Consider the following 52,254-nt stretch of genomic DNA (forward strand, 5'->3'; position numbering starts at 1 on the left):
GGCCGACACGGCGGCGAGGGCGGTCAGGGTGGTGAGCGCGGTGCTGATTCGGCGCATGGAGTGGCTCCGTTCGTGAGACAGTCCCCTGCGCTTCTGATCGGATTCGTGCACGACCTATGTGAGTGCCTTCGCTCGCACGAGTGACACCATCGGCGTCCCCGTCCCAGCCGTCAGCCAGGCTCCTTCCCCCCACCGCCAGCAGTTCGTGCGGTTGTGGCCGACCGCACGCGTGCGATCCCCTCCTCGCGGTGTTCTCTCCTTCGCAGGTAGATGGCAGTGCGGCCCTGCCCTGCACTGATCGGCGGCGAACACCTCGCAGGCGCGGGCGCGGTCGGCTGGCCCTTACCCCAGGGCAGGGCTTCCCGTGGCGGCACCAGGACGCAGCGGGGCCGGCCCGCTGCGTCCTGTCCGGGCCGGCGGGCCGGTGCACCGGCCGTGATGCCCCCGCGACCGGAGACACCGCGGACGCAGTGAATACCCGGCCCCGGCGTTGCGCGAGGCGGAAGCTCCGTGATCAACAACAGCGGCCGCACCGCGGATCTATCAGAAGGACAACTGCTCCGGCCGCCACGTCTGCGCGGGACGCAACGGGGGTTCCATCGGCGGCCTGCGCTCGTACCAGGTCAACGACTCCACCCACTATCCGAGAGTCGACGACACGGCCTGCGGAGCCTGAGCACCGGGCCACGCCCGTGGCCGCCCGCGACGGAAGTCCGGTGCGGGGGCGGCCGCACGGCGGTCGCCGGGCCGCGGCCGCGTGAGCTTGCCGGCGTGGAGTTCGGCGGAGCGGTGCCGTTGCTTGATACCGGCTATCCTGCCGCGGTCCCTCATGGGATCAGCGAGATCGACCAAGCAGGCAGCTTGGCAGGGAGGGCCACTGGTGGTGCTTCAAGTGCGCGGCGTCGTATTGCCCGAGCGAGAGGAACGATCCTTCTGGATCGACGGTGACCAGCTGAGGGCCGGGGCTGCCCGGGATGCCGACCTCGTCATTGACGGTGGCTGGCTGCTGCCCGGCCTGGTCGACGCCCATACACATCCCGGTAGCGAAAGCATCGACGCCCCGTTCAGCGACGCGACACTTCGGCGGCACCTGACCGATCACCGCGACGCCGGAGTGCTGCTGGTACGCACGCCCGGTTCCGCAGCCCGCATCCCCGACTGGGTGGACGAAGACTCAGACATGCCTCGGGTCCACTCGGCCGGACGCTGGCTGGCCACCCCCGGTCGATTCTTCCCGGGGGTCGGGAGAGACGTGAGCGAGGCCGACCTGGTCCGCGCCGCGCTGGAGGAGGCCACTGCGTCGTCGGGCTGGTGCAAGGTCATCGGGGACTGGAGGCCTGACGAACCCGCCCTTCCGCTCGACACCCTCACTGCTGTCGTCCAGGCCGTCCACGCGATCGGCGGCCGAGTGGCCGCGCACTGCCAGACCAGCGAGGGCAGTCGCAACGCCGTACTGGCCGGCGTCGACAGCCTGGAGCACGGCATGCACCTGGACCCGAGCCTGATCGATCGGATGGCGAGCCGAGGCACCGCGTTCGTCCCCACGCTCAGCGTTTTCGGGTCCGAAGCCGACCGGCGGCGGGCCGCCGAACCAAGCGCCCGCCGAGACTGGTGGCTGGCCGGATGGGACGCGATGCTGCCCAACGTGCGAGCCGCACACGAGGCCGGTGTCACGATCCTTGCCGGCACCGACAGCTTCCCGTGCGGCACCGTCAGCTCAGAGATCGAATGGCTGATCCGTGCGGGCCTACCGCCCGAAGCGGCGCTGGGCGCAGCCTCCTGGTCGGCCCGCTCCTACCTTGGCCTACCCGGCCTGGTTGACGGAGCCCCCGCCGATCTCGTCGCCTACGACACCGACCCCACACTCGATCCTTCCGCTCTGGCCCACCCCAGCCGCATCATCCTTCGCGGCCGGGTCATAGCCTGAAGGTCACACGTCGATCCCGAGCGGCTCTCGCCCGATGCCGGTTCGGCGTTCCGCACCACCGTCCTGCGCACTCCCGGGTCCGCTCGGGTGCTGGGCCTGGTCGGGGAGTTGGACTGGGAGGGTGCTCCGCGTCTGCGCGGGGCTCTGGACGCGGAGATCGGGGACCGGCCGCCGGTGGTGGTGCTGGACCTGTCCGCGTTGGGGTTCTGCGATTCGAGCGGGCTGAACGAGCTGCTGCGTGCCCGTTGCAACCGGTGCGACGTCCCGCTGGTGCTGGCCGCGTCGGGCCGGCAGTTGCGTCGGTTGCTCGAAGTCACCTGGACCGACCGGGTCTTCGTCGTGGCCGAGCGTGTCCCCGGCCGCGCTGGCCTACCGCGGACCGACCGACAACTGGGCCGGTGGCACCACCGTCCTGCACCTGACCGATCTCAAGCTCTGCCCCCGCGTTCCGGTGCCCCCGGGGTGTCATGACGGCCTGTCATTGTTCGTGGCATGCGGAAGCACACGGGGATGAACACCTGCCAGCGCCTGGCCGAGCGGCTGCACCAATTCGGCCTCACCACCCGGGAGTCGGCAGACCGGGCGATCGCGAGCGCCGCTGACTGGCCGGAGCTGCCGCCGAAGCGGCTGGCCCGGGACCTGATCTCGGTGACGGTCCTGTGCGAGGCGGTCGTCCAGGCCCACAGCGAGGACGTCGACTTCGCGGAGTACGGCTACCGCGGCATCTTCCGGGAGGCCCAGCGACTTGCCGGCGGGGCGGTCACCGTCACCGAGGTGGACCTGGTCGGTGAGCCCGAGGAGGGGCGGGACCTGCGCTTCAAGGTCAACGGGGTGGCGAAGTGCTGGGACATCCAGCAGGAGTCGGACGACTACCTCGACCTGGGCGCCATCGAGACGAGCATCCAGGACCTGGCCCCGGGCGGCGACGACCCGCGGGTCTTCCACCGCCTGGTGAGCCCGCACCGCTACGACGACGACCACTACCTGCTGGCCACCACGGAGCAGGCCGCCGCCCTGCGCTCGGAGTTCGACCTGCGCATCGAGGTCTGCGGCCCGGACGGGCTGCTCCTGCCCGGCTCCCGGATCGAGGACTAGGCAATGTCTGGCGACCATGAGCGGAGCCGGATGACGAGTGCGGCTGCCGTGACGGCGCCGAGGACGACGTAGCCGCGGTCGTCATACAGGTCCGCCCCACCTGGCAGGCCGGCGTCCAGCACCGCGTGCGCCGCCAGACCGAACAGCAGGGCTTCACCCTCCACGTCCAGGCCCGACACGGCTGCACCTCCGCAGCCGGCCCCACCCACCACCCACGCTCGCGCCACAGCACCGAGTACCTGCCCGGCGACGTCGCCCGCCGCCTCTACGCCACCCGCGGCGCCGGCGAGAGCGAGCAGAAGCGCACCCTCGCCGGCGCCCTCCAGGAGCACTACTTCAAGGACCACGGCCACCGCGCCGCCGGCCTCACCACCGAGTTGACCGGCATCGCCCGGGCGGACATCGAACCCCGCTGACCCGAGAAGACACCGACATGGACATCAACGAGCCCGGACCCGGTGGGCAGCGCCGCGAACTTCCGCTCCACCACGACACGGAGACCTCGTCATCCCCGCCGCCGAGGTCTCGTTCAGCGGCGATACCGGCAGGTGCCGTGCAGAGGGCTGGTCGAACTCGCTGAGACGCCGTCAAACTTCCTTGAGACGGGTCAGCCGCCCCGGAGACAGACCGCCGAGGAGACGGAGACAGGTGTGACAGCGGCCGCCAGGAATTCCCGGGACGGCCAGTTGCGATTGAGGCTGTGAGCGACGGCGGGCTGGTGTCGCAGCGCACACGGGACCCGGATCGATGGCTTCGGCGCTGTGTCGCCGCTGACGGGGCCGCCGAACATCGGGTCGGCTGACTCGAGCCGGTGACGGGGCGCTGTTCCCGACGTCACGCGGCCGGCGGAGAGTGGAGTGGGCTGCCGGCAGTTGTCACAGGTGCGGGACCAGCGTCCCGTTGAGGTGGTCGTAGGCGGTGTGGGCGTGCAGGCGGACGCCGGTGACGAGGGTGTCGTCGTCGGCGTAGAAGCGGGGGCTGTGGTTGAAAGCGAGGCCGCGTCCGCCAGGGGTGGGGCGTACCTCGCCGTCGGGGCCGAACTCGGCGTCCTGGACGCCGAGCAGGACGTAGAGGCCGCCGTACCTGTTGACCAGTTCGGAGACGTCGTCGTAGCCGAGGGTGGGCGGGGTCCCGATGACGTGGTCGCCGCCGACGACCCGGCGGAAGACGGGCAGGCCGGCGTCGACCCATTCGGGGCGGTTGTGCACGGCGGGGACGTCCTGGAGGTAGTCGACGGTGGCGGTGCAGTTGTAGGCGTGGGCGGTGCCCTCGGCCAGGGTCCGCAGCCGCTTCTGCACGTCCGCCATGTCGGTCTCCACCGAGCAGCGGATGGTGCCCCACAGGGTGACGCTCTGACCGATGATGTTGAACCGGCCGACGTCCTCGATGTGCCCGATGGTCACCGTGACGGGGTCGAAGGCGGGGAGCTGGCGGTAGAGCTGGCCGATGCCGGTCATCACGGCGCCGGCGGCGGGCATCGGGTCGACGCCCTGCCAGGGAGTGGAGCCGTGGACCTGCTTACCGGTGATCATGATCTTGACCAGGCAGGAAGCGGCGAACTGGTTGCCGACCCGGTAGCCGACGTAGCCCTTGGGCAGCGGGGCGACGTGCATGCCGAACACCATGGTGGGGGCCGGGTCGGTGAACGCCCCCGCGTCGATCATCGCCCGCGCTCCGCCCTGCTCGTCGACGGGCGGCCCCTCCTCGGCGGGCTGGAAGGCGAACAGCACGGTGCCGGCAAGCTGCTCGCGCACTCCCGCCATGACGGTGGCGGCACCCATGAGCATCGCGGTGTGGCAGTCGTGGCCGCAGGCGTGGGCAACGGGGAAGGGGCCGCCGGGGTAATCCGGGTCGACCGCCGTGGACGCGAACGGCACCCCGGACAGGTCTTCGACCGGCAGCGCGTCAATGTCCCCGCGCAGTGCGACGACCCGCTCGCCGGGCCTGCCGCCGCGCAGCACACCGACGATGCCGTGGCCGGCGATCCCGGTGCGCACCTCGTCCAGGTCCAGCGACCTCAGGTGGTCCTCGATGTACGCGGCGGTGGCCGTCTCGCGGTTCGACAGCTCGGGGTGCTGGTGCAGGTGGTGGCGCCAGGCAATCACCTGGTCGGCGACACCATCGCAGAGGCGGTCGAGGTCGGCGTAGCCAGGGACCGTCATGGGGCCTCCCGGAGACTCGGGGCGCTTTGACCGGAGGCTAACAGCGCGCTTGGGAGTAGGCGACGCGGCCAGTTCGCCCGGACGAACACGCATGGCCCGGATCCGCCCATCGCACCCGGCCCGTTCCCGGCCCGTTCGGAGAGCAGATGATGAACACGATCAGAGCTGCACGGGGATCTTGCGACCGAGACCACCGTTGACTACGAACTGTCATATTCGCCGCCAGCTGCCCCCGTCAACCGGCCGCGACCGGGGAATTCTGCACCGGCCGCTGGCACACGTGGAGGCAGATCACCACCTCCCTGCGCCCGGTCACCCCATCTGACCCGATACATCTGTGCTGTCTGTGTCATCGACACCCCGTCTCCTCTGGTGGGAGCGCATACTGACCCGTCCGTCCCACCTGTCTCTGCCCGTCTCCATCGTTCTCCGGGCATGATGCCCGGCCGACGGCCACCGCGGCGTCCGTCGTGGCGGCCAGCGCCGGCAGCTCGCGCTCCAAGTCGTTCAGCACCGCCGCGGCCAGCGCGCAGACCGCCACCAGCCCGATCCGCCCGCCCATCGACAGCTCGGGCGGGGCCTCGACGAACATGCCGCCCATGACGCCGGCCGACAGGCCGTAGGCCAGCTCCTCCTCCAGCCGTCCCCGCCCGGCACCACCTCCCGGCCCGAGGCCCGTTCGACGGCGGCGCCGGCCCGCTCGACTCCGGCGTCCACGGCCCGGTCGAGTTCGGCCAGTGAGCAGATCACCGCCGCCGCGGCCCGCGCCGTGCCGGTCTCGACGCAGCCGGGGCCACCCGTCGTACGGCTGGTGCAGGGTGCGTGTCTTCGCACGCGGGATCTCGGCCAGCCAAGATCTGGAGTTCCTGTCGCTTTGAAGGCCCCGCGCTGCTGCACGGGGCCGGCGGTGGCCTACCGGCGTCGGCCCCGCTGTCCGCTGTCCACTGTCGGGTTGACGCCCGTGTCGGCACCGGCCGCTGCCGTCACGACCCAGGTGATCCGTCGGTTCGGCGGCTGTGCCGTGTCAGACACTTATGGCTTCAGTGGGCTCCGGAATTCCAAATACTGCAATCGCCTTGACCCGGCCTGGCCATTCCCGAGTGTTATCGGTGTCGTCGCGAAGTTGCGCATAGCAGCGCCCTCCGACAAAGTCCCTCAGCTCCTCAAGGTCTACTTCGATGAGGCCGGCATCGACGAAATGACGGTGGTTGGTGTACTCAAAGTGAAACGCTCGCAGGAATATCACTCCGAGCACCTGCCGCCTCCTCCCCATTGAACTTCGGCGGTCCGGGAGGTTTGCGTGGAGGGCGGAAAATTGACCGTCACGATCTTGGTCTCCACTGTCTCGCCTTTCGTGGAGGTTGGTGACTGCAGCATCGTCCGACGGGACATTGACTCAAGAGCTCTGATGCTGGTGCCAAATTCGTGGCATCTCGTCTGCCTACGATTTCCGCCGTCCGTCAAAGGCGCACAAGTTTGCGCCCACGGCATGCTCAGGTCGGGTGGCCCGGACAGGGTATTCACCCGCTGCCGCGGCAGCACTGTCATGAGCATGTTGACCAGATGAAGACGGCTGCGATGTGAAGTGCGGCGAGGTGACTGGTGGCGGTCTTTTGTAGCGGGTAACAAGGTTCCGCCCCTGCTGGGCTGCACCGGGCCGGAAGGCGGAGTCGTCGGCGGCTCCGGTGCGGCTGACGGGGCCGTCGAGGGTACCGCGGCCTCCAGGTAGGCGAGCAGGCGGCGGCACGAGCAGTTCCACTCGTGCTCCAGCCGCCACGGCTCTCGCCCCGATAGCGAGGTGGCCGTGCTGGTGGTGGAACGCCGCGAGCGGCGGCGGGCCGCAGCCGCGCCGCCCACAGCGTGCGCCTCGTCGGCCGCGTCCGGCAGTCCATGAGGTCATCGATCGTGCAGGCCGTGCTCATGAACCATCAGAAGCGGCGGCAGCGGTCACGCCTGAGCGGAGTCGGGGCCGGGTGTTTCGCTGTCTGCGTCTTCCGAGGCGATTCCGAGTTCCACCACCTGGGCGCGGAGCTGGTCGAAGGTGTTGATGAGGGGGCGGATCTTGTCGTAGGTGGTGGTTCCGTTCCGCAGTTCGTCCCGGGCGTCGAGCAGGTCGCCGTAGACGGGGCCCATCTGCCGGCTGAGCTGGATGAGGAGGCTCTGGCGCTCGCGGATGCCGAGAGCGGTCGGCACGGCGCCGAGTACGGCCGCGAGGAACGTGAAGACGCTCGTCACGACCTGTGCCCAGAGTTCGGAGCTGTGGGCGATGAGGGGCCAGACGCTGACGCTGGTGACGGCGCTGACGAGGACGGCTGCGACGTTGTAGCGACGCATCGTCACGGTGGTCCCGTAGATCTCCTCGGGCAGGCGGTGCGTCCACTTCCGGGCCGATCGGATGCATGCCGAGAGGTTCTCGGGAACCGGAGGGGGGAGTGTGTTCACGGGTGGCTCCGTTGGGGGCGTGGCTCTTCTTCGGGCTCGTCAGCCGCAGCGAACGACCGTGACGGGGCCGCGGACGTGGCTCCGGGCCGGGCCTGGGCGACGGTTGCCGCTCATGGCCGTCAGGGCCCGTCGTTCGGCTTCGGACACTGTCACGCCTCCGCGCGCTCGGCCGCCCACCGGGTCGCCGCCGACTGGCGGGCGCTCCGCGCCTACGCAGGGCTTTGGCCGCCCAGATCGGCGACCGGTCGGCCGCGGTGGTGCCGGACCCGCCCGGCTGCGGTTCTGCGACTCCGGCGGACTGAACGAGCTGCCTCGTGCCGGGCGTTCGCGAGCGGACCTGCGGTGGGTGAGACTGGCGGTTGTGACATCCGCTGCGCAGCCCACCGGACGACATGGCACGGTCCGGGTCCTCGTCGCCCAGGCCGGCGTCCACGGTTCCACCCGCAGTATCGCCGAGCGCATCGCCACCCGCCTGCGGGAGCACGGCTGCGAGACCGACGCGCTCGACGTCGAGGCGGTGTCCGAACCGGCCGGGTACGACGGGTACGTGGTCGGCAGCGCCATCCACAACATGGCCTGGCTGCCACCCGCCAGGCGGTTCGTCCGGACGAACGCGGACGTGCTGGCACACCGGAAGGTGTGGCTGTTCTCGGTGGGGATGCCTGCTGCCCTGCGGGGCCCGTGGAAGGCGCTGGTCGGCAAGGAGGAGGGCCACGTGATCGGCGACCTGATCGCCGAGATCGACCCCCTGGGGCACCGGCTCTTCTCCGGCGTCATCGGACCAGAACACCTGTCGCGGGCAGGGCGCGCGAAGTTCCGGGCGATGGGTCTGCGCTACGGGGACTACCGCGACTGGGGAGCGGTCGACCACTGGGCGCGCGAGATCGCCGCCCGCCTGCACGAACCCGGGTTGGTCTGAACGGCGTGTTGGACCCGCCCTTCGGTGCGCAACGCCTCGAACGGCGCGAGAAAGTCGGCGATCCGCGGACGCCTTCCGCGAATTCCTGGACACCGCCGGCCTGCGGCAGCGGGTCGGGGAGCAACTCGGTCGGCTGGAGGAGTACGGCACGCTGCTGCCGGAGGTGGGAGCGGCCATCAGGGCCGCCCTCCTGGCGGCTCCGCTGCCGTTGCAACTCGAAGCTGAACTCGCCGAGGCCTACCGCAGGCTGGCGCAATCCACCGGCCGAAGCGACCCGGACGTCGCGGTGCGCTCCAGCGCCACCGCCGAGGACCTCCCCGAGGCCAGCTTCGCCGGGCAGCAGGAGACCTTCCTGAACGTGCGGGGGATCCCCGCCCTGCTGGATGCCTGCCGGCGCTGCTACGCCTCCCCGTTCACCGACCGGGCCATCGACTACCGGCGGCGGCTGGGCTACGACCAGCTCGCGGTGGCCCTCTCCGTCGGCGTGCAGCTGATGGTGCGCTCCGACCTCGGCAGCGCCCGCGTCGCCTTCACCCTCGACACCGAGACCGGCTACCCGGACGTGGTGCTGATCAGCGCGGCCTGGGGGCTCGGCGAGACCGTGGTCGGCGGACAGGTCGACCCCGACGAGTACCTCCTGTACAAGCCCCTGCTCGACGCCGGCGCCGCGCGCGTTCCGTTGCTACGGGCCAGCGTCGGCGCCAAGCGCCGCAAGGCCGTCGATGACGAGCGCGGCTCCACCCGGATCGTCGACGCCACCGCCGACGAACGCGCCGCCCGGGTCCTCGACGAAACCGACCTCGATGCGCTCGGCCGGTGGGCCGTCGCCGTCGAACGCCACTACGGCTGCCCGATCGACCTCGAATGGGCCAAGGACGGCCGGACCGGCGCACTGTTCCTGGTCCAGGCCCGGCCGGAGACCGTGCAGTCCCGGCGGTCCGGCGCGGTGCTGCGCCACTACCGGGTGACCGGCACCGGCGAGCGGCTGGTGGACGGCCTCGCCGTCGGCCAGGCGGTCGGGCGCGGCCCGGTGTGCGCACTGTCGGCCCCGGACGAGATCGCCCGCTTCCCCGAAGGAGCCGTCCTGGTCACCACCATCACCGACCCCGACTGGGAACCCCTGATGAAGCGCGCCTCGGCGATCGTCACCGATCACGGCGGACGCACCTCGCACGCCGCGATCGTCAGCCGCGAACTCGGCGCCCCCGCAGTGATCGGCACCGGCCGGGCCACCCGCGTCCTGACGAACGGCCAGGAAGCCACCGTCTCCTGCGCCGAGGGCGAGCAGGGCCACGTCTACGCCGGCCGGGTCGACTGGGAGGAGACGCAGACCGACCTCGGCGCGCTCCTGCGGACCCGCACCCGCGTCATTCTGAACCTCGCCGACCCGGCCGCCGCGTTCCGCTGGTGGCAGCTGCCCGCCGACGGCGTCGGCCTGGCGAGGACGGAGTTCGTGGTCGCCCACCAGGTGCGGATCCACCCGATGGCACTGGTCCATCCGGAGCGCCTGTCCCCGAGGACCGGCGGGCCGTCGACGCCCTCACCGACGGCCGGCCCGACCGCACCGAGTACTTCGTCGACCGGCTCGCCCAGGGAATTGCCCCGCTCGTCGCCTCCCGCCGCCCCGACCCGGTGATCGTCCGCACCAGCGACTTCAAGACCAACGAGTACGCCCGCCTGCTCGGCGGCCAACCCTTCGAACCCGTCGAAACCAACCCGATGATCGGCTGGCGCGGCGCGAGCCGCTCCTACGACGACCGCTACCGCGAAGGCTTCGCGCTGGAATGCCGGGCGCTGCGCCGCGTCCGTGACGAGATCGGCCTGACCAACCTCGTGGTGATGATCCCGTTCTGCCGCACCCCGGAGGAGGCCGACCGGGTGCTCGCCGAAATGGCCGCCAACGGACTGGAGCGCGGGCGGGGCGGCTTGAAGGTGTACGTGATGGCCGAGGTCCCCTCCAACATCGTGCTCGCTGAAGAGTTCGCCGAACGCTTCGACGGCTTCTCCATCGGCAGCAACGACCTCACCCAGCTCACGCTGGGTGTCGACCGGGACTCCGATCTGCTCTCCCACCTCTTCGACGAGACCGACCCCGCCGTCACCCGCTCCATCGAGCACCTGGTCGCTGCTGCCCACAGTGTTGGCCGCCCCGTTGGCCTGTGCGGTCAACGACCCAGCAACGACCCGCAGTTCACGCGCTTCCTGGTGCATTGCGGCATCGACTCGGTCTCCGTCGCGCCGGACAGCTTCGCCGCCGTCAAGCAGTGCGTGGCCGACGCGGAGGGCAGCAGTTGACGCATTGTTGCCCTTGAACGTTCGAACGTTCAGCTGCCGCCGGTCCGGTAGGCGTGGGGGTGCTCGAACGCGGTCCGGGTGTCGTCCTCGGTCCAGTCCAGGGACTGGTGGACGGCCACCACGCCGTCGACTCCGCGGCACAGGCGCTCGATGAGTGGAATCAGACTGCGGCGGGGGAGACGGCCGGCAAGGGTGACCACGCCGTCCTGGACGGCGACGCCGACGGTGTCCGGGGCCAGCCACAAGGCGCGGCCGAGGACCTCGTGGACGATCTCCTCGCGGATCGCGCCGTCATGCCGCAGGAACACCTGCAGCAGGTCGGCCCGGCTGACGATGCCGATCAGTCGGCCCGCCTCGTCCACCACCGGCAGGCGCTTGACCCGGTGGCGGTCCATCTGCCGGGCCGCCTCGCCGACGTTCCACGACGCCCGCGCGGTCACCACCGGGCTGGTCATCAGCCCGCCGGCGGTCTCCGCCTCCGCGCGGGCCTGCTCCTCCGGCCGCAGCCAGCGGCCCGGGTGGCGGTCCTCCGGATCGGGTAGGACAGCCTCCTTGCGGAGCAGGTCCGCCTCGGAGACCATCCCGACCGGCCGGTCCTGGCCGTCGACCACCGGCACGGCGGTGATGTCGTTGCGGTGGAACAGGGCGGCGACTTCCTTGAACGAGGTGTCTGCCCGGACCGTCACCACCTCACGGGTCATCAGCTCGGCGACACTGCGGTGCTGCATGGTCTTCACTCCTCCGCCGGTCGGTCCCCCACCTCCACCATCGGCCCGACCACCGGCACCGGGACAGGGCCGACCGGTCCCCACGGCCGGTCCCGGCGGCCCACACGGATGCCCGGTGGATGCCGCCGGGGAGACCGAGACCGTCACGGACAGGCGTGCCCCGGGAAAAGGAGAGCCCCGATCGGAGGCCGCGTCATCGTCCAGGGCGCCCGCCCCCGGAACGGCCCGCCGCGACGCCGATGCCGTCGCCCTGCACCATGCCAGGGGCAGGACCACTTGGTGGTCCGGTTCCCGGCGCCGTGGGCAAGGAGAGGGAGCAAGGGAGAGCCGCAGGGGGCGGGCCGACAGGCCGCCGTTTCCGGGCGGCTGCTCGTTGTTGCGAGGCTGGGATTCGGCGACGCCACGGGCGCCGCCGGGAAATCACGCGTGCGGGGGCCCGACGTTCACGCCGACCTGCCGTTCTCATCGCCGGTCGGCAGGGCACTGCCGTTGCCGGAACGGCGCGTCGAAACGCCGACGGCCCCGTGGAGCTTCTGGTTCAGGCGGCGGAGCGCTTCGAGGGCTCCGCCGTGGTAGTTCGGGCCGGGCATGATGTCATCGCTGGGAATCTCCCAGAAGTCCAGGTTCAGGTACGTCGGGTAGCGGCCCGTGGCAGTACGGCAGGCTTCGAAGTGGAGTTCGAGGCGGTCCACCGTGTTCTGGACCTGGGACTCCTCGGGGAGGGCGAAGCTCGCGAAGTGATTCAGCGCGCACAGCGCTTTCTGGTTCAGCGGGCCGGACTCTGGCCGCGGAGTGAGCCAGGTGTGCGGATCGACGCTGGCGTTGCCCCAGACGTTCTCCGACATGCACCGCCACTGGTAAGCGAAGTGCGGTGACGAACCGGAGGAGGTGAACACGACCAACGGTGTGCCCCGGCTGAACAGTTCGGCCAGCGTCGGCCAGTGGCCGTTCACGAGGTCACGGTCCGGATTGAAGACCATGCTCCAGGTCTTGCTGGTCTCGAAGGCACGCTTGATGAGGTCGTGTCGGCCATCGGTCCGGTCCTCGAAGACGAGGGTGACGGGGTCACGGGACTGGAGCTGCAAGAAGCGACGGACCACGGCCAGCGCATCCGACAGCAGCACGTGGTCGAAGAACCACGGCGGGCCCCAGTTCTCGTGCTTGAGGCAGACGTCGTCGACGTCGTCGTCGTACCACAGGTCAAGAAGCAGCGTGGTGGCCCCCTTCGCCAGCTGCACCTCCAACGAGCTGGCCTGTTGCGAGTAGTACCGGAAACCGTTCGACATGGTGCAGAACGCGTTGTGGCTGCCCAGGAACGCGTTCTCGTCGTACGGGCGGTGCGGGTCCCGGCCGGCGGAGGGAGCGTACTTCTTCTTGGCCGTCATCGTGTCGGAGCAGCCGCCCGACGGCAGGTCGAGCGTGAAGCGGTCCGGGGAGACGGCGAACTGCATCATCGCCTTGGCGTCCTTGTCCCGCAGCATGCATTCCTTCGAAGCCGCAGAGTTCTCGCACCAGTCGCCGTTGACGAAGTACAGCTGGACGTGCCACCAGTCGAGCCCCGGATGGGTGGCGCCGGTGAAGTACTCGACGGCCATCGGTGAGGTGGTGCCTCCGGGCGGAACGAGGGCCCTGGTCTGGTGCCAGACCGTGTCGCCGTCGTACTGGTGGGAGAGTCTCAGCGTCGACAACGCCTCGGTGAAGTCGTTCCGTACCGTGAGGAAGGCCAGCTTGTTGTATCCGTTCCAGGTCTCCCACTCGTCGATGAACGTGCCGGCACCGACACTGAACGTCAGTCCCCGACCGTCGACCGCGAACGTGCGCGTCTGCCCGTTGTCGGAGTTGCCCAGCCCGCACGCGTACTCGGACGTCGCGTTGCGGAACTCGCCGTACCCCTGTTCAGGAGCGTCGTCGTAAGGCGGGATGTCCAACGTGATCGACAGCGTCCAGTAGTCGGCGCTGCTGAAGAAACCGGGGCTGAAATGGACGATGAGCGGCTCGGTGGTGGTCGCCCCCGGTGGCAGGACGGGGAACCGGGCCCGCTGGGTCGCCGTCTCACACGTGTGCTCCAGGACGGCACGCGCAGCGACCGGAAAGTCGTTCCTCAACTGGACGGCGGACCAGGCGCTGTAGTCGTAGCCGTTGTGCCGCCAGATCATCTGCTGGCTGCCGCCTGAGAAGTCGGTCAGCACGGAACTCCGCACCGTGAACCGCTGCGTCTTTCCACTGTCCCCCGCGTGCAGGGTCACGTCCCGGTCGTCCAACCTCCACACCGAGCCGTCCGGGAGGGTGTACTTCAAGCACCAATGGTCGCTGCCGAATTCCCCGAACCCGGTGCGGTACGACACGGTCAGTGGTGGGGAGGCTGCGCCACCGGGGGGCACCGTATCCCACGTGTGCGTCTCCCGGATCTCCTCGTAATTGTGCTCCAAGGTGACGTTGCTGAGCGCTACCGGGGAGTCGTTGAACACGGTTGCACAGGCCTGTTGGTCCATGAGACATCAGCTACCGGCGGTCGTCGCGGATTGCCGCAGCTCGCTGAGCTGCCGGGCGGTGGGCCGGGGAGCTCGTCGTCGGCTGGTGGTCGGACTGCCCGGCTGCCGACGGGACGCCTCTGCGGCTCACCCTCCTCTCTACCCTAGGACCGGACAGGAGACGCCGCAGTGCGCGGCTGCCCCGGTCCTTCCGCCGACACCGACACGGGTCCGAAACGCCGAAACGGCCGCTGGGACAAGCCTGTTGTGACCGGCCCGTGGCGCAGCCGTCCCGCCACGCGCACTGCCGCCACCCGCTCCGTGGCCTGTTCGGCCTGGCGGGAAGGTACTGCGGGCAGATGCCGGACGGGGGCAGACCGGCAGAGGGGATCGGGCAGGTCGTCGGCCCGGACGCCCGCAGGAGACCCGCGCGGCTAAGTGGGCCGGTGCCGGCCTGCGACGTCCTTCGCGCCCGGGCGCGGTCGTGCACTTCGCCACCGGTTGCGAACCGGAGCACCGCCGCCTCCTGGAACCCGGGGACACCGTGGACTCGAGGTGTCCGGCCTCGGCGTCCTGAGCAACCGGTTGCTGTCGTGAACCGCGAAGTGTTCCCACCTGCACGGTCCTTGACGGTTACTCATGGAGAACACGCCTCCGCCCCCAGGTAGGCACTGGGGTGGTCGAGGCCGCTCTCCGCGTCGTCCTCGGCACAGACGCTCGGTCGCCGGGGGCGTCAGTGCGTCACCGTTCCTCCTCGGCAACCGGTCGGCGGCGCAGGCGGCGCAGGTACGGGTCGAACGGGCGGCGAGGTTCGACGCGGATCCGGGCACCGGTGCAGAGCACGCCGTCCGACCGGACGACGACCGGGTCGAGCCGGGCCTCGGTGAGTTGGGGCAGGTCAGCGGCCATTCGGGACGCACTCACCAGTACCCGGTACAGGGCCGTGAGGTCGGCGACGTCGGCGAGCAGTGGCGCGGCGGGCGAGTCGGCGACCATCGCGTGCGGGTCTGCCTCGGTCAGGGGAGCCAGCCTGGCGACCAGGCCGTCCCGCAGTTCGTCAGCCGGGCCGAGCACCACCAAGGGGCCGAACACCTCGTCCTGCCGGATCTCGACACGCAGGTCGACGCCGGGTGCTGCTGCCGGTCGGACCACCGCGCCGGCCGTCCGCCCGTCGGGGGCCGCGGTGAGTTCCCGGAAGGCGTCGCGCGCCTCGCGATCCGTCCGGACCGTCCGGCACACGTCCTCGGAGGGCTTTCCCGGACGGTGGGCCGCCACGACGGCCCGGCCGTCGGAACGGAGCAGGCGCACCGACCGGGCAGCCAGGACGGCGGTGTGCTCGTCCGGGGCCCAGATCGTGGTGGTCACCGGCAGGCGGTAGTACTCCAGCAGGTCGACGGTACGCGCCGGATCCAGGAGGCCGCCTTCCGGTCGCTCGGCGAGGAACCCGTCCACCAGCCGCTGCGCGGCCGCCGGATCGCATCCCGGCAGCTCGGCCTCGGCGGCCGCGGGACGGGCCAACGCGCGGGCCCGGGCGCGGGCGGCGGCGAGGGCGGATGCGGCCGAGCGGGAGTCGGCGTAGGCGGGGAGCAGGGCGCCGTCCACAGCCGTCAGATAGCTGACCGGCGCCTGCTGGTCGATCCGTACGACGGCGACCGGCTGACGGCGCCGCCCCTTGCCGTCGAGTAGGGCCCGCAACGGGTCCCGGCCGGAGTCGGTGGTCAGCGCAGTGGGCACGAGACAGACCACCAGGGCGTCTACGACGTCGCTGCGCTCCAGCAGGTCGAGGCAGCGAAGCAGGTGGTCAGGCCCGGCGGCGGGGGTGATGTCGACGGGGTTGCCGGTGCCCGCGCCGTCGGGCAATGCCCGGCGCAGCCGGGCGGCGAGGTCGGCCGGGAGGCTGGGCAGGGACAGACCGGCCTCGGCGCAGGCGTCGGCGGTGAGGACGCCGATCCCCGCAGCATTGGAGACCACCACGACCGCGCCGCGCTCTGCGGGCAGCGGCTGGGCGTGGAGCAGCGCCGCGATCTCCACCAGCTCGGCGATGGAGCGGGTGGCGGTGATGCCGGCCTGATCGAACAGGGCGGCCCGGGTGACGGCCGGGACGCCGACGGCGGCGGTGTGCGCGGCGGCCCCGCGCCGGCCGGCCGAAGAGCGTCCGGCGTCGACCGTGAGCACCGGGAAGCGACGGGTGACCCGGCGGGCGGTTCGGGCGAATGCCCGTGGGTTGCCGAACGATTCGAGGTGCAACAGGGCCAGGTCGGTGCGGCCGTCGCTCTCCCACCACTGCAGCAGGTCGTTGGCGCTGACGTCGTACTTGTCGCCGAGCGAGACGAACGTCGACACGCCGATGCCCAGCCAGGCCAGCCGCTCCAGCAGTGCGATGCCGACGCCGCCGGACTGCACGGCGACCCCGGCCGTGCCCGGCTTCGGGAAAGCGCCGCCGAACTCGGCGTCCAGCCGCACTCCCGGGTCGGTCTGGGCGATGCCCAGGCTGTTCGGGCCGACCAGTCGCATCGAGTGCGCCCGGCAGCAATGCAGCAACTGCCGCGCCTGATCGGCGTCGAGGCCGGACGTCAGCACCACCAGGGCGCGTACGCCGACCCGGCCGCATTCCTCGGCCGCGGCTGGGACGGCGGCAGCCGGGACCGCGAGCACCGCCAGCTCCGGAATCCGGGGCAGCGCTTCCAGCGAAGGACAGGAGGGCATGTCGGCGACCCGCTCGGCGTGCGGGTTGACCGCCCAGAGCTCGCCGCGGAACCCGCCGTCGCGGATCTTGCGCAGCACGCTCTGCCCGACCGACCCCGACCGCCGGGAGGCCCCCAGGACGGCGACCGAGCGCGGTCGCAGCAGGGCGGTGAGGCTGGCGAGGTCGGCGGTGCGGCCACGTTCCTCCACCGCCCGCAAGTAGTGCTCGTCCGCGTTCGCGCCGGCCAGTGGGACCACGACCCGGACCTCGCCCTCCCGGTAGCGGCGGTGCACCGGCAGCCCGAGGTCGGAGAACAGACGGTGCACGGCACCGTTGCCCGCCAGGGCATCCGCCTCGAAGGCGGTGACGCCGTGCTCCCGGGCGGCGTGCACCAGGTACTCCAGCAGCAGGCTGCCGACGCCCCGGTGGTGCCAGGCGTCGGCCACCGCGACGGCCAGCTCCGCGGTCTCGGGCCGTTCGGCGGAGGTCTCGAAGTCGGCCTCTCCCACGAGCACGCCCGCCGACCACGCTCCGAGCGCGTACAGCTCGGAACGGGGCGGCCCGCACAGCCGGTCGGCCGCCAGCAACGGGGCGCGGCGGCTGGTGCCGAGGAAGCGGAGCCGCCGACTCGCTTCCGACATGCGGTCCGCGTGAAGCGCGAGTACTTGCGGACGGTCGGCCGGAACCAGGGGCCGGATCCGCACGGTGCTGCCGTCGACGAGCAGAGCCTCCTCGCCGGGTCCCCGGCCCAGGCGCGCGCCCGGCACCGGGTTGGTCATCGCGGACTGCTCGGTCATGGCGGCGCTCCTCCGTCCGGCGGGGGCCCGGACAGCCCCTCAGACCCCTGCTGCACACGGTGCGCCTCCCCGACCGGGTGCGGCGAGGGCCTGCGGGGTCCTTCCCGGGCGCACCGGGCCCCCGCCAGCGGGGCCATCCGGCCCTCCCGGGGGTCGGCCGGGGCGCGTAGCGTGCCAGGAGGGGGCGGAACGGAGGCGAACGCGGCGATGACCACCGCCGGACGATCGGTCCCGACCACGCAGGACGACCCTCCCGACCCACGCGAGCCCGTCCGCCTGCTGCTGCGGCAACTGCACAGCTCCCCGTCCGGGCTGAGCGGGCGGGAGGCGGGCCGCCGACTGACCGTGTACGGGCCCAACGCCCTGGTCCGCCGCGGCGGTCGGCGCTGGCCGCGCGAGCTGGCCCGGCAGTTCACCCACCCGCTGGCGCTGCTGCTAGGAGTCGTCTTCAAAGGTCAGATCCAGAGCAGGATCGAGGCGATGGTGACGGTGGCATGGTAGGACTCGTGGGTCTTGTCGTAGCGGGTGGCCAGGCCGCGCCCCTGCTTGAGCCGGTTGAAGCAGCGTTCGACGACGTTGCGCAGGCGGTAGGCCGTCCGGTCGAACACGGGCGGGCGGCCGCCGCGTCTGCGCAGGTAGGCGCGGATCCGGCGGGAGCTGTAGCCCTTGTCGGCGATCACGTGGTCGGGTCGGGCGCCCGGGACCGATTCGCGGGACGCGGATCGACTCCAGGACCGCCTCGAAGCGGGTGCAGTCGTTGGTGTTGCCGCCGCCAGCTTCCACACGATCCCGTTCAACACCACCCGGTCGTCCGACCGGGGACGCTCTGCGGTTCCCGAACTCGGCAGGAACCGCGAGAGCACGGCCCACTCGGCATCGGACAACTCATGACGACGTATCACGCCGCCACGATCTCACCGCTTGATCATCTTTAAAGACGGACCCTAGCGCTGGCCGCCGTGCTGGCCGCGGTCAGCGGGGCCCCCGCCCTGGCCGTCGCGATCGTCGCGGTGATCCTGCTCAACGCCGGCTTGGCGTTCGGCCAGGAACAGCAGGCCGAACGCGCGGTGGAGGCGCTGGCCGCGTTCCTGCCCGACCTCGCCACAGTGCTCCGCGAAGGCGCCCGCCGCGAGGTACCGGCCTCCGAACTGGTTCCCGGCGACGTACTGGCCGTCGAGGAGGGCGACCGCGTCCCGGCCGATGCCCGACTGCTGACCGGAACGGTCGAGGTCGACCTCTCCGCGTTGACCGGCGAATCGGTGCCGGTGGTCCGCAGCGCCGAGGCGGCGGAGCCCGGCGCCGCCTTGGTGGACGCCCCGGAGCTGGTGTTCTCCGGGACCTCCTGCACCGGCGGCCAGGCCCTCGCCCAGGTCACCGCGACCGGCATGCACACCGAACTGGGCCGGATCGCTGCTCTCAGCCAGCGCAGACCACCCGAGCAGAGCCCGCTGGAACGGCAGGTGAAACACGCCGCCCGGCTGATCGCCCTGGTGGCCGTCGGCGCCGGCCTGGCCTTCCTGCCGCTCGGCCTGGCTGCCGGGCTGCCGCTCGCCGCCGCACTGAGCTTCGCGATCGGCCTCCTTGTCGCCAACGTTCCCGAAGGGCTGCTGCCGACCATCACCCTGGCCCTCGCCGCCGGCGTGCGCGAACTGGCCAGGGCGGGTGCCGTCGTCAAACGCCTCTCCGCCGTAAAGACGCTCGGCTCGACCACGGTGATCTGCACGGACAAGACCGGCACCCTGACGGAGAACCGGATGCGGGCGGCGGCGGCCTGGACCCCGCGCGCCGGCAGCATCGCGGCCGACGGCCCGCACCCGCCAGCGGTCATTGCCCCGCTGGCCCTTGCCACTGCCCGCTGCACCACCGCCGACCCCGCCACTGGCCGCGGCGATCCGACCGAACTCGCCCTGCTCGACCTCGCCGACCGGGTCGGCCGTCCGCTCACGGCGGCCGAGCGCGACACACAGCGCATGGCGCTGTTCCGCTTCGACCCCCGCCGTCGGCCGATGACCACCGCCGACCGGCCGGGCGGCGCCCTCGTCCTGCACACCAAAGGCGCCCCGGAGGAGGTTCTGCACCGGTCCGACCGCCTCCTCGACGGCGATGCCGAGCACCCCCTCATCGAAGCCACCCGCACCGAAGTCGTCCACGCCGTCACCGAGCTCGCGGCCCGCGGCCTGCGCGTACTGGCCGTCGCCCGCACAGGGCCTCCCCCCGGCCGGCCACCGCCCGAGCGCCGCGAGGACGCCGAGGAACACCTCTGCCTGATGGGCCTGGTCGCCCTGGCGGACCCACCCAGACCCGAAGTTCCGGAGGCTATCCGACGGGCGCACGCCGACGGCATCACCGTCCACGTCGTCACCGGCGACAACGGCCTCACCGCCGCCGCCGTCGCCGAACAGGTCGGCATCGGACACCGCGGCATGCGGATCGTCACCGGCGTCGAACTCGACGCCATGGACGACACCCGCCTCGACGCCCTGCTCGGCCACGGCGAAGAGGTCGTCTTCGCCCGGACCTCGCCCGAGGCCAAGCTCCGCATTGCCGACGCCCTGCGCGCCGAGGGCCACACCGTCGCGATGACCGGCGACGGCGTCAACGACGCGCCCGCGCTGCGCAGCGCCGACATCGGCGTCGCCATGGGCCGCTCCGGCACCGACGTGGCGCGCGAGGCCGCGACCATGGTGCTCACCGACGACGACTTCGCCACCATCGTCGAAGCCGTAGCCGCAGGACGGCGGACGTACGACGACATCCGCAAGTTCATCGTCTACATCTTCACCCACGCCGTGCCCGAGGTCGTCCCCTTCCTGGTCTTCGCCCTGGCCGGCGGTGCCGTCCCGCTGCCCCTGACCGTCATGCAGATCCTCGCCGTCGATCTCGGCACCGACACCATCCCCGCCCTGGCGCTCGGCCGGGAGCGCGCCGAACCCGGGCTGATGGAGCGCCGCCCCCGCCCGCGCGACGAGCACATCATCCGCCCCGCGATGCTCGCCCGCGCCTGGGGTTTCCTCGGCCTGGTCTCCGCCGCCCTGGTCCTGGCCGGCTACTTCCTCACCCTCACCCGCGGCGGCTGGCACCCCGGTGCCCCCACCGGCCCCGGCACCCCCCTGCACCTCACCTACCAGCAGGCCACCACCATCAGCTTCCTCGGTATCGTCGCCTGCCAGACCGGCACCGCCTTCGCCGCCCGCACCGACCGCGCCCCACTCCGCGCCGTCGGCGTCCTGAGCAACCCCCGACTGCTCGGTGGCATCGCCTTCGCGCTGGCCTTCGCCGCCGCGATCGTCTACCTGCCCTGGCTGCACCCCGCCTTCGGCACCGCCGCGCCCACCCCCGCCCAGCTCTCCACCGTCGCGCCCTTCCCGCTGATCGTCTGGGGGGCCGACGAACTGCGCCGGGCGGTCCTGCGCCTCCGCGCCCCCCGCACCGCTGCAGCCCGCCCAGCCACCGCCGGTCCCTGCCGACGCCGACGCCCACCAACACCCAGTGGCGGTCCTGCTCGCCCGGCACGGCTGGCCGGTCGACCGGCTGTCCCACGCCCTCGGCATCGGCGAACGCGCAGCCGCGGACAGCGTCGCCCGTGCCCGCCGGATCGCGGCGGGGCACGGTCGACCGCGGGAGTGAGCCGCTGAGGCAGTCCAGGGCCGGGCCCACCGCTCCGTCGAGAACAGCGTGGTCCAGCGCCGGAAACGCGCGACGCCGTCGGGAAAGGACGGCGCCCGGGCCGCACTCATGCGGGAGGTCCAGGTCCACCCGGGCGCGACGGGGATCGTGGAGTGGACGGCCTCGATCGACTCCACCGCGCCAAGGACCCACCAGCACGCGGCCGGGGCCCGCAAGAAGCGGGGGCAGGGGCCAGGACGAATCGGACGATCCAGCAGCTGCGCCCTGCGAGGCGCTCGGCGAGTCCCGGGCAGCTGATGACCACGATCCGTCCGGCGGCCGACGGCCGGGGCCTGCCGTGGTCGACCGTCCTGAGTGCCGGCAACGCAGCCGACTGCACGATGCTGCCCGGGGTCCTCGACCGAGGCGCCGTGAACGCGCTGGTCGCTGCCGCCGCCCACTCCGACCCGGTCGTGGCCGGCCGCCGCGAGCACCGCCTCGGCGCGGTCGCCCCGGCGGCGACCCCCACTGCGCGCCCCGCACGGCTGACCGGCACTGGTTCAGTCCTCGTCCCCGAGCGGCGCGCTGGTGATCCGGCGTCCGCCGACGGAGGTGGGCCGGATCCGAATCCGGAGCGAGCGCGGTCCGCCCAGGGCCGGACGGCGAGGTCGCGCAGCAGCCGCTGCAGCGTCTCGTGGTCCTCGAGCTGTTCGGCAGTGCCGGTGATCAGCGCGCTCCAGCCGCAGTGACGGTGGTCGTCGATCCGGTCGACCTCGAAGGACACGGCGGTGCCGGACGGCCGGGGCCGCGGCGCCGTTCTCGTGGGTGCGGTAGACGAGGGTGCCGCGGCCGACGCTGTAGTTCACCGGGCGGCCTCCTGATCGCCCGGCGCCACTGAAGCCGTCGCCCCCGGCCGCCGCCACTTGGCCGTTCGGCCACCTCGCTTCCGGTCACGAAGCCCTGCCGGACTACCCACGGCATCCTGGAGACGAGACGTCGAGACAGATTTTCAGGTCGCCATTGCTCTCAAATTCTCTGGCAGTGGCCCATGTGACAGCCTCGGACTTCGATGCCATGAGGTTTGCGCCCCATCGGAAATGAACTCCCCAAGCCCAGCTGGTGCTGAAGCGAAAATTCGTAGAGCACTCCAGACGGCTCATTCTTCCATCTGGGGCACTGAACAGCAGGAGTTCATCGCTGTACTGGTCCAGTGGACCAGTACAGCTGAAGGCGCAGAGCCAGGGGTCGCGCCGGCCGGCCCGGCTGATGAGTCCGATATTCTGGACTTCCACCGGGTGCGTGTCTCCCAGATAAAGCGCCCCCGAATTCTCCTGCCACAGCGAGAACTCGCAGTCGGAAGATCCGAGATCAGGATCGGCATAATAAAAGTCCACGCTATGCCATTCAAGGACTGCGATGGCGTGCCGCAGTCCCGCCGGTGTATTGCACACCGTCATGGCCACTGCGCCCGCAGTCCTGTCGGGGCGATAGATTCGAGTGGGCAAGCGGGTGGGTCTGCTCGGATTTCCCATGTCGTAGAAGTAGATGTATGACCCAGGGCCGCCGTCGGGCTTCTCGCAGGCGATGGCCAGATACTTTCCCGCTCCTTGGCACCCTCCGATATGTGACGGGCCCCCCTGGATGCCAGGGGCGCGCGTCAGCGACACGACTTCGCCATTGTCGCTGATTCCTATGAAGTAGCTGGCGCCGAAACTGTCGTTTCCGCTGTGTGTGACAACCGTGACGGGGCCTGCGGCTGTCCAGCCCTGAATGTGGTTCTCGATGCCGGTGTCGGGTAGTGTGAATCCCCATTTGAGCCGGAGAGTCCCCTCTCCTGTTTCGCCTTCATTTCGCGGACACATCCCCTTCGCGAAAAGCGCCACCGGGTCGTCGACCACTCCGTCCGGCGGGGATGTCGAATCGGGGAAGGCTGGTAGAATCCCTGCCATCTCACTGCTTCTTCCTGCGATCGCGCGGACAGGCCTGACTTCCAGAGGAACGCTGGCTGGGGAGCAACGCAACAGGGGTAACGGCAGGAGGCGTCGTCGCTGCTCCTGCCGTACGCCCGACCGGCAGCACCCGGCGGAACCTTCCGATCGCGGATCACCGGTCCTGTTGCGATCCTGGAGCTGCCCAGGATTTCCGATCGGAAACGAGGAGAAAGGTGCAGCATGCCAGTCGGGCCGATGATACCTCTGGAGATTCTTGCGGACAGCGGCCAGCCGGTCTACCTGGTGGGGGGCTCGCCCCAAGGGAGACTTCTCACCCGGGTCGGAAACAGTGAAAACACGCCTCTTGTACAACAGGTCGAGCAGTCCGGCCCGTTCCGCTCCGGTGACCAGATGTGGACGGTAGAGCGCGCAGGAGACGGCCAGGCCGGACATTACCGGATACTATTTGCAGGAAACGCTCTGACTGTCGACCATGCTTCGATGGGTTCAGGAGCTCTTGCCACGGCGGCACCGTGGCGCGGTGGAGACCACCAGATATGGAATGGGACGGGGCATCCGTCGGGCGGATACCGACTGACCGCAAAACACAGTGGTCTGGTGCTCGATTCGGCCGGAGACGTGACACCCGACGGGACCACTGTCGTCCAGTCACCATGGAACTCCGGCAGAGACCAAGCGTGGTACGCCATGGAGATCCAGCTTGAAGGGGTGCGTCGCAGGGCCTGACGGCGCGGTGGTCGGACTACCCGCCCGGCTCCCGCCGGCGATGGCCACGATCTCCACCCGGACCTCGGGCCCGTAGGCCGTGGGCCGTTCCGGGCGTTCGGCATACCGCTGGCCACCCAGGCCTGGCGCGGCGAACCGTCCCGCGACTCTCGTGTTCATACCGGCATCCCGCTCCCGGGCGATCGCATGGTCGGCGAGCCCGTCCGCCGCCGCAAGCACGACTCGGCCCGCAGTGCCGCCCGCACCTCGGGCTTCGCTGAAACCACCGCCCGCACCAGCCGCTCGAAGTTGCCTCCAGCACCACCGCAACCGCTGACCCCGCTCGCCGCCATGACGCGCGGCCAACGATCACGGCGGCCGAGGTGCGGCCCCGGCAGGTTGGGACCGTGCCGAAGAACCTGCCGGGATCGGTGCAGAACCGCCTGCGCCTGAACCGCCACGCCGACGAACGCTGGCAGTCCACGCCGACCAGCCGGTCGATGTCCCCGGCGGCGTCGGCCTGGGCCTGCATTCCGTCAGGATCCTCGCCCACGTGCCGTCCCGGGCCCAGCGGCGGAACCGGTTGAAGACCGTCTGCCACGGGCCGAACCTCTCGGGCAGGCCCCCAGGCGTTGTTGCCTCTGGCCTTCCACGCCACCGCGTCGATCACCGAGCGGTGGTCCCGCCACCTTGCGCCCCGAAGCGGGTCCGACGGCAACAGATGCCGGACCCGCTCCCAGCCCTCGTCGCTCAACCCGCCCCTGGACTCCACATCAGATCGAACGACGATCCGATCCAAGGGACGCTGCCGGGTGCGGAAGTATTTGGCGACGTGCCGCAGTCGGTGTGGACGTCCTTCGCGGCGCTGCCGGCCGAAAGCGGCGGTCGGCACCGGCCGGTGCGACGGTGGCGCGTCGCCGGGGCGCGTCAGGATCCCGGCATGACATGCCCACGGATGAGTGATGAGCCGGGTCCGGGCCTTGGGCGCTGGCTTGGATGGGACCCGCTTGTGCCCACGAAACCCTGGAGATACCCATGTCCGCAGGACTGCCTCCCCTCGCCTCCGAGATCCCCTGTTCCTTGCTCGCGGTCGGCTGCAGCGTCGAGTACCGGGGCAGGACCCTCAGCCTCGACTTCCGCGGGAACGTCAAGCACCGGGTCGAGGCGGATCCGGAGGACAAGCAGACCAGCGTCCGTCTGCGTATCGTCGGCTTCAGGATGACCGCCGGCGAGGACGCCGAGACCGCGGTCCTCGAGCAGAGCGACACCGACGACGACGCTCCCAGCCGGCTGAAGCTCGTCCGGCCGTTCCCGCCCGCCTACGAGCACCGACAGATCGTGGACTTCACCGCGACCTTCGCCTTCGACGGCGAGGCGCCCGTGATCCTCCTCGCCAAACAGCCCTTGGTGCTGGTCGGCACGCTCACGCGGTTCCCCCCGCACGGCGACCAGTACAAGCTGGAGAATCCCGTTGACCTCGTGTCCCCCGATGCCCCGGACACCGTCGTTGCCCGCATCACCACCTTCCCCGCCAAGCAGAACGGCCTCTGAGCACACAGACCGCCTCTGATCCCGGGTTTCGGCGATCTCAGTGGTCGACCAGGAGGAGGACCGTCGATCCGGCCCGCGCACCGCCTGCCTCGCCGCCCGGAGCGTCTCGCTGGCCTTCCGTCAGGATCCGTCGCCCGACCCGCCCGGTACCGGTGTCTTGGCGCCGGTACCGGTCTATCCGTGGTCTTGATCGGTTCCGTTCCGTGCCTGTGGCGGGCTGTTTTTGTCGTGGGTCGGCCCGGGACGGTGACGGCCCGGCCGAAGTGCGCGTGGCGCGGTCGGGGCGCGATGGAGGGCGGGCTGGACGGGCCCGGGGCACGGCTCCGGCCCCCGTGGCCGTCCGGCCCGCGGTTTTGTGCTGCGTCAGTACGCTTCGGTTTCCAGGCCGTCCTTGAAGAGCCGGATGTAGGGCGTGCCGTTCTCGCGGTCTCCCTGGAGCGCGACCATGCCCTCAGGGTCCTCGCTCTCGCCGGTCAGGAGCGCCCAGTCGTTGAAGGAGCCCAGCACTTCCCTGGCCGCCTCCTGTGCTGCGACCTGCCACTGCTGGACGTCCTGGTCCCCGCGCTGGGCCACCACCTCGGACACCTTCTTCAGGTACCCCTTGAGATGCCGCGTAGAGGTCTGCTTGTCGTAGGAGGCCGGGCACCAGGCGGTCCCTGTCGACCAGGTCGTTGACGGTCCTCTCCGTGCCCTCGATGTCGTGGTGCTGCCCGCCTCCGATGTCGATGCTCCTGCCGGGCGGGTGACCATCTTGCACTCGAACCCGAGGAACAGCCCGACCTCGCTGGTGGGGAAGGCGTCGCTGGCTCCGAAAGGAGGAACAGCCAGATCTGTGGATCGGCCCGACCGTCGCGAGAGCGACGGAGAACATGCCTGCAGGCCCGGGGGACTTGTGATCGGTGTGCAGGCCGGAAGGGCGCCACCCTCGCGGATGACGCCCCGGTCGACTCACCAGCTCTTGCCCGCCTGTTCCCGCATCGTGTGGTTGATCCGGTTGAAGAAGTTGGTCATGGCGATCTCCAGAGTGATCGCGCCCAACTGCTCCCCGGTGAAGTGTGCGGCAGCGGCATCCCAGACCTCGTCGGTCACGCCGGGGGCGCCGTCCTGGATGCGGGTGGCGGCCTCGGTCAGCGCGAGCGCCGCGCGCTCCTGCTCGGTGAAGAAGGGCGTCTCGCGCCACGCGACCACGTGGTGCAGCCGCTCGTCCGTCTCACCGGCCTTCTTCGCACCCGAGACACTGGCGAAGACGCACGGCGCACAGCCGTTGATCTGACTGGCGCGCAGGTGGACCAGCGACAGCAGCAGCCGGTCGACACCCCCTGCGGCTATCGCCTTGTGGAGGTGCTGGATCGCGGTCATCAGATCGGGGTTCATCGCACCCTTGAGGCGTGGTTCCATCAGTCCTGCTCCTTCAGCGGTTACCTGGACCCGTCCGGGCCCGTCATCACCCATGACGAAGCGGATTCGGGGAAGGTAACAACATGTTCGAGACCGGCTCGACGGACCCGGTGGCCAAGGCGTTCGAGGCCCAGCGCGACCGGCTGCGCGCGGTCGCCCACCGCATGCTCGGCTCGCATGCCGATGCCGAGGACGTGGTACAGGAAGCCTGGCTGCGACTCTCCCGCCAGGAGACGGCGACTATCGATAACCTCGCCGGCTGGTTGACCACCGTGGTCGGACGGATCAGCCTCGACGTTCTGCGTTCGCGCCGGAGCCGCCCGGAGGCGTCCTACGACGACCGCCTGCCCGGACTCCTAGTGACGCTCGACGACGCTCCCGCACCCGACGACGACGCGGTGCTCGCCGACTCGGTCGGGCTCGCGCTCCTTGTCGTCCTCGATTCGCTCCGGCCGGGCGAACGGCTGGCGTTCGTGCTGCACGACCTGTTCGCGGTGCCGTTCGACGAGATCGGCCGCATCCTCGGCAAGTCCACCGACGCCACCAAGATGCTCGCCAGCCGCGCCCGCCGGAAGGTCCGGGCCACCGAGCGGCCGACCCGCGCGGGCCGGGAGCAGCGCGAGGTCGTCGATGCCTTCCTGGCGGCGGCCCGTGGCGGGGACTTCGAAGGCCTGCTGCGCGTCCTCGACCCCGAGGTGAGGCTCGTCGTCGACACCCCCGGCGGCGTGGTCGTCACACTCGGCGCCACCAAGGTCGCGGCCGGCGCGCAACTGGCCGCCAGGGCGGCCACCCGGGGCCGGGCGGCAGTCGTGGGCGGCCTTCCCGGAGTTGTCTCCTGGCGCGAGGACGGCACGCCGCTCTCGGTCATGGCATTCAGCGTCACGGCCGGCCGGATCACCGCCATCACGGCCGTGGTCGACCCGACCAAGCTCGCACAGATGGACCTGCCGGACCCGGTGTGAGCGGTCCCGGCACGCCGCCTGCCCGTGACGCTCGACCAGGACCCCGTTCCCGAACCGGGCGCCCGCGCGGACAAGCGGAACGAGGGCTGCGGTGATCGCGCGCCAGCGGGCCTGCGCGGACTCGACCAGCTTGAACACCGTCGCCAAGGCCGCAGCCGGGTTCCGGCACCACGGGTGAAGGAGTTCCCGGTCCCGGCCGCCCGCGCGGCCCGCAGCCGGTCCGTAAGACGCCCTGCCGCCGGCTGATACGCCCCGAGGACGCCTACGGGGCGTCCGCGGTTCCGGACCACCGGGCGGTCAGCATGGACGAAGGCCGTTGGTGGCTCGCGCGTGCCAGAGCGCGTAGTTGTCCACGTAAGCGCCATACACGTAGTCGTCGAAGCTCTGCCAGTTGGTTCCGCCCATGTACCACTCGTTGCGGACGAAGTACCAGACGTTGCCCTGGTTCGCGATGTCCTCGCCGGTGGTCCAGCAGAAGACTTCTACGACGTCCCCGGGGTGCAAGTCGGCATGCCCGTCCTTGTCGTTCGTCCAAGGCGCCCAGTACAGCCCCACATTGTGGCTGGTGTTCAGCCTGACCGTCCATCCGCCGCTGGCCTCGGCCGATCCACTCGACAGCGCCACACTGCAGAGGGCCAGGGCCCCAGCCAGAACCGTCTGAACGACACGCTTTTTGAGGCTTCGCTTCATTCCCATCCCCCGGGGCGACGTCAACTGCTGCCGACTCCTCGGACAGTCGAATCGAGCTTGCGACCTGGACTCAAGCCCCGTCACGCCCGCTTTCGGCCAACCTACGGCTGCTGGTCGAGTTGCTGAGCGACAGTCGGCGGTGACCAGTCGGCCTCGCCGATATCCGCGCGCCTCCAGCCTGGCGGCTGTGGCAGCCTGCGGGCCCCGCGCGCTGGCCGGGCAGCCGATGCCCGACCTGCCCGGCGGCGGAAAGCCGCGTGGCGTCGGCGCTCGGCGGCGGGCTCCTCGTGCGGTAGTACGCCTCCGTCCCCCGCGGCCCGGACGTCCGGCCCGGTGGAGGACCGCCACGCCCAGGGCGAGGCCGCCCGCTGCTCATGATCGCCGGCACCGAGGCGCTGACCCGCGGGTTCTCCTTCTTCAGCAAGCACCTTGCCTGAGTCGGCGAGCCCTTCTGGGCAAGGGACGGGAGGGTGCTGCTCGCAGCCAGTCTCCGATGGCCGGGACCAGCACGACGGCCGCCCGCGGCGGACTTCGAGGCGCTGTGCCGCGCCGCGTCCTCCGGGACGGCCTGCACCCGGAGGACGTCCACCAGCTGCTCCACCAGGGCCGTCCCTACCCCGAACACCCCGGCCTGGTGCCAGCCCGCCCGCGGGCCTCGCCGACGGCGGCGAACACCTCCTCGCCACCGCGCTGAGTGAACTCGCCGAGGAGACCGGCATCCGGCCCGTCGCACCGCTGCGCCCGCCGGTCGACTTTGCGTTTGCTGCCGTCCCGGTGCCGGCCGGGACCCAGGTGCGGTGAGCGGGGAGCACGACGTGTTCGCCTGGCGGACCTTCGAGGAGTGGCTGCCGGTTCCTGCAGAGCGAGCAGATCTCCTGGTTCACCTCGCCGTGGGCAGGCCCACCAGCGGGACGCGACGGTCGTGCTCCTCGACGGCCGGGACATCGCCGCGCCAACCCCGCCCGAGCAAGACCCTCCAGCTGACCGGCCGCGCGCCGTTCGCGGTCAACGTCGACTTGCGCTGCCAGGCAGCCGAGTCGATCTTGTTCCGCCGGTACTACGCCCCTCAGTCTTGCCGCCTCCTGCTCGCCGCCGAGGCTCCGGACAACGGGGGCGCTGCATCCCGCCCCATCGGAAAGCGCGGTCCGCCGCGCTCTTGATAGACCGGCTGCACTGTGGCTCCATGGGTCTCTAACCTGGCATTAATGCTGGGGAGTTGGGGGAGTAGTGATCGAGACTCAGCAACGGGTGGTTAGGCGAAACCGGCTCTTCTCGTCCTTGATCTGGGCGCTGGTCGCAGTCTCGGCGACCGTGCTGGTCTTCGCGATCGTGCAGAAGAACCTGCCAGGTTCTGCGGGCCACTGGCCGTGGAAGCTGCAACTGCTAGACATCCCCACAGCCACGGCCGCCACACTCGGAACTGTAGGCGCCGCCATCGCCCGCGCCCAGTACGCGCGCAGCGTACAACCGGTCCTGAGCAGCGGCGGCCTCGTCGCCGAGGGCCTTGCCCCGAACGGCGCGCGGGTATGGAAATGCACGGTCGGTAATGCCGGTGCTGCGGCCGTGGTCGTCGTCGAGGCGAGCTACTGGGTTGAACTCGTGCCGTCGGCCGCGCCGACACCGCGGCGCTGGCTGACGCACGACGAGGTGGTGGCCCTACTGGTCTCCTCGGGGCTGTCCGAACACGTCGACTTCTCCCTGACTCTGGTGACTCCCGGAGCCGCATATCGCGCGGAGTCGACCTACCAGGTGGCGTGGTTCACCGCGAGGGCGATGGCGGTGCTGGCCGACTTGTTCTTCCGCATCCGCGTTTCAGACCGCGCCGGGGACGTGCACGAGCGGACGCTTCCCCTGATGAAGAACCCCGTCCGTGACCCAGGGGGTCCCTCGCGTACCTGATCTCTGGGCATTCACTTCACGTCTGGGCCGGGCAGAAAGCGGGGTGCCTGCCGCTGCCCTCGTGGCTTGGGATCGAGACGGAACGGTGCCGAAGCTTCTGCGGCCCAGGGCAGGAAAGACCCGGTCGGCGTTGGGATGGTGTCGGACCGCTGTTCGGAGTGTCGGCGTCTCCGGGGAGCCGGGTGGCGTGGCGTCGTGGGAACGGATGGGGTTCCGGGCGCTTCGGTGCCCGGGTCCCTGTCCCCGAGCTGCGGAGTTCCCATGCCGTCCGTTGCCGTGTCGCTGCGCCGTCTGTCCGCTGTCCTTCTTCCTCTGCTCGTGCTTGCCGCGGTGTTGGGAGTGCTGTCGGCGCCGCCTGCGCTCGGAGCGCCGGCGGGTTCGGCGGCGGGATGGGACTGGGACGCTGTGGCCCGCTGCGAGAGCGGGGGCCGCTGGGACGCCGACACGGGGAACGGCTACTACGGGGGCCTGCAGTTCGATGCGGCGACCTGGCGCGCCAACGGCGGGCTCGACTACGCGCCGCGCGCGGACCGGGCGACCAGGGAGGAGCAGATCGAGGTGGCGGAGCGCCTCGCCGCGCGGCGGGGCCTGGCACCGTGGCCGGCGTGCGGCGCCGAGGCGGCCCGGGACGCCGACTACTTGGACGCCGAGGCTTCGTGGGCGGGTGCGCGCGACGGCCAGGAGGCGTGGGCCGGTTCGCAGGACGCCGCCGTCCTGTCTGCGGACCCGTCGCACACCTGGACGGTCGAGGAAGGGGACACCCTCAGCGGCATCGCCGAAGAGCTCGGCTTCCCCGGCGGATGGCCGGCCCTCCATGCCCTCAACCGCGACACCGTCGGCGGGGATCCCGATCTGCTACTGCCGGGCCAGGTGCTGGCGCTCGGCCCCTGGCCCGACAGCCGGCTGCCTGCTGTCCGCGCGCGTCTGAGTGCATCAGCCGAGTCCAGGTGACGTCGTCGTCCACCTTCCGCGGAACGTCGGCCCTCCTCAGAATCCGCTGCGAACACTCCACCAGGCCGCGGGCGGGGGAAGAGGTTCGTGCGGCCGCGGCCGACCCCCCGGCGCGGACGCGGGCAGGCGACGGCCGCGTGGTCAACCGCATGGTCGGCCGGGCGGGTTCAGTGGGCGTGGGTGTACCAGTGGCTGGTGCGGGGGCTGAGCGCGGTGGCGTACAGCACCGCCGCGTTGACGGCGGCCAGCGCGAGCAGCACGGCGAGCGGGGTTGCGACGTCCGCGGGTTCGCGGGTGAGGAAGCCTTCGCGCTGGGGGTGGGCGAGGGCCCACAGTTGGACGGCGGCGGGCAGGGTCGCGGCGAGGGACAGCGAGGTGAGGGTGGTGGTGTAGGCGCGGGCCCACAGCCGGCCGCGGAGCAGTCCGCGGGCCGCGGTCAGGGCGTGCAGCACGCTGGGCGGCGCTCCGCAGCCGGCGATCCTGCCCAGCAGCACGCTGGCCTCCGGCCGGGGGAACCGCCCGGCGGCCATGCCGAAGAGCTGCGCGGCCGTGCCCCGCCAGTGCCTGAGCAGCTGCCGCGCGCCCGCCGTGTCCGGCCGTCCCATCCGGTCCCTCCTCGATCGGCCGCGCACTGCGGCTCCGACGCAAGCAGCCTTCCGGGACCGGGCGGGCGCTGGCCAGGGGATGACCGGGAGTCCGTGGTGTCGCAGCTTCCTGGTGAGGCAGTGGGCGGTGACGGCCTGGTCGGCGAGTTGGCTGGGGAAGAGCCACGGTGTGCTGGGCCGGGCCGAGGCCCGGGCGATGGCGGAGGCGGTGACGGCGTGCTCGGCCTGTTGAGCGAGGAGGTGAAACGCGGCTGGGGGGAGGGCTGCCGGGTGGTCGTCGAGTTGGATGGTGGGCTGGGTGCCGCCGGTGAGGTGGCGCGTGGTCAGTTCGGTGATGCGCTGCCCGTTGATGCCGTAGAGGAGGATCAGGCTGCCGGCCGCGCGGACGTCGAGCGGGAGGGCGTCGTCGTTCAGGCAGCGGTCCAGCAGTGTCCACCGCTGGTCGGGCGTGGACCAGTCCCGTGGTTCGGCTGTCGGCCGGGGGCGCGGCACGTCGAGGTCGGTGGTGAGGCCGCGCCGGGCGGTCCACTGGAGGAAGCCGCGGATGGAGCGCCGGGACGGCCCGCCGGTGTCCAGCCAGCCGTCGACATGCCGCTGGGTGACGGCGTCGAGGGCGACGCTGGTGGCGGCCGTCCAGTCAAGGAAGGCGATGACCGAGAGCAGGTGTCCACGCAGGCGCGCCAGGCTTGCGCCGTTGGGAAAGCACCGAACCTCATTCTGAAAAAATCAATGAGGGAGAGGGAATTCTTTCCATGGGTCCCATTTGTCGGCCGCGTTGTATTCTGAGGTGAAGAAACCTTGATCAGTATTTGCCCACAGCTGGGGTCGGCCATCCGGGAGCTGTGCAGAGTTCAAGCTCAGCACCTCATTTCCAGGCGGTGCCGCGCATGGAAACCAGTCGTCACGTACCCCGGGCCCGGTATAAATGGCGGAGTAGAATCCTCTCTCCGCTGCGGTAAACAGCTGGGCCCGGCCGTCTTTGCGTCGAAGAGCAACCAAGGCCTTCATGGGGCCAGCCCCTGCCGTAGGCCACTCGGTCCACGCGTTCCATTGGGATCCACTCGCCGTCCAGCAGCTGGCCAGATATACGCTTCCGTACGGCATCCATAGTTGCGACTTCGTGTTCGAGTAATTCGCGGAGGCAAAAAGGGGAGTTCCCACAGCATCTCCTATTATCGCCACATTTAAATGAATGGTATAGGTCCACGTTAAGCGCGGCCGCCATCTTCAACTCGACACGTGGCCAAGTCACCCGGCTGTGCCTATCCTGATGCCTGGATCCGATCAACACCGGGTCGGCGGCCGAGCCGTGCACTTGCCGCGTCATTGGGGCTGTGGCATTCCGAATACTGCAATCGCCTTAACCCAGCCTGTCCATTCCCGAGTGTCTTCGGTGTCGTCACGCAACTGCACGTGACAGCGTCCCGACACAAAGTCGCCCAACTCCTGGAGGTCCACTTCAATGAGGCCGGCATCGAAATGGCGATGGTTTGTATACTCAAAGTGAAACCCTCGCAGAAATAGCATTCCGAGTACTTCGCCGCCCCCTCCCCATCGCACTTCGATGTCGCGGGAAGTCTTGGTGGATGGAGGGAAATTGAAGGTCACGATCTTGGTGTTGGTTATCTGTCCCACTGTCTCGCCTTTCGTGGAGGTCGTGTGAGACGTGCAGACGAAGCCAGCGACGACCTAGTCGTATGCTCCCGGGAGAACATCCAATAGCGCGACCGATCGTAGCCAGCGCCAAAGTGCGGCATCTGATCTACCTACAACTTTCCATCTTGTGTCAACGGTTCGCAAGGTTTACACAATCGGCCTACTCCGGTGGGTGACCGGGGCGGCTTCGTGAGATACGCGCAGGGCGGCGGGTTGACCGACGCCGAAAGGGCCGCGTGGGAGCGGATCCGGCTGCAGGCCGTGGAACGCTTCGAGGACCGGCCAGCAGCGAGAAGTCGTTCGCCGCGAGCGGGTCGACGCCGAACTCGTAGTCGAACCCCCGGCCCTGCCGACCGTTCATCCCTGCAGGCCCTGCGCTGACTGCACGGCGTGTTCCTGCTACGACGGTGCGCCCGGCCTGTGCCAGAACTACAGGCTGATCCGCGGCGCCCGCGACGGCGCCCGGCGGGACGTGGAACGGTGGAATGCCGACCTCGCCAGCGGCCGCGCGGCCCAAGACGCCGTCGACTGGTTCTGCGGCGGGATCGCCGCCCGGGCCCGTGAGTGTTTCCCCGCCGAGGAGCAGTGGCTGGAGCGGGCGTGCTGGCCGGCCGACCCGCTGACCGTCCCCCTCGGCGAGTTCTCCGGCTCGTTGTGGCCGCCCGTTCTGGTCGAGCGCCTGGTGGAGCTGCGCGCGATCGCCGCCCGGGCCTGGCTCGCCCCGAAGCCGGCTGCGACGGCCGTCGCCACCGCCGCCTGACCGGTCGGCTCCCGTGTCCTGTTCTGCCCCCAGGGTGCAGGGCGAAGGCCGGCACGTCCTACCAGTGGCGCTGACCACCTGCACGGTGTTCACGGGAACGGACGTCGCGGGCTGGTGCGTCGCGGCATAGTGCGGGGGTGACCGCGACTCCCGCCCGCCTGGACCTGCCCGCCCGCCGACGCCGCCACGCCCGGCTGATCGCCGCCCTGACCACCACGGTCGGGGCCTGCGCCACGGCGGCGCAGGCGCTGTACCAGCCGATCGCCGACGCCCCGCCCGGGCAGCAGGAGGTCGTGGTGGACCCGCTGCCGGTCGTCTACCTCAGCCGCACGGCCGCTCCGCTGCTGGAGGCGGCCCGGGCCGAGGACGACGCGAGGTGGCCGGCCGCCGTCGCACGGGAGCGGGAGCAGGCCCGGCGGACGAGCGCCGCCAGGGTGGCGCTGGCGCGGGCACAGGAGATCGTGGAGGAGCCCGGACTGGACTGGCCCGTGCCGCTGCCGACCTCGGAACAGGGCGCGGCCATCGACCTCGCAGCCGTCGCCGACGTAGTCGCCGAGCTGTGGCCCGAGGACCCGCCGCGCGCCGCCGCCCTGATCCGGGAGTACGAGGCCAGCGGGGAGTTCACAGCGGCCGAGGTCCTGGACGCGGCGGTCGACGCGGCCATCGCTTCCGGGCTGCTGGTGCTGCTGAACGACGCGGCGACGGCCTCCGACCCGAGCATGATGGCCGAGCAGTGCCTGCAAGCCGCCCCGTACCTGGTGCTCGCGGTGGCCCTGGCCTCCGCCGACCTCGACTGAGCAACTGGCCACCCGCTGCTACGCACCACGGCGCGAAAAGCTGCCCGATGACCGGCGGCCCCGCTTCACGACGCCACCGGCGGAGCAAGGCGAGCGGGAGGAGATGGGGCGGGCCGGGGCCGGGTGGGGTGGTGTTCGGGCGTTCTGCTGCGTCTGGCCGGGGCGTGCTGGGACGCTGCGGTGGTGAAGAGTGTGCGTGGGGTGGGCCCCGGATCGTGTCTGCGTGCTTCCTGGCCGTCCGGACTGGATTCGGGACGTCGCCTACCTCGGTGACGAGGTGCTGGGAATGCTTGCCGCAGCCGCTGCGGCGAACGCGTACCGGGACGACGGCCGCTATCTGCTGACCGCCGACGCCTACCGGACCGCGGGCCTGCTCGTTGAGACCCTGGCCGAGTCCGTCCCCGAGGACGCCGGCGCCGGCCAGGTGCTGCTGTACACGGTGCCGGCCTGGAAGCTGGAGGCCCTGTGGGACGTGCTGCTGGTGCTGCGCCGCACGGTGGCGGGCGACCCGGACACGGACGTGGTGCGCGGGCTTCTGGAGCTGCTGTGCGCCGACGTGGTCGCTCCGGCCCGTACGGTGGAGCAGGTGGTCGCGGACCTGGAGAAGGTGGCGGCGGTCCTGATGCTCGAACTGCCGGAGGTCAAGGCGGTGGCCACGGCCGTGGTCCTGGGCGAAGAGCGGGGAGATGCCGCTGTCGACGCCTACCGCCGGATCACGGCCGCCTGGACGGACGCCGGAGTCCGGCACTGACCTACCCCCGCTGCCGGACATGCAGGACCGTCGCGTCGGAGCGGCTCGCCATCGCCTACTGGGACCGCACGAGGAGGCCGGCACCTGGCTGCGCGCGGCCGATGAGGTCGGCCTCGTGCCTGCCGTGTCCGCGCCGAGCGGCGACCATGTCGCGGTGCTGCTGGACGACCGGGGCACTGGGAGCGACGACCTGGTCCTGCCGCTGGTGTTCGCCCGCGAGGCTCGGGTGTAGGCGTCCCCGGCCGGGCGACACGCGTGCTCCGTCCGTCCTACAACCCGTCAGAGGACGTTTCCAGTGCTCTGACCGCATACGTTCGCCGGGTAAACGGCCGCGACAGATGCAGTGGTCCTGAGTAGCCTCGCCTCGTGGTGGATCATGAGCAGTACGTCCGGTACCGGGCCGACTCGAAGGTGCTGGCAATGATCGGGGAGCATGTCGACGCCCAGGTCGGCCGAATCAGGATGCGACTGCCCAGGGCTGTGGCCGAGGCCGCCGTGGACGCGTGGGAACGCGACGAGCTGGGCGGGCGCGCTCCTGAGACCCATGAGGAGTACGGGCTTCGGGACCGGGCAGCGGAACTCGCACTGATCGGTCTGGCGATCTCGCAACGTGGCCGCTGGGAGGGCGAGGACGTCGTGGTCGACCTGGATGTCGCGTCTGCGGGGGCGGCCTTGCGGGCGTCGCAGTAGTCAGGCTGCGGCGATCGCCGGCCGACCGCGAGGGCCTGCCACCAGTCGCCCTGGTCCTGGAGGCCGACCGCAAGCCCGACCAGCCCGGAGCCGCCCCGGTCGGGCTGCCCCGCTTCGCGGTCTCCGACCACCGGCCGCTGGCGGTCGACCTGACGCCGTGACAGCGCCCGTGCGCGCCGCGGCGGCGCCACGGGGAACCGCCCCGTGGCGCCGCCGCGTCCCGGCCGTCCGGTTCAGCTGTGGGTGGCGAGGACCTGCGAGGAGCCGTCGGCTAGGCCGGTGATGGCGACGTTGACCGCGCCGAAGCCGAGCGAGCCCCAGCCCTGCCAGGACCCGCTCGCAAAGCGGGCGTTGTGGTAGGCGATGCCGTCGTTGCCGACCGCGACCAGCTGGGCGTCACCGTTCGGGGTGCTGGTGATGCCGATGCTGGAGGCGGCGAAGTTCGCCGCGCCGCCGACGCCGGCCACCGGGCCCCAGCCCTGCCAGGAGCCGTTGGCCAGCCGGATCGAGTGGTAGATGTTGCCGTCGTTGCCGACCGCGACCAGCTGCGCGTCACCGTTCGGCATGCCCGTGATCGCCACGTTGCTCGCACCGAACGAAGCGGCCCCGCCGAAGCCCGCCACCCCGTTCCAGCCCTGCCAACTTCCGTTGCCGAAACGGATGTTGTGGTAGACCAGCCCGTCGTTGCCGACGATCAGGACCTGCGAGTCGCCGTTGGGCATCGCGGCGATCGAGACCTTTCGGGCGCTCCAGTCGCCGACCTTGCTCCACCCCTGCCAACTTCCGCTCACCAGGCGGGCGTTGAAGTAGATGCCGCCGTCGTTGCCGACCGCCAGCACCTGCGCGTCACCGTTCGGCATGCCCGCGATCGAGAAGGTGCTGGCCGCGAAGTTGGCCGCGCCGCCGACCCCGTCGAGCGGGGCCCAGCCGGTCCACGAGCCGTCCGGGTAGCGGGCCGTGTGGTAGAGGTTGCCGTCGTTGCCGCGGGCGAGGCTCTGGGTCGACCTGTCGGGCGTCGAGGTGACGGCCTCCTGGCCGGCGTTGAAGGACGGGGCGCTGCCGTAGCCGATCACCGGGGCGAAGCCGGACCAGGCGCCCCACGGGTCGCGGACCTCGTGGTAGAGGGTGCCGCGCTCGGTGGGGGCGGGGGTGCTCGGGTACGGGTTGGTGTGGTCGCCGACCAGCGGGCCGCCGCAGTGCGGCCAGGCCCCGGCGCCCTGCGGGCCGTTCAGCACCTTCTCGCCGATCAGGATCTGCTGCTGCTTGGTGGCCTGGTGCGGGTAGGCGGCGTACTGGGTGCCGCCGTAGGCGCGCCAGGTCGGCAGGTCGAACTGGAGGCCGCCGTAGAGGCTGTTGCCGGAGTTGATGCTCCAGTTGCCGCTGCTCTCGCACTGGGCGACCTTGTCCCAGTTGGCGACGGAGGCGGCCTGGGCGGTGCCGGCGGCGAGGACGGGGAGGGCGAGGGCGGCGGCCGAGGCGAGGGCGAGGACGGCGGCGGGCTTGCGGCGGGGCGCGGGCACGGTGACGGGCTCCTGGTGGTCGAAGGCTGCGAAGAGGCCGGCGGGCGGGACGGGCGGTGCGAGCGGGCGGTGCGGCGGTGGCGGGGAGCGGCCCGCCCACCGGACGGGACCGGTGAGCAGGCCGAGCGGGCCGAGCGGGTCGCCCGGTGGGCTCAGCTGTGGGTGGCGAGGACCTGCGAGGAGCCGTCCCCGACCCCGGTGATGGCGACGTTGACCGCGCCGAAGCCGAGCGAGCCCCAGCCCTGCCAGGACCCGCTCGCAAAGCGGGCGTTGTGGTAGGCGATGCCGTCGTTGCCGACCGCGACCAGCTGGGCGTCACCGTTCGGGGTGCTGGTGATGCCGATGCTGGAGGCGGCGAAGTTCGCCGCGCTGCCCACGCCGGCCACCGGGCCCCAGCCCTGCCAGGAGCCGTTGGCCAGCCGGATCGAGTGGTAGATGTTGCCGTCGTTGCCGACCGCGACCAGCTGGGCGTCACCGTTCGGCATGCCGGCCAGCGAGATGCTGTTGGCCGCGAACGAGGCCGCGCCGCCGAAGCCCGCCACGCCGTTCCAGCCCTGCCAGGTGCCGTTGGCGAAGTGGATGTTGTGGTAGACCAGCCCGTCGTTGCCGATGATCAGGATCTGGGCGTCGCCGTTGGGCATCGCGGTGATCGCCACCTTGCGGGCGCTCCAGTCGCCGACCTTGCTCCAGCCCTGCCAGCTGCCGCTCACCAGGCGGGTGGTGAAGTAGATGCCGCCGTCGTTGCCGACCGCCAGGACCTGCGCGTCGCCGTTCGGCATGCCCGCGATCGAGAAGGACTTCGCGGAGAAGTTCGGCGCGCCGTCGTAGCCGTCGAGCGGGGCCCAGCCGGTCCACGAGCCGTTCGCGTAGCGGGCCGTGTGGTACAGGTTGCCGTCGTTGCCGGCCGCCAGGGTCTGGGTCGACTTGTCGGGCGTCGAGGTGATGGCCTCCTGGCTGGCGTTGAAGGACGGCGCGCCGGCGTAGCCGTTCACCGCCGCGAAGCCGGACCAGGAGCCCCACGGGTCGCGGGACTCGTGGAACAGGTCGCCGCGCTGGACCGCGGCCTGGCCGCCGACCGGCCGGATGTAGCCCGCCAGGTGCACGTTGACGCCGTTGACCGACCACTCCTTGGAGCCGACGGCTCCGGGCATCCGGGTGTTGCGGGTGACGTAGCCGGGCGAGCTGCCCTGGTTGCCGCCGATCCAGTCGATGGTGCCGTCGGAGTTGACAGCGGAGACGATCGCCACGTGGTCGTAGGTGGTGTAGCCGGTGCTGTAGCCGCTCGGGTGGAAGAAGACGGCGTCGCCGACGTGCGGCGTGCTGCCCAGGGTGCCGTTGTTGTTGCCGTACGTCTGCAGGGAGTTGGCGAGGTCGTTCAGGACGCCGAGGTTCTGCACGCCGTTGCGGGCCCAGACCCAGCCGACGAAGTCGGCGCACCAGGCGTGCGCCTCCTGGCCGCCCGAGCAGCTGTTGGTCTGCCCGGTGCCGGACGCGTAGTAGCCGCGGCCGCCGTTGCCGCAGGCGGCGTTGCCGAGCTGCCCGGCGGCGGTGTTGACGATCGAGTCGCCGGTGGTGGCGGCCTGTGCGGTTCCGGCCGAGAACACCGAGCCGGCGATCACGCCGGAGGCGGCAATCGCGGTGGCGAGGGCGGTCCGGGCGAGCTTGGCGAGCTTGGCGGAGGACGAGGAGGAGGACACAGCGGGCATGGCGAAGCTTCCTGTCTGACGAGTGGCCGGGTGGACGCCCGGTCGGCCGGGTTCGGGCACGGCGGAGCGGCGGGAGGTCCGGGAGAGGGGTACTGCGGGGCGCGGCGGGCGGCGCGGGCTCAGCGCGGGCCGGCCGCGTGGTCCGCGGGCGGGACCGGCGGGAGGTGGCTCCGGCGGAGCAGGGGCGAGGCCCGGTGGGTGCGGGCGATCAACCGGTGGGCCCGCTGCACGGCCGGTTGGCCGTCGGGGGCGGGATCCGGGTCGGGGAGGGTGCGGAGGTAGATCAGGAGGTCGGTGCGGTCGTTCTCGCCGCGGGCGGTGATGTGCTGCAGCCCGTCGGCGGGCAGTGCGTGGGCCCAGAGGGCCGCGAGGATCTCCGCCGTCTCACCGTCCGGCACGGGCTCCGCAGGGTGTCTGCGGTGCAGGCTGGCGTGGACGACGTCCATCGGGGATCAGTCGCCCCAGCCGTAGTTGCCGGCGGGCTGCACGGTCCCGGGGGCGGGGGCCCCGGTCGGCTGGGCGGTGGCGGTCGGCGTCGGCGCCGGGGTCTCGTCGGCCTGGGCGGCGACGGGGAGGGCGGCGAGGGCGGTCAGGGCGAGGGCGGCGACCGCGGCGGCCTGGGCGATGCGGGTGCGAAGCACGGGGTGGACCTCTTCCGGTGTCGGTGGGGCGGGCTGGCTGTGGTCCGGCTCCACGTCCCGCGGTAGACGCTTCGGCCGGCTGCCGCCCGGTCCGTTTTCCTGGCGGCGAGGTAAAGCTTTCCGTGCCGCCGGACCCGGGGGAAGGCATGCCGACTGTCCCCAACCAGACAGTCTGGTTCCGGACACCGGACCCGCTGTCCGCTCCCCGACAGGACCGCCGCCAGGCTGCTCCCCGGAGGGGCCTGGGGGCGCCAAAAAAATCGAACAGATTTCGCGCGCATATGCCCCGACCAGTCCCGATGGCCCCATTGATCTTTCTTGAAGGAGGAGTGGGGGCCCTGAAAGGATTCGCACGCCATCCACTCACGGGGACGGCTGCGCCGGGCGCGGAGGGGGACGGAATGCTGGAGGCACTGGGGGTGTCGGTCGAGGCCGGCACGGTGTACCGGGCGATGCTCGACCACCCGTTGGACGGGGTGGCGGAGCTGGCCGCCCGCAGCGGGCTGAGCGAGTCGCAGGTCCACGACTGCCTCGACGAACTCGGCGCGCTGATGCTGGTCCGGGTGTCCGCCGACCGTCCGGGGCAGCTGCGCGCGGTGGACCCGGAGATCGGCCTGGCCGACGTACTGGCCCGGCACGAGGCCGAACTCGCCGCCCGGCAGGCCCAGTTGGCGGCGTCCCGGGCCGCCGTGACCAGGATGGTCGCGGAGCGGGCCGAGCACCGGCCCGCGCACGGGGAGCGCCTGCTCGGGATGGACGCCATCCGGGCCCGGCTGGAGCTGATGGCCCGGCAGACCGAGCGCGAGGTGCTGACCACCCATCCGCGCGCCCAGCGCCCCGACGACCTGGACGCCAGCCGTCCCTCCGACAGCGCGGCACTGGCCCGCGGTATCACCATGCGGACGCTCTACCAGGACACCACCCGCCGCCAGCCGCACGTCACGGCGTACGCCAACTGGCTGCTCGGGCAGGGCGGCGAGGTCCGCACCGCGCCCGCCGTGCCGCAGCGGGTGATCATCGTGGACCGGGTCCAGGCGCTCGTCCCGATCGACCCGGCGGACAGCCGCAAGGGCGCGCTGCACGTCACCGAGCCAGGCATCATCGGCGCCCTGCTCGATCTGTTCGAGCAGGCCTGGAGCACCGCCGTCCCGCTCGGCGCGGCCCGGCCGGAGGACCCGGCGACCGGGCTCACCCCGACCGAGCGCGAGCTGCTGCGCCTGCTCGGCGGCGGCCTCACCGACGAGGCGGCCGGGCAGCGGCTGGGCATCTCCTCGCGCACCATCGGCCGCCACATGGCCTCGATCATGGAACGGCTGGACGCCAGCAGCCGTTTCGAGGCGGGCATCAAGGCCGCCCACCGGGGCTGGCTCTGACGGGGTGTCACGGAAGAACGCCCGGCCAACGGGGAGGGTGGCCGGACGTCCGGCGTCCGGGCGTCCGGGGTCAGCGCAGCGGTGCGGGCGCGGTTGTGGCGCGGATCACCAGTTCGGCGTCGAAGAGGAGTTCGCCGGTGGGGGTGTCGCGGTTGCCGACCAGGGCGAGGACGCTGCGGCCGACCTCCAGGGCGAGGCGTCCGGCTGGTGCCGGCCGCTCGCTGGTTGGGGGTGGCGGCGGGGCCGGAATCAGGGGTGGTTGGAGAGGGCGCGGCGCGCCGGTCGGTAACGGGCTTGGTGGCTGTCGGGAGCGCCGGGTATCCCTCGAAGGCAACGCCCCGTCCACGACCCTCGGGAGACGTCCGTGAGCACCCGTCAGAGCCTCGCCCAGCCCGACAACGAGGACCGGGCCGTCGCCGTCGAACTCGCCGAGCCGTCCCGGCCGGGCCGGGCCGTGTACCGGCGCGGCGCCGCCAACCCGAACGGGTCGACCACCGCGCTGCGCGCCGACGTCCTCGGCGCGCTCGGCGTCCTCAAGGTCGCCACCGCCGACCAGCTCCAGCGCCTGCTACGCCCAGCGGCCACGTCGAACAAGGCGATCCGCCAAGCGCTCGGCGACCTCGCCCTGCACGGCCTGGTCGCCTCCGACGGCAACACGAAGGCCCGGCACAAGACGTGGCGTCTGGAGGGCACGGCCGGACTGGAGGCGGCCGGGCACGTCCTCGGCTTGCCCCGCTCGGACATGGGCTCCACCGCCCGCGGCGCCGGCCGCTCCGGCGCCCAGCACGCGATGGCGGTCAACGAGACGATCGCCGCGTTCGTCCTCGGCGGTACCGCGCCGGACGCGGCGGGCGGCGTCGGCACCATCACCGACTGGGCGACCGAGGTGGAGTTCGTCCTGCCGGGCGGGAAGCGCAAGGTGCGTCCGGACGCGGTGTGGCAGGCCCCGGAGATCGGCGTGCCGGTGCTGATGGTGGAGGTCGACCGATCCACCATGTCGCCGGAGCGGGTGGCCGCGAAGTTCACCGCCTACCGCGAGCTGTTCCGCACCAGGGTCCGCGACAACGACCCGGTCCGCTCCGACGAAGCAGCCGCTGACCGGACGGTGCACTGGTGGCACCGCACCTGGCCCGGCCACACCCGGCCCGGGTACCCCCCAGTCGCGCTGGTCGTCACCGACGCCGGACCGGCCGCGCTGGCAGGCCGGCAGCAGGCCGTCGCGGACCTGTCCGCCGACTGCTGGCGCGGCCGGTGGTGCAGAGAGGTCCGCGACTACAACGACGACGGCTGGCGCGAGTACGACGACGCCGTGCCCATCATCGCGACCACCCTTCAGCTGCTGGCCGAGCACGGGCCGCTCGGGCCGGTGTGGTGGCGCTTCGGCCGCTCGGGCCGGCACTCCCTCACCGAGGCGCTGGAGAACCCGAACAACCGGGCCGCCTACGACCTGCGCCAGGCCGCCCGCGAGGACGAGCAGCAACGGGTCCACCAAGAGCTGATGGACTCCCTGGTCTGCATCGACTGCGGCGACGTCCCCGAGGAGGAGAGCACCTGGGTGTACGGCAGCCGCCAATGGACCCGCCGCCCCGGTGGCCGCTGCTGGTCCTGCCACCAGGACCGCGAGGAACGCCTGGAACGGGAGGCCGAAGAACAGCTGGAGGCCGCCCGCACGGCCAACGCCGCGCTGCGCCCGTGTTGGACGTGCCGGGGCTCGATCGGCGGGAAGGAGGGCTCGAAGCTGGAGCTGCGGGAGAAGGCCCGGCCGGACCGGCTGGAGTGCCCGCAGTGCGAACAGGACCGCACCGCAGAAGACTTGGGCCCGCTGATGCTGCCCGTCCCGACCAAGCGCGAGCAGATGGCCGCGCTGGTCTCCACCCCGCATGACCCGTGGTGGGAGGACCGCCTGCTGCACGCCAAGCTCTACCCGGCGAAGAGCCGCAGAGTGTGACCTGTTGGTTGTGGTGGGCGTGAAATGGCCTCGTATAGCTAGTTGTCTGGACCTTTGGTTGTACCTGTCGGGAGGTTGGCGGAGGGTTGGTGGCCCCGGGTTTTGGTGACTGTGTGTGGTGGCTGGGTGGGTCGGGGGCCGGTTGGGGTCGGTCGGGGGCTGGTGGGGTGGTTGTGGGTTGTTTTCGGGGGTGAATTTCGCTTGGTTGTTTTGGTGGATTGGCTGTCGGATGGCGGTCTGAATTCTGGTTGGAATTGCGGTGGTGTGGTGGTGGCGGGGTGGGTGTTCGGTTTCGTGGGGTCGGGCTCCGCGTCGTCTGGGCCTGCTGCGGCCCTGCTCGGCCGCCGCCGTCCCGGGCCCGCCGTCTCCGCCGGTGGCCGTGCCCGGCCGTTCCCCGCCGGTGAGCGTGCCCGCCTTGCTGCGCCGGCCATCCCGGGCCTGCTGCGCCGCTGCCGGTGCTGCGCTGCCGGGCGCCCCGCGCTGAGGGTGCGCCCGGCGGCGGGGCGTTAGCCGCCGTAGGTGGGGGTGGAGGTGGAGGGGCTGTACTGGGTCTGTGAGCCCCCGGCCGTCTGGCTGTTGGCGGCTTGGTTGTCGTGGTTGGTGCCGGTGGCTCCGTAGCCCGTGAGGTCCTGGCCGTAGTTGCTGGCGGTGCCGCTGTGGATCTCGTTGTCCCAGGTGCCGGCGGACCCGCTGGAGGACTGGCTTGAAGCCGTGCTGCCCCACTGGGCGGCGCCTTGTGGTGCGGTGATGGGCGTGTAGGCGGAACCGGCCGAAAGTGTCCCGTACGAGCCGTACGCCGAGCCTTCGGCGTGGGCGGCCCCGATGCTGGCAGCGGTCAGGCCGGCAGCCAGGAGTACGGAACGGGCGATGGTTCGAGATCGCATGGGCATCTCCTCACAGAAGGTGATCTTCACCTGGCTAACGAACCCACCGACGCCGGGTTGCTCGACGATTCCTGTCCCTGCTCCTGGTCGTTCTGGCGGTCGTCCAGGAGTGCTCGGTGGGCTGTCGCGTTGCCTGTCGCGTTGCCTGTCGTGGTGGGGTGGTGTCGTGGGGTGTGACGTGGGCGGATGCCCCTGTTCCCCTGTGTGTGGTCTGGGCGCGACAGGTGGGTGCGACAGGGTGCTGGGGCGGGGTCGGGGTTGCTGCTGGGTGGCGGGTCGGGAGGGCCGGCTTTCTCGGGGGCGTGGTCCTGGTGGTGCTCGGCGGCCGGTGGCGGGCGGCCGGGCAGTGGCGGGCGGGGTGCAACGCGGTGTTGCGCTGGGGTGCAACACGGGCCGCGTTGCGGGTCTGACCAGGCGTTATGTGGCCGGGAGCGGGGGCGGGCGGGCGTGTGGCAGTGCCGTGTTGCACCCGCTGCCCGGTCCGCCGGCTTCGGCGGTTCCCGCTGCCCGCCCGCGCCGCCCGGCGCCGCGCTGCGCCCGCCGCTGTGCCCTGCTGCTGCGTCCTGGTAGCCGTCCTGGTCGGCCGCCAGGCCGTCCCGCTGCGCCGGTGGGCCCGCCGGTCCAGGCCGTGCCCCTTGGAGTCCTGGTGGCTGGTCCTGGCCGCTGTGCTTGCCGTCCTGGCTGTCCGGCCGCTGCCCCCGTGCCCGCCCTGGCCGCCCGGTGCCGCGCCCCGTCCCGCCTCGCTGCGCCCCGTCCAGGCCCCGCCGTCCTGGTCCGGTGTTCGGTTCGGTGGTGCTGCCGCGGGAATTGCTCGGTTGATGCTGGGCGGAATTTTCTGGGCGGTCTGGAAGGGTGGTCGCCCGTGTCGTCGCGGAGGGCCGTAGGCCCCTTTCCAGCGTGTCAGAATTGGATTCCTCGCCGCTGCTCCTCGAAAGGGTGTCGGATTGCCGCCTGAAAAGGAGTGGGAGGGAATTCGGATTCCCGCCGGTGGTGGGGTCGGATAGAGATGGGATGGACGGTTTACGCGAGGTTGTCTATTCGCGTCCCGCGCCCGTTGGCGGACCGGTAGGATAGAGCTGTTCGACGCCCCGGGAAGCATCGCCGGAAACGCTTCGGACGCCCGGTCGGGATTCTCGGTTGAGGGCCCGTCAGGGGCCGCCGTCCGGCCGTTCGTGAGGGCCCGCCACGGGGGCCGGGGAGGCTCGGGCTGGACCGGTGGCCCACCGGCGTCTCCCGAGGGCCGCAGGCCCCGCCACGGGAGCTGCGAATCTGCGGTTTGTTGTCACTGCTGGAATCGGTTGATGTCATCAGGGTGTGGGTGTGGGGTTACCCAGGGCGTGGCCGGGTTGCGGCGGAGCGGTTGGGTCACTTGGATGCCGATGTCCTCTGTCGTCAAGTGACGTTCTCCAGTGACAGTTCAGCGCAGATTCCTATGCCTTCCCGTCCCGGCCGTCCGGGACTGGCCGGGCGGGGGAGCGGTCCTGCGCAGAGAACGGGATACGGTCCGGGGCATGACCGAGCAGGTGTTTGATGCGGCCCGTGTTCTGGGTGAGGGAGTCCCCGACCGCGGGCGGGCATGGGAGTTCCTGCACGCTTTCGCAGCGGCCTGGACCACCCCGCTGACCGACGCGGACGGAGTCCCGGACGGGGAACTGGAGCGGGCCCAGGCGCGGTTGGGTCTACGGTTTCCGGCCGCGTTGCGGGAGTTCTACACCCTGCTCGGCACCCGCACGGACCTGACGGAGAACCAGGACCCGCTGTTGCCGCCCGGCGAGGTGTTCGTCCATGACGAGTTCGGCGGTGTGCTGGTCTTCCGTGCGGAGAACCAGGGCTGCGCCTACTGGGGAGTGCGCCTTGAAGATCTCGGCCGGGATGATCCACCGGTGTTCGTCCAGTCCCGGGACGGCTGGCTGCCGTTCATGGACCGCCTCTCCCTGGCGGCCCTCGAGCTGATCCTCAGCGAGTCCCTGTTCGCCGAGAGCCGTTTCTACAACGCGTGCGAGCTACCTGCAGACCTGATCGAGACACTGCCGCACCGGTTCAAGCGCCTGGCGCTGCCCGACTATCCGCTATGGACCGGGCTGGAGGATTCGCCGGTGCGCTGGTACTCCGCCCCCGGAGTGCTCCTGCGCCTGGACGGCGGCGAGGCGTTCAGCTGGCTGCACGTGGTGGGCCGTACCCGGGCCGGCCTCGAGGCGTTGGAGAAGGCCTTCCCGGCCCGCTGGGCACTGGGCTACCCGCGACCTGCCCCGGTCGAGGTGGACGACCTGCCTTTCTGATCTGAACCGTGCCGCCCGCGCGTACCGCCGCACCGCTCCACCTCTCAGCCGTCGCCGTGCCGTGCTTCTACCGCACGCCCCGTCCTGGTGTCAGCGGAATGCCGGTTGCGCTGTCACCGGGGTGCAGACTCCGGCTTCCTGGATTCAGGACGCCCGTGTGCGGGGGCACGGGTTCTCGCACCGTCCGGGGGAGTAGGGGGGTGCCCGTGCCGAGGGAGGACGGGCCGGCCGACGCGGGGCCGGTGGTGCCGGTGGCGCTGGCGCGGCAGCAGGCGGTGGACCGGCTGCTGGTCCTGGACGCGCGGGGTGAGTTGACGACCGGCCATGTGCGGCTGGTCGCGGACGCGGTGGGGGTGTCGCTGCGCACGGTGTGGCGCTGGCTGGCCGCCGGCCGTGCCGAGGGAAGGACCGGCGCGAAGGGGCGGGAGCGTTTCACGCTCACCCCGCAGCTGCATGCCCGGCTCGTTCTGTGGTGCGGGAACGCGGCCGCGGTGCACCGTGAACTGCTTGCCGAGGCCCGCGCCATGGTCGAAGCCGACGACCCCGACGACGTGGGCGGGCAGGACGACAAGGACGCACCCTTTCCGGTGGCGGTGCCGTCGCTGGCGACGCTGCACCGGGCGATCCGCCGGGACCTCAACCCGGGCCAGCGCGCGGCCCTGACCGGCGGGGAGCGGGCCCGGCGCGGCCACGACGTGCACCTGCGCCGACCCCGCCAGTGGCGCAACGCCTGCTGGGAAGGCGACCACAAGCACGTCCCGGTCGAGGTCGACCTGAACGGCGAGCTGGTGTGCCCGTGGGTGACCTGGTTCATCGACTGCGCCACGAACGCCGTCACCGGCGCCGCCATCACCCCGCACACCCCGTCCCGGGACGCGATCCTGGCAGCGCTGCGCACCGCGATCTTCCGCGACGACGAGGCCGGCCCCTACGGGCCGATCGGCGGCCTGCCGGCCCTGGTGCGCATCGACCGCGGCAAGGACTTCCTCTCGCGCACCGTCACCTCCGCGCTCGGCGCTCTCGCCATCCCCGTCCACGACCTGCCCGCCTACAGCCCGCACCTGAAGGGCACGGTGGAGAACCTCAACCGGTGCGCGGAACGGATGCTCTTCGCCGCCCTCCCCCGCTACACCCACGCCCCCACCCCCTCGCTGCGCCGCCCGGACCGGACCAAGGACGAGACGGCACCGCTGACGTTCACTGCGTTCGTCCGGCTGCTGCTCGAATGGGTCAACTGGTGGAACACCGAGCACACCTCACTAGCCCTGGGCGGCTGTACCCCGCTGCAGGCGTGGCTGGGCGACCCCACACCGATCGAGGACCCGAAACGGGGGCAACTGTGGGCGTTCACGCTGGAGGACGACGGCCGCGCCCGCACCCTCACCAGCAGCGGCGTGTACTGGCGGGGCCGCTACTACGTCGGCGACTGGATGCAGGGCCAGGCCGGGGACGGGACCAAGGTCCGCATCCGGTTCCTGCCCCACCACTCCCACGCGGTCGAGGTCGTCGACGCGGTCACCGGCGCCCGCCTGGGCGCCGCTCACCCGGCCGACGCGGCCACCGACGAGCAACGGGCCGCAGTGTGCCGCACCAGATCGGCCGAGCAGCGCCGGCTGAAGAAGGCCCTGACCGCCGCCGAAAAGCTCCGCACCGAACGTACGCGGCCGTCACCACCCCCCGAATCCCCGAGTCACTCCAGACACTGACCGCCACCGAGGCAGTGGCCGAGCTGGAGGCGGCCGGCGGCCGGGACCTTCAGGCGCTGGCCCTGCCCGGGCTGCTCCCGCACGCCCCGGTCCCGGACGAATGGGTGCTGCCCCGCCCCACGGCGAATGCCGAGCCCGAGCGCGCTGACGGCGGCCCAGAGAACCCACCGGCCTGAACGGCCGCAGTCCGCACCACACCGCAGGCGCACCCGTATCCGCCTACAACCCGTTTCAGGCCCCGTTCGTCGCCTCGGCCCGCGCCCGGCGCCTCTCACTCACCCCGCCGATCCTGGTCGCCCGGCGCCCGCCCGTTCCCACCCGTCGAACCCCTCAGGAGCCCTTCACCGTGACCACCGCACCCGCCGTCCGTCCCGGCATGCTGCCACCCGAGCGCGCCGACCACTACCTGAACCTGGAAGGCGCCTGCACGGTCGCCACCGAGACGCTGCGCACCGCCCGGGACAACATCGCCGCCACCCTGGAGGCCCGCGCGATGATGTGCATCACCGGCGCCGCGGGCAACGGCAAGTCCCTGTCCGTGAACGCCTCGCTGCGCCTGCTCGCGCCGCGCAACTCCTACCGGATCGCGTTCCGGGCCCGGCCCACTCCGCGCGACATCCGCCACGAACTGTTCCGCGCGCTCGGACTGCCCGGCGAGCCTCCCGCCCGGCCGATCGAGTTCGACGCCGTTCTCAAGGACGCCCTCGCCCGCGGTTTCCATGTTCTGGTCTGTGACGAGGCCCAGTGGATGTCGAGGGAGTGTTTCGAGTACTGGCGCTACCTGTGGGACGACCCTTCGACCGACATCGCGGTCGTCTTCGCCGGCGGCGACGGCTGCGCGAACAACCGCCGGCCACCCCCGCCACCCGACGGCCTCCTCCACCAAGCCATCGAGCGCATCCACCGCCTCGCCCACCCCCAACACGCCGCAGCGCTCGCTACAGCCCTCACTACCGGCGCACCCTTCCACCACCTCGCGACCGCCACCCCCGCCGACTACCACCCCGCTTGCCCCACCCTCACCCTCCACGCCCCGCCCCACGGCCGAACCCCCGCGCGCTGCGCCACCTACGAACTCCCGCCCTGGGCCCGCCCCTTGCTGGATGCCGCCACCCACTACCTCCGCCTCACCGGCACCGGCACCCGCCTCCTTTCGCTGCCCGAGCACACGCTGGCGCCTCTGCTGCAGAGCGCCGAGCACTGCCGCCTGCGCCCACCCCAGCACCCCCACCCCGCCAAGCACCCCGCCCGCTATGCCTTTCCCAACGCGCTGCCGGACGGCCCCGACTGGACGGCTTTCGTCGATGTCCCCGATGTGCCCCCGCACCTGAGCGACGCAGCCCACCGCCGCCGGCTCTGGGAAGAGAGCAAACGCTGGCGCGAGTGGGAGCGCATGTACGTCGCAGCGGCCGCCTTCCACGCCGAACACCACCACCTGGATCCCACCGACCCCGGCCACGACGGCCCCTGATGGCCTGGATCACCCGCCAGCGCCACCTCAAAGGCTGCGGCGAACTCGCCCCCGCCCGGATCACCGAACTGGACGCACTCGGCATGATCTGGTCGAAGAACGCCGGCGCCTGGGAACGCGGCCACGCCTACGCCCGCGCCTGGGCAGCCCACACCGGCCACCTCGCCATCTCCGCCAAGGAAACGCTGGACGGCTACGCCATCGGCTCCTGGATGCGCCGCCAGCGCAACGCCGCCGGCCTGGCCGACCACCAGCGCCAGGCCCTCGACGCCCTCGACCCGCTCTGGCAGATCGAACCGGACTGGAACCGCTCCTACCGCCGCCTGACCGCCTACCTCGCCGAAGGCGGCAGCCTCACCGGCCCGGCCAACCGCACCGGCCACGCGAGCGACCCCCACTTCCGCCCCGGATCCTGGCTGCGCAAGCAGATGCGGCACGCCAGCGCCAGGAAGCTCAACCCGCAGCAGATCACCCTGCTGAACGCCCTCACCACCCGCTGAGCGGCGTCAGCCGCTGCCGTCGGCGGTGGACCCGGAGGACCGTCCACCCCGCCGGTCTGCCGGGTGAGCAGAGGCCGGCAGACCGACGCCCAGGTTGTCGGCCGCAGGCCGCGGCCCACCGTGCCACGCCCTGTCCCTGCGTTCCCGCCCGGGGCAGCCGGCCGCCGAGTCGTTGTGGAGGAGTCTGCCGTCGGGTGGACGGCCACACGCCGGCAGTGGCCCGCCGGATGCCGTCACAGGGCCGTTCCGCATCTGCGATGTCCAGCGGCCAGGACGAACCCTTCCGCCGGCCGCAGGCCGGCCTGACGCGTTCCCAGGGGAACCGGTCACAGCTAGGGGGCGTCTTCAAAGCTGATCAAGTGATGAGAGATCATGTCCGCCATGGTGCGTCGTCATGAGTTGTCGGATGCCGAGTGGACTGTCCTGTCGCGGTTCCTTCCGGTTTCGGGGGTGGCCGGTCGTCCGCGGTCGGACGACCGGCTGGTGTTGAACGGGATCGTGTGGAAGCTGCGGACCGGCACGTCCTGGCGGGACGTGCCGGAGCGCTATGGCTCCTGGCAGACCCTCTACACCCGGTTCCGCAGGTGGGCACTGGACGGTACCTTCTCCCGGATGCTCCGGGCGATCCAGGCGGAGAAGGACGCGGCCGGGGACATCGACTGGCTGGTGTCGGTCGACTCCACGATCGTGCGGGCCCACCAGCACGCCACCGGCGGCAAAAAGGGGCGGCCGACCGGGACGAAGCGGGTGATCACGCCCTTGGCCGATCCCGGGGCGGACTGAGCACCAAGCTCCACCTGGCCTGCGACGGACGTGGCCGCCCGCTCGGTTTCGTCCTGACCGGCGGCAACACCAACGACTGCACCCGCCTCGAAGCCGTGCTGGAGGCGATCCGGGTCCCGAGGGTCGGGCCGGGGCGCCCGCGCACCCGGCCCGACCACGTGATCGCCGACAAGGGCTACAGCTCCCGCAAGATCCGCGCCTACCTGCGCAGACGCGGCATCCGCGACACCATCCCCGAACGCGTCGACCAGGCCAACGGTCGCCTCAACCGGGGCTCACGAGGTGGCCGGCCACCCGGCTTCGACCGGCAGACCTACCGACTCCGCAACGTCGTCGAACGCTGCTTCAACCGGCTGAAGCAGTGGCGGGGCCTGGCGACCCGCTACGACAAGACCCGCGAGTCCTACCAGGCCGCCGTCACCATCGCCTCGATCCTGCTCTGGATCTGACCTTTGAAGACGACTCCTAGGGCCCGCCGCCCCCGCGATACCCCGAACGCTGCCACCCGCTGCGCCCCGGCGGACTGACGGGCCACCAGGCTTCGTAGGGGCAGCAACCGTCCGGGCGGAGGCCGGAACTCGCGGTGCCCGCAGGGCACCGGATCCCTTTGAAACAGTGCTGCCGCCCCTGCCCGGATCGAAGGCAGAGCCATTTCCTGAATTTCGCGTCATATCGTCAACGCAGGAGTCAGAGCATTCCCCTCCCCGCAGGGGAGGGGGCATTACCGGAATTATGCGTCACATCGTCAACGCCCCCCATGGCGGGCCGTCAGGCCCATGCCACACCGAAACCCGCCAACCCCAACAACTGAGGCCCCGCCAGGGGCCGTCACCCCCACGCCAATTCGCCGCAGGCGAATGCCATCAACCACCCCCGCCCGGCGCAGCCGGGCCCCCGAGGCGCAGCCTCGGGCCACCACACACGGTGACGCCGCCAGGCGTCACCCCC

Annotated in this window: 43 protein-coding genes and 3 pseudogenes; 27 read left to right on the forward strand and 19 right to left on the reverse strand. The window is 71.3% G+C overall.

What is annotated here, in order from left to right; translation table 11 throughout:
- The first annotated feature begins 880 nt into the window (after nucleotides 1–880).
- The 4 genes from ACFV1L_RS30240 to ACFV1L_RS30255 all read left to right on the forward strand — a co-directional run bounded on the left by ACFV1L_RS30240 (nucleotide 881) and on the right by ACFV1L_RS30255 (nucleotide 3,438).
- Nucleotides 881–1,927 (forward strand): amidohydrolase family protein, encoded by a 1,047-nt coding sequence (locus tag ACFV1L_RS30240; RefSeq protein ID WP_380371827.1) that lies wholly within the window; start codon nucleotides 881–883, stop codon nucleotides 1,925–1,927.
- Nucleotides 1,928–1,990: 63 nt separating this feature from the next.
- A complete protein-coding gene (locus ACFV1L_RS30245; RefSeq protein ID WP_380371916.1) occupies nucleotides 1,991–2,398 on the forward strand; it encodes an STAS domain-containing protein in 408 nt (135 codons plus the stop codon).
- 21 nt (nucleotides 2,399–2,419) lie between these two features.
- The gene (locus ACFV1L_RS30250; RefSeq protein ID WP_380371830.1) at nucleotides 2,420–3,022 is read left to right on the forward strand and encodes a hypothetical protein; all 603 of its coding nucleotides are present in this window, start codon (nucleotides 2,420–2,422) and stop codon (nucleotides 3,020–3,022) included.
- Nucleotides 3,023–3,105: 83 nt separating this feature from the next.
- Nucleotides 3,106–3,438, forward strand: a complete 333-nt coding sequence (locus ACFV1L_RS30255) for a hypothetical protein (RefSeq protein ID WP_380371918.1) — start codon at nucleotides 3,106–3,108, stop codon at nucleotides 3,436–3,438.
- A 459-nt stretch (nucleotides 3,439–3,897) separates the two neighbouring features.
- Here ACFV1L_RS30255 and ACFV1L_RS30260 read toward each other — a convergent pair whose 3' ends face one another.
- Nucleotides 3,898–5,184 (reverse strand): M20 family metallopeptidase, encoded by a 1,287-nt coding sequence (locus ACFV1L_RS30260; RefSeq protein WP_380371833.1) that lies wholly within the window; start codon nucleotides 5,182–5,184, stop codon nucleotides 3,898–3,900.
- A 349-nt stretch (nucleotides 5,185–5,533) separates the two neighbouring features.
- Entirely contained in the window at nucleotides 5,534–5,776 is a 243-nt protein-coding gene (locus ACFV1L_RS30265) for a hypothetical protein (RefSeq protein ID WP_380371835.1), read from the reverse strand.
- A gap of 360 nt (nucleotides 5,777–6,136) precedes the next feature.
- On the opposite strand from ACFV1L_RS30265, the gene ACFV1L_RS30270 reads away from it, so the two are divergent.
- Entirely contained in the window at nucleotides 6,137–6,460 is a 324-nt protein-coding gene (locus ACFV1L_RS30270; RefSeq protein ID WP_380371837.1) for a hypothetical protein, read from the forward strand.
- 671 nt (nucleotides 6,461–7,131) lie between these two features.
- On the opposite strand, the gene ACFV1L_RS30275 is transcribed toward ACFV1L_RS30270, so the two are convergent.
- Entirely contained in the window at nucleotides 7,132–7,626 is a 495-nt protein-coding gene (locus ACFV1L_RS30275; protein ID WP_380371839.1) for a hypothetical protein, read from the reverse strand.
- 361 nt (nucleotides 7,627–7,987) lie between these two features.
- Here ACFV1L_RS30275 and ACFV1L_RS30280 point away from each other — a divergent pair, with 361 nt between their 5' ends.
- The 3 genes from ACFV1L_RS30280 to ACFV1L_RS30290 all read left to right on the forward strand — a co-directional run bounded on the left by ACFV1L_RS30280 (nucleotide 7,988) and on the right by ACFV1L_RS30290 (nucleotide 10,840).
- Nucleotides 7,988–8,545 (forward strand): flavodoxin domain-containing protein, encoded by a 558-nt coding sequence (locus tag ACFV1L_RS30280; RefSeq protein ID WP_380371842.1) that lies wholly within the window; start codon nucleotides 7,988–7,990, stop codon nucleotides 8,543–8,545.
- A 100-nt stretch (nucleotides 8,546–8,645) separates the two neighbouring features.
- A complete protein-coding gene (locus tag ACFV1L_RS30285) occupies nucleotides 8,646–10,181 on the forward strand; it encodes a PEP/pyruvate-binding domain-containing protein (RefSeq protein ID WP_380371921.1) in 1,536 nt (511 codons plus the stop codon).
- Nucleotides 10,178–10,840, forward strand: a complete 663-nt coding sequence (locus ACFV1L_RS30290) for a putative PEP-binding protein (RefSeq protein ID WP_380371844.1) — start codon at nucleotides 10,178–10,180, stop codon at nucleotides 10,838–10,840. Before ACFV1L_RS30285 ends, ACFV1L_RS30290 begins: the two co-directional genes overlap by 4 nt.
- 29 nt (nucleotides 10,841–10,869) lie before the next feature.
- On the opposite strand, the gene ACFV1L_RS30295 is transcribed toward ACFV1L_RS30290, so the two are convergent.
- The 3 genes from ACFV1L_RS30295 to ACFV1L_RS30305 all read right to left on the reverse strand — a co-directional run bounded on the left by ACFV1L_RS30295 (nucleotide 10,870) and on the right by ACFV1L_RS30305 (nucleotide 17,522).
- Nucleotides 10,870–11,568, reverse strand: a complete 699-nt coding sequence (locus ACFV1L_RS30295) for a CBS domain-containing protein (protein WP_380371847.1) — start codon at nucleotides 11,566–11,568, stop codon at nucleotides 10,870–10,872.
- A 443-nt stretch (nucleotides 11,569–12,011) separates the two neighbouring features.
- The gene (locus tag ACFV1L_RS30300; protein WP_380371849.1) at nucleotides 12,012–14,060 is read right to left on the reverse strand and encodes a hypothetical protein; all 2,049 of its coding nucleotides are present in this window, start codon (nucleotides 14,058–14,060) and stop codon (nucleotides 12,012–12,014) included.
- A gap of 720 nt (nucleotides 14,061–14,780) precedes the next feature.
- On the reverse strand, nucleotides 14,781–17,522 hold the full coding sequence (locus ACFV1L_RS30305) for a GNAT family N-acetyltransferase (protein ID WP_380371852.1): 2,742 nt from the start codon (nucleotides 17,520–17,522) through the stop codon (nucleotides 14,781–14,783).
- A gap of 207 nt (nucleotides 17,523–17,729) precedes the next feature.
- Here ACFV1L_RS30305 and ACFV1L_RS30310 point away from each other — a divergent pair, with 207 nt between their 5' ends.
- Nucleotides 17,730–18,023, forward strand: coding sequence for a cation-transporting P-type ATPase (locus ACFV1L_RS30310; protein ID WP_380371854.1), 294 nt, complete (start codon nucleotides 17,730–17,732; stop codon nucleotides 18,021–18,023).
- Here ACFV1L_RS30310 and ACFV1L_RS30315 read toward each other — a convergent pair.
- A pseudogene (locus ACFV1L_RS30315) lies at nucleotides 17,978–18,290 on the reverse strand (transposase); the annotation flags it as partial. The gene ACFV1L_RS30310 and the pseudogene ACFV1L_RS30315 sit on opposite strands and share 46 nt — an antisense overlap.
- A 191-nt stretch (nucleotides 18,291–18,481) precedes the next feature.
- Between ACFV1L_RS30315 and ACFV1L_RS30320 the strand changes: the two are divergent.
- Nucleotides 18,482–21,157 (forward strand): cation-translocating P-type ATPase, encoded by a 2,676-nt coding sequence (locus tag ACFV1L_RS30320; protein WP_380371857.1) that lies wholly within the window; start codon nucleotides 18,482–18,484, stop codon nucleotides 21,155–21,157.
- Between the two features lie 939 nt (nucleotides 21,158–22,096).
- Here ACFV1L_RS30320 and ACFV1L_RS30325 read toward each other — a convergent pair.
- Nucleotides 22,097–23,077, reverse strand: a complete 981-nt coding sequence (locus tag ACFV1L_RS30325; protein ID WP_380371860.1) for a hypothetical protein — start codon at nucleotides 23,075–23,077, stop codon at nucleotides 22,097–22,099.
- A 393-nt stretch (nucleotides 23,078–23,470) separates the two neighbouring features.
- Between ACFV1L_RS30325 and ACFV1L_RS30330 the strand changes: the two genes are divergently transcribed.
- The gene (locus ACFV1L_RS30330; protein WP_380371924.1) at nucleotides 23,471–23,806 is read left to right on the forward strand and encodes an RICIN domain-containing protein; all 336 of its coding nucleotides are present in this window, start codon (nucleotides 23,471–23,473) and stop codon (nucleotides 23,804–23,806) included.
- Nucleotides 23,807–24,263: 457 nt separating this feature from the next.
- On the opposite strand, the pseudogene ACFV1L_RS30335 reads toward ACFV1L_RS30330, so the two are convergent.
- A pseudogene (locus ACFV1L_RS30335) lies at nucleotides 24,264–24,413 on the reverse strand (transposase); the annotation flags it as partial.
- A gap of 407 nt (nucleotides 24,414–24,820) precedes the next feature.
- On the opposite strand from ACFV1L_RS30335, the gene ACFV1L_RS30340 reads away from it, so the two are divergent.
- Nucleotides 24,821–25,336, forward strand: a complete 516-nt coding sequence (locus ACFV1L_RS30340) for a hypothetical protein (protein WP_380371862.1) — start codon at nucleotides 24,821–24,823, stop codon at nucleotides 25,334–25,336.
- Between the two features lie 363 nt (nucleotides 25,337–25,699).
- Here the strand turns inward: ACFV1L_RS30340 and ACFV1L_RS30345 are convergent, their stop codons facing one another.
- Nucleotides 25,700–26,269: a hypothetical protein gene (locus ACFV1L_RS30345; RefSeq protein ID WP_380371925.1), complete on the reverse strand. Its 570-nt coding sequence runs from the start codon at nucleotides 26,267–26,269 to the stop codon at nucleotides 25,700–25,702.
- A 15-nt stretch (nucleotides 26,270–26,284) separates the two neighbouring features.
- Entirely contained in the window at nucleotides 26,285–26,734 is a 450-nt protein-coding gene (locus tag ACFV1L_RS30350; protein WP_380371865.1) for a carboxymuconolactone decarboxylase family protein, read from the reverse strand.
- A gap of 83 nt (nucleotides 26,735–26,817) precedes the next feature.
- On the opposite strand from ACFV1L_RS30350, the gene ACFV1L_RS30355 reads away from it, so the two are divergent.
- Nucleotides 26,818–27,696, forward strand: a complete 879-nt coding sequence (locus ACFV1L_RS30355) for a sigma-70 family RNA polymerase sigma factor (RefSeq protein ID WP_380371867.1) — start codon at nucleotides 26,818–26,820, stop codon at nucleotides 27,694–27,696.
- A gap of 297 nt (nucleotides 27,697–27,993) precedes the next feature.
- Here ACFV1L_RS30355 and ACFV1L_RS30360 read toward each other — a convergent pair whose 3' ends face one another.
- Nucleotides 27,994–28,386: a hypothetical protein gene (locus ACFV1L_RS30360; protein ID WP_380371869.1), complete on the reverse strand. Its 393-nt coding sequence runs from the start codon at nucleotides 28,384–28,386 to the stop codon at nucleotides 27,994–27,996.
- 429 nt (nucleotides 28,387–28,815) lie between these two features.
- Between ACFV1L_RS30360 and ACFV1L_RS30365 the strand changes: the two genes are divergently transcribed.
- The 3 genes from ACFV1L_RS30365 to ACFV1L_RS30375 all read left to right on the forward strand — a co-directional run bounded on the left by ACFV1L_RS30365 (nucleotide 28,816) and on the right by ACFV1L_RS30375 (nucleotide 31,236).
- Nucleotides 28,816–29,187 (forward strand): NUDIX domain-containing protein, encoded by a 372-nt coding sequence (locus ACFV1L_RS30365; protein WP_380371871.1) that lies wholly within the window; start codon nucleotides 28,816–28,818, stop codon nucleotides 29,185–29,187.
- Nucleotides 29,188–29,613: 426 nt separating this feature from the next.
- Nucleotides 29,614–30,285, forward strand: a complete 672-nt coding sequence (locus ACFV1L_RS30370; protein WP_380371873.1) for a hypothetical protein — start codon at nucleotides 29,614–29,616, stop codon at nucleotides 30,283–30,285.
- A 261-nt stretch (nucleotides 30,286–30,546) separates the two neighbouring features.
- Nucleotides 30,547–31,236: a transglycosylase family protein gene (locus ACFV1L_RS30375; protein ID WP_380371876.1), complete on the forward strand. Its 690-nt coding sequence runs from the start codon at nucleotides 30,547–30,549 to the stop codon at nucleotides 31,234–31,236.
- A 167-nt stretch (nucleotides 31,237–31,403) separates the two neighbouring features.
- Here ACFV1L_RS30375 and ACFV1L_RS30380 read toward each other — a convergent pair whose 3' ends face one another.
- Together ACFV1L_RS30380 and ACFV1L_RS30385 are read right to left on the reverse strand one after the other, a co-directional pair.
- Nucleotides 31,404–32,333, reverse strand: coding sequence for a hypothetical protein (locus ACFV1L_RS30380; protein ID WP_380371879.1), 930 nt, complete (start codon nucleotides 32,331–32,333; stop codon nucleotides 31,404–31,406).
- 831 nt (nucleotides 32,334–33,164) lie between these two features.
- The gene (locus ACFV1L_RS30385; protein WP_380371882.1) at nucleotides 33,165–33,476 is read right to left on the reverse strand and encodes a hypothetical protein; all 312 of its coding nucleotides are present in this window, start codon (nucleotides 33,474–33,476) and stop codon (nucleotides 33,165–33,167) included.
- A 493-nt stretch (nucleotides 33,477–33,969) separates the two neighbouring features.
- On the opposite strand from ACFV1L_RS30385, the gene ACFV1L_RS30390 reads away from it, so the two are divergent.
- The 4 genes from ACFV1L_RS30390 to ACFV1L_RS30405 all read left to right on the forward strand — a co-directional run bounded on the left by ACFV1L_RS30390 (nucleotide 33,970) and on the right by ACFV1L_RS30405 (nucleotide 36,495).
- Entirely contained in the window at nucleotides 33,970–34,257 is a 288-nt protein-coding gene (locus tag ACFV1L_RS30390) for a hypothetical protein (RefSeq protein ID WP_380371885.1), read from the forward strand.
- A 137-nt stretch (nucleotides 34,258–34,394) separates the two neighbouring features.
- Nucleotides 34,395–35,054 (forward strand): hypothetical protein, encoded by a 660-nt coding sequence (locus ACFV1L_RS30395; RefSeq protein WP_380371887.1) that lies wholly within the window; start codon nucleotides 34,395–34,397, stop codon nucleotides 35,052–35,054.
- Between the two features lie 286 nt (nucleotides 35,055–35,340).
- Nucleotides 35,341–35,805, forward strand: coding sequence for a hypothetical protein (locus ACFV1L_RS30400; protein WP_380371889.1), 465 nt, complete (start codon nucleotides 35,341–35,343; stop codon nucleotides 35,803–35,805).
- 366 nt (nucleotides 35,806–36,171) lie between these two features.
- A complete protein-coding gene (locus tag ACFV1L_RS30405; protein WP_380371891.1) occupies nucleotides 36,172–36,495 on the forward strand; it encodes a hypothetical protein in 324 nt (107 codons plus the stop codon).
- 233 nt (nucleotides 36,496–36,728) lie between these two features.
- Here ACFV1L_RS30405 and ACFV1L_RS30410 read toward each other — a convergent pair whose 3' ends face one another.
- From ACFV1L_RS30410 to ACFV1L_RS30425, 4 genes are all read right to left on the reverse strand, one after another.
- Complete coding sequence (locus tag ACFV1L_RS30410) at nucleotides 36,729–38,015, reverse strand: transglycosylase family protein (RefSeq protein WP_380371893.1); 1,287 nt, start codon at nucleotides 38,013–38,015, stop codon at nucleotides 36,729–36,731.
- 152 nt (nucleotides 38,016–38,167) lie between these two features.
- Entirely contained in the window at nucleotides 38,168–39,721 is a 1,554-nt protein-coding gene (locus ACFV1L_RS30415; protein WP_380371896.1) for a CHAP domain-containing protein, read from the reverse strand.
- 119 nt (nucleotides 39,722–39,840) lie between these two features.
- On the reverse strand, nucleotides 39,841–40,167 hold the full coding sequence (locus ACFV1L_RS30420) for a hypothetical protein (protein WP_073818266.1): 327 nt from the start codon (nucleotides 40,165–40,167) through the stop codon (nucleotides 39,841–39,843).
- A 6-nt stretch (nucleotides 40,168–40,173) separates the two neighbouring features.
- On the reverse strand, nucleotides 40,174–40,362 hold the full coding sequence (locus ACFV1L_RS30425; protein ID WP_073818268.1) for a hypothetical protein: 189 nt from the start codon (nucleotides 40,360–40,362) through the stop codon (nucleotides 40,174–40,176).
- 401 nt (nucleotides 40,363–40,763) lie between these two features.
- Between ACFV1L_RS30425 and ACFV1L_RS30430 the strand changes: the two genes are divergently transcribed.
- Both ACFV1L_RS30430 and ACFV1L_RS30435 read left to right on the forward strand, forming a co-directional pair.
- Complete coding sequence (locus ACFV1L_RS30430) at nucleotides 40,764–41,735, forward strand: LuxR C-terminal-related transcriptional regulator (protein WP_380371899.1); 972 nt, start codon at nucleotides 40,764–40,766, stop codon at nucleotides 41,733–41,735.
- A gap of 364 nt (nucleotides 41,736–42,099) precedes the next feature.
- Nucleotides 42,100–43,683 carry a replication-relaxation family protein gene (locus ACFV1L_RS30435; RefSeq protein WP_380371902.1) on the forward strand — a complete coding sequence of 528 codons (1,584 nt, stop codon included), beginning with the start codon at nucleotides 42,100–42,102 and terminating at the stop codon, nucleotides 43,681–43,683.
- 506 nt (nucleotides 43,684–44,189) lie between these two features.
- On the opposite strand, the gene ACFV1L_RS30440 is transcribed toward ACFV1L_RS30435, so the two are convergent.
- Nucleotides 44,190–44,567: a hypothetical protein gene (locus tag ACFV1L_RS30440; protein WP_380371904.1), complete on the reverse strand. Its 378-nt coding sequence runs from the start codon at nucleotides 44,565–44,567 to the stop codon at nucleotides 44,190–44,192.
- 1,511 nt (nucleotides 44,568–46,078) lie between these two features.
- Between ACFV1L_RS30440 and ACFV1L_RS30445 the strand changes: the two genes are divergently transcribed.
- The 5 genes and pseudogenes from ACFV1L_RS30445 (at nucleotide 46,079) to ACFV1L_RS30465 (ending at nucleotide 51,755) form a co-directional block, all read left to right on the forward strand.
- On the forward strand, nucleotides 46,079–46,846 hold the full coding sequence (locus ACFV1L_RS30445; protein ID WP_380371906.1) for an SMI1/KNR4 family protein: 768 nt from the start codon (nucleotides 46,079–46,081) through the stop codon (nucleotides 46,844–46,846).
- Nucleotides 46,847–47,121: 275 nt separating this feature from the next.
- Nucleotides 47,122–48,728: pseudogene (locus ACFV1L_RS30450) on the forward strand (ISNCY family transposase).
- A gap of 170 nt (nucleotides 48,729–48,898) precedes the next feature.
- Nucleotides 48,899–50,023 carry an ATP-binding protein gene (locus ACFV1L_RS30455; protein WP_380371908.1) on the forward strand — a complete coding sequence of 375 codons (1,125 nt, stop codon included), beginning with the start codon at nucleotides 48,899–48,901 and terminating at the stop codon, nucleotides 50,021–50,023.
- The gene (locus ACFV1L_RS30460; RefSeq protein ID WP_380371910.1) at nucleotides 50,023–50,523 is read left to right on the forward strand and encodes a helicase associated domain-containing protein; all 501 of its coding nucleotides are present in this window, start codon (nucleotides 50,023–50,025) and stop codon (nucleotides 50,521–50,523) included. Before ACFV1L_RS30455 ends, ACFV1L_RS30460 begins: the two co-directional genes overlap by 1 nt.
- Before the next feature lie 381 nt (nucleotides 50,524–50,904).
- A protein-coding gene (locus ACFV1L_RS30465; RefSeq protein ID WP_380371913.1) for an IS5 family transposase occupies nucleotides 50,905–51,755 on the forward strand; the annotation gives its coding sequence in 2 pieces (ribosomal slippage) (nucleotides 50,905–51,267 and nucleotides 51,270–51,755; 849 coding nt in all).
- Nucleotides 51,756–52,254 lie beyond the last annotated feature (499 nt).

Source organism: Kitasatospora sp. NPDC059646, from assembly GCF_042734615.1.
GTDB lineage: Bacteria > Actinomycetota > Actinomycetes > Streptomycetales > Streptomycetaceae > Kitasatospora.

Coding starts and splice junctions, on each gene's coding strand:
- ACFV1L_RS30430 (WP_380371899.1), top strand. CDS start 40,764: ATGCTGGAGGCACTGGGGGTGTCGGTCGAGGCCGGCACGGTGTACCGG.
- ACFV1L_RS30440 (WP_380371904.1), bottom strand. CDS start 44,567: ATGCGATCTCGAACCATCGCCCGTTCCGTACTCCTGGCTGCCGGCCTG.
- ACFV1L_RS30415 (WP_380371896.1), bottom strand. CDS start 39,721: ATGCCCGCTGTGTCCTCCTCCTCGTCCTCCGCCAAGCTCGCCAAGCTC.
- ACFV1L_RS30300 (WP_380371849.1), bottom strand. CDS start 14,060: ATGGACCAACAGGCCTGTGCAACCGTGTTCAACGACTCCCCGGTAGCG.
- ACFV1L_RS30295 (WP_380371847.1), bottom strand. CDS start 11,568: ATGCAGCACCGCAGTGTCGCCGAGCTGATGACCCGTGAGGTGGTGACG.
- ACFV1L_RS30420 (WP_073818266.1), bottom strand. CDS start 40,167: ATGGACGTCGTCCACGCCAGCCTGCACCGCAGACACCCTGCGGAGCCC.
- ACFV1L_RS30400 (WP_380371889.1), top strand. CDS start 35,341: ATGCTTGCCGCAGCCGCTGCGGCGAACGCGTACCGGGACGACGGCCGC.
- ACFV1L_RS30305 (WP_380371852.1), bottom strand. CDS start 17,522: ATGACCGAGCAGTCCGCGATGACCAACCCGGTGCCGGGCGCGCGCCTG.
- ACFV1L_RS30310 (WP_380371854.1), top strand. CDS start 17,730: ATGACCACCGCCGGACGATCGGTCCCGACCACGCAGGACGACCCTCCC.
- ACFV1L_RS30260 (WP_380371833.1), bottom strand. CDS start 5,184: ATGACGGTCCCTGGCTACGCCGACCTCGACCGCCTCTGCGATGGTGTC.
- ACFV1L_RS30265 (WP_380371835.1), bottom strand. CDS start 5,776: ATGTTCGTCGAGGCCCCGCCCGAGCTGTCGATGGGCGGGCGGATCGGG.
- ACFV1L_RS30375 (WP_380371876.1), top strand. CDS start 30,547: ATGCCGTCCGTTGCCGTGTCGCTGCGCCGTCTGTCCGCTGTCCTTCTT.
- ACFV1L_RS30360 (WP_380371869.1), bottom strand. CDS start 28,386: ATGAAGCGAAGCCTCAAAAAGCGTGTCGTTCAGACGGTTCTGGCTGGG.
- ACFV1L_RS30340 (WP_380371862.1), top strand. CDS start 24,821: ATGTCCGCAGGACTGCCTCCCCTCGCCTCCGAGATCCCCTGTTCCTTG.
- ACFV1L_RS30330 (WP_380371924.1), top strand. CDS start 23,471: ATGTGGACGGTAGAGCGCGCAGGAGACGGCCAGGCCGGACATTACCGG.
- ACFV1L_RS30355 (WP_380371867.1), top strand. CDS start 26,818: ATGTTCGAGACCGGCTCGACGGACCCGGTGGCCAAGGCGTTCGAGGCC.
- ACFV1L_RS30325 (WP_380371860.1), bottom strand. CDS start 23,077: ATGGCAGGGATTCTACCAGCCTTCCCCGATTCGACATCCCCGCCGGAC.
- ACFV1L_RS30250 (WP_380371830.1), top strand. CDS start 2,420: ATGCGGAAGCACACGGGGATGAACACCTGCCAGCGCCTGGCCGAGCGG.
- ACFV1L_RS30350 (WP_380371865.1), bottom strand. CDS start 26,734: ATGGAACCACGCCTCAAGGGTGCGATGAACCCCGATCTGATGACCGCG.
- ACFV1L_RS30460 (WP_380371910.1), top strand. CDS start 50,023: ATGGCCTGGATCACCCGCCAGCGCCACCTCAAAGGCTGCGGCGAACTC.
- ACFV1L_RS30445 (WP_380371906.1), top strand. CDS start 46,079: ATGACCGAGCAGGTGTTTGATGCGGCCCGTGTTCTGGGTGAGGGAGTC.